Consider the following 56,724-nt stretch of genomic DNA (forward strand, 5'->3'; position numbering starts at 1 on the left):
GGAGGGCTGTGTGTGGTGGGGGAGGAGGGGAGACGTGGGGTGAAGGGACACGCGGACGGCGGGCGCGCCGGCGGGCCCGGCCGGTTCGCGCGAGGGGTGCGCGGTGTTTCGTACGTGGGGCCAGCGGGCCGTGCGGCGGCCGTGTGGCTCAGGAACCGGCCGAACGCCGGTCGGTCAGCGGCGTCATGCGCGCCGCGTCGAGCAGCCGGGCCAGGGCGTCGGCCCCGGTCAGCGGCCCGCCGACGCCGACGGCCGCGGTGTCGAGGAGCCGCTCGGCCCGGGCGGCCCCGTCGCCGTGCAGACCCAGCACGAAGCCGGGCGCGTCCCCGGGGTCCCCGTCCACGTCGACGAGGCGTACGACGAGGTCGTCGCGGTGGAAGACGGTGGCGGCCGACACCGGACTGTCCGGCGTCCGCGCGGCCGAGGCGTCCTGGCGGGCCAGCAGCCGGGCCAGCTCGGGCCCGGCACCGGAGCGGACCGGGTAGAACAGCCCGAGCCGCTGCCCGGAACCGCCGGCGCGGCCGGCCTCTCGGCGGGAGTCGCGCCCGGTGCCCTCGCCCTCGACGGCGGCGGCGACGTGGTGGACGGCCGGCATGGCGGCCCGGGTGAAGAAGCGCCGGGCCGACCGCGGGTCACGAAGGTCCCGCTCCTGCTCCACGTACGGGTCCAGGGCCTCCTCGACGGCCCGCACCCCGGGCTGCCGGGCCACGTGGCGCAGCGCGGTCTGCAGGTCGCCCCGCACCTCCACGGCGCGCACGACCCGGTTGCCGTGCAGGAAGAGCGAGGTGCGCAGCAGCCGCGTGGCCCCGTCCACGTGGGCCTCGGGCGACACGTACTCCGACAGCAGCCGGGCCACCTCGGGCTCGCTTCCGGGCCGCACGGTGAAGGTCAGGGCGTGCCGTACGACGTTGCCGCCGACACGGGGCGCGGAGCGCGGCTCACCGGGCGCGGGCTGCGCGCCGTCGGTCTCGCGCAGCACGCTGTAGCGCAGCGAGCGGGTGTCGCGGACGCAGTCCTGCAACGGCTCGACGGTGTCCAGGTGCTCGTCGCTGTTGACCCAGGCCAGGAAGGGCGCCGCACTCTCCCACTCGCTGGTCAGCAGCCACTGGGTGGGGTTCTCCAGGGACTGGCACAGCTGGTCGCTGACGTGTCCCGGGACGGCGGCGACCCGGTCGCGGATGCGCTCGTACGCGTCCAGGAACTCCTGCTGCATGCCGTCGTGGACGTCCAGCATCAGGACGACCCGCACACGGGATCCGTCGAACGCGGATATCGACACGCCGCCCGCGTCCGCCGCCACGTCGGCCGGCGCCGCACTGGTGCCGGTCGCGTCCGTGGTCAGGGCATCCGCCGTCACGACGGGAGAGACCGTCATCCGGCCCACCTCTTCTCAGGGGAACTTCCTCGTGGACTGGGGCGATCGCCGCGGCGCGCGCCGGGCCGGCGTGGGTGCGACGGTCGCGTAACCACGATCGTGGGCCGTGTGGGCGGGGTCCGCGAACCAGGAGGGTTAAGCGGGTGAAGCCTGCGCCGCGGCGGGCCCGGCCGGACCGTACGGGGCATGCATGAAGCCCCCGGCCCACAGCGTTCGGGGACGTCTGCCACCCACGTCTGTCCCACTGCCGCAATGGAGGACGAACAGCCATGACAGAAAGAGCCGATCGGTCCGGCGGGGCGGCCCCCGGCGTCCACCGCGTCCCGGTCCTGGTCGTCGGCGGGTCCCTGGTGGGCCTGTCGACCTCGGTGTTCCTGGGGCGGCTGGGCGTCCGGCACACCCTGGTGGAGCGCCACGCCGGCACCTCCATCCACCCCCGCGGACGCGGCAACAACGTCCGCACCATGGAGATCTTCCGGGTGGCCGGCACCGAGCCGGACATCCGCCGGGCCGCCGCCACCCTGGCCGACAACCACGGCATCCTGCAGACGCCCACCCTGGCCGGCGACGCGGGGGAGTGGCTGTTCAGGCAGATCGACCCGGGCGGCTCACTGGCCCGCTTCAGCCCCAGCTCGTGGTGCCTGTGCAGCCAGAACGACCTGGAGCCCGAACTCCTCACCCACGCCGTGAACCTCGGCGGCGACCTGCGCTTCGGCACCGAACTGCTGTCCTTCGAGGCCGACACCGACGGCGTCACGGCGATCGTGAAGAGCCGGGAGACCGGCGAGCACACCACCATTCGCGCGGACTACCTGGTCGCCGCCGACGGGCCCCGCAGCCCCGTCCGCGAGCAGCTCGGCATCGGCCAGAGCGGCCCCGGCGACCTCTTCCACAACGTCAGCGTCACCTTCCGCAGCCGCCGCCTCGCCGACGTCGTGGGCGACCGCCGCTTCATCGTCTGCTACCTGACGGACGAGGACGCCGACGGCGCCCTCCTCCCCGTGGACAACCGCGAGAACTGGGTCTTCCACGCCCCCTGGCACCCCGAACAGGGCGAGACCGTCGAGGACTTCACCGACGAGCGCTGCGCCGCCCACATCCGCCGCGCCGTCGGCGACCCGGACCTCGACGTCGAGATCACCGGCAAGGCGCCCTGGCACGCCGCCCAGCGCGTGGCCCGCAGCTACCGCTCGGGCCGCGTCCTGCTGGCGGGCGACTCGGCCCACGAGATGTCCCCGACCGGGGCCTTCGGCTCCAACACCGGTATCCAGGACGCCCACAACCTCGCCTGGAAACTGGCCGCCGTCCTGGAGGGCTGGGCGGGCGAGGCCCTGCTGGACACCTACGACACGGAACGCCGCCCGGTCGCGGAGGCCACCAGCGCCCGCGCGGCCCACCGCTCGGTCGAACACAGCCACCCGGGCTTCGCCCCACCACCGACCATGGGCGGCGGACCGGGCGGACCGGGCGGACCGGGCGGACCGGACGGGCCGGGAGCCCCGGAGGGCGGCCCGGGCAACGGCCCAGCCCTCGGCGGACCGGGCAACGGCTCAGCCCTCGGCGGACCGGGCAACGGCTCAGGCCCAGGCACCCCCGGATCGGCACCCGGCAGCCGCGGACCCGGCAGCCGCGGATCCAGAGGCCCCGGGGCACCCGGGACCCCCGGAGACCCCGGCGCCTCAGGAGGGGCACCCGGCAGCACGAACGCCCCCGGCGGCGGCCCCCAGCGCGGCATCCTCAACGTCGCCCTCGGCTACCGCTACCCCCAGGGCGCCGTGGTCGGCGCGGACCCCGCGACCCCGGTCGTCCCGGAGGGACTCGACCTCACCGGCGCCCCCGGCAGCAGGTCCCCCCACCTCTGGCTCCGCCGGGGCGACGCCCGTGTCTCCGCCCTGGACCTCTACGAGGACTCCCTCGTCCTCCTCAGCGACGCGGGCCGCGCGACCGGATGGCACGAGGCGGCGGCCCGCGTGGCGGCCGGGCTGAGGGTGCCGCTGAAGTCGTACCGCGTCGGCGCGACCCCGGAGGCCGACCTGGTCCCGGACGACGAGGACACCGACTGGGCGAGGTCCCACGGCGTCTCCCGCGACGGCGCGGTCCTCGTCCGCCCCGACGGCTTCGTTGCCTGGCGCTCGCCGGGCCCCGCCCCGGACCCCGAGGCGATGCTGCGCCAGGTGGTGGGCACGGTACTGGCAATGCCCCGCGCCTGACGGCAACGGGCCCGCGCGCCGCACCGGCCGCGGGCCCAAGTGCCGTCCTAGGACGGCTACTTCATCAACTCCGGGGTAGGGGCCGCTGTGTGGCCGGGCCGGAAGGGACGTTACGCTCACCATGATCGGCAGATGCAGTGTGCCGACAGGTGGTGCAACGGCCCGGTGCCCAGGCGCCGACGGCACGTCGAGCGCCGCCATCCCCCCATAACCCCAGATACGGAGTTGCCTACATGGCTGTCGCAACTCAGCCCAAGCGCGCGGCTGTCGTCGCCGCTATCGGCGGAGCCCTGCTGACCGCAAGCCCAGTCGCCGCATCGGCCGCCACCCAGGCGCCCGCACCGGAAGTGGCCGCACAGAGTGCGGTACTGCTGGACGAGAACGGCGAAACCCTGTTCGGCAAGAGCGAGACCTCGGACGCCTTCACGGCCAGCACCGCGAAGATCATGACCGCGACCGTGGTGCTCGACCAGCCCGACCTCGACCTCGACCGCCAGATCACCGTCGACCAGGCCTACCGCGACTACGTCACCGAGAACGGGGCGAGCACCGCGGACCTGCAGACCGGTGACAAGCTGACGGTGGAGCAGCTCCTGTACGCCGTCCTCCTGCCCTCGGGCGCCGACGCCGCCTACGCCCTCGTCGACACGTTCGGAGAGGGCGCGACCAGGGCGGAGCGCGTGCAGTCCTTCGTCGGCGACATGAACGCCGAGGCGAAGGAACTCGGCCTCGACAACTCGACGTTCGAGACCTTCGACGGCATAGGCGACGACACCAGCTCGGCGCGGGACCTGGCGACCCTGGCCCTGCACGCGATGGAGAACCCGACCTTCGCCGACGTCGTCAAGACACCGACGTACGAGGCCGACGCCCCGGCGGCCAACGGCAACACCCGCTACTACACCTGGTACAACACCAACCAGCTCCTCGGTTCCTACGACGGCGCCATCGGCGTCAAGACCGGTACGACGACCAAGGCGGGCCCGTGCCTGGTCTTCGCGGCCGAGCGGGACGGCAAGACCGTCACCGGCGCCGTGATGAACAGCGACGACCGCTACCAGGACGCCGCGAAGCTCCTGGACTACGGCTTCGGCGCCGACGACGCCGCCACCATGAAGCTCCGCAAGCTGCCGGCGGGCGCCGAGCGCGACTGACCGGACAAGCGGCACCAGTGGGCCCCCACCCGAAAGGCGGTGGGGGCCCACACGTCGTCGAGCGGAGGTCACTCCGGCCCTCCCGGGACCCGAGCCGTCCCAGGCCCGAGCCGTCAGTCCCAGGCCCCCGCCGGCAGTACCAGACCCCGACCCGTCAGCGCGGAGCCGACGAACAGGCCTCGGCGAACTCCCGGGCCGTCAGGGACCGGTCACCCCCCTTGCCGAGCCCGAGCACCGCCGACTCGACGCGTGCCGTCACCGCGTCGTCGGCGTCCGCGCGGGCGGCCATGTTCTCCCGGAACTTGGTGACGACGTCGGCGTTGGTGAGCGGCCGGGTGTCGTGGCCGCGGTTGACCTGCTCGCGGTGGGTGAGGACCCGTCCGTCGTCCAACTCCACGGTCAGCACGCCGGAGTAGGCGCCGGGGAAGGCACTCTCGGCATCGTCGGTGACCTCGACCCGGCGGGCCAGTTCCAGGATCTCCGCGTCCTCGCGCGCCTGCGTGCTCAGCTCGGCGAGCCCGAAGCGGTCCCGTACGAGCGCCGCGGCCACCGTGAACGGCAGGCTGAACTTCGCGTCGTACTCGCTGACCGGGGCGCGCTTGGCGCCGAGCGGCTCGGCGATCACCTTGCCCGGCACGGGGTGGATGCCGGCCGTCACCCGGGTGATCCGGGCCGGGTCGGCGCCCTTCCGCCGCAGGAGCAGCGCCGCGTCGACGAACGGGTGCGTGAAGTGGCAGGAGGCGTACGGCTTCACCGCCGTACGCGTCAACTCCCACACGTCGCCGAGTCCTTCGGCGACCGCCTCGGGCCGCGCCGGGCGTTCCGCCGTCTGCAGATGGGTCCGGTAGAGACCGAAGCGGCCCTCGTACACCGCGGGCGGCCCGGACCAGCCCACCCGCGCGAAGGACGCCGCCGTCAGCCCGGACATCGCCGCCCACCCCGGGTGCAGCCGCTTCGTCCACGACCCGTCCTCCAGGAACTCCAGGAGCCCCGCCGCCATGGAGCCGACGATGCCCTGCGCGGCCGCGATGCCGTCCGCGTCGAGACCGGCGAGCCTGGCGGCCACGGTCGCCGCGCCGAACGCGCCCGCCACCGCGGTGGGGTGGTAGCCGCTGTCGTGGAAGTGACCGGCGCCGCCGAGACCGACCCTCGCGGCGACCTCCACCCCGAGCACGTACGCGGCGAGCAGTTCGTCGCCGCCCCGGTCGGCCCGCACGGCGGCGGCCAGCGCGGCGGGCAGGGCGCTCGCTGTGACGTGGGTGACGGCGGCGATGTGGGTGTCGTCGAAGTCGAGGCCGTGCACGAGGACGCCGTTGAGTACGGCGGCGTCCCTCGCCTCCAGCCGCTCCGGGCGGCCCAGCACGGGGGAGTCCCCGGCGCCCGCCGAGCCCGTCGGCGAGTCCGGACCGAGGGCGACCGCGGCCGCCTCGGCGAAGTCCCGGTCGGCCGAGACGAACGCCAGCCCCACGGCGTCGAGGACGAGATGCCGGGCCCGCTCCGCCACCTCCTCCGGGATGTCCTCCAGGGTGAGCCCTGCGGCGAAGCGGCCCACACGCTGCGCCAGCCCGATCTGCTGCTCCCGGGCCGTCACGCGACCACCGCCTTCCCCGCCAGCAGCGACTTGGCGACCACCGTGCGCAGCACGTCGTTGGTGCCCTCGCCGATCGCCATCAACGGGGCGTCCCGGTAGAGGCGTTCGATCTCGAACTCCGTGGAGTAGCCGTAACCGCCGTGGATGCGCATCGAGTCGGTCGCACAGCGGATCGCCGTCTCGGACGCGAAGATCTTCGCCATGCCCGACTCGGTGTCCATCCGCCGCCCCGCGTCCATCTGCGACGCCGCCCAGTACGTCAGCAGCCGCGCCGCCTGCAACTGGGTGGCGATCTCCGCGAGCCGCAGCTGCACCGCCTGGAAGTCGCCGATCGGCTGCTGGAACGCCTCCCGCTCCCGGGCGTACGACAGCGCCTCGTCGTAGGCCCGCTGTGCCACCCCGACCGAGCGCGACGCGATGTTGATGCGTCCGGTCTCCAGCGAGGACAGCGCCTGCTGCAGGCCGCGCCCCTCCACGCCGCCCAGCAGCGCGGAGACCGGCACCCGTACGTCGGTCAGCACGACCTCGCAGGACTCCGTGCCCTTGTAGCCGAGCTTGCCGATGTCCTTGGTCACCTCGAAGCCGGGCGACCCGGTGTCCACGAGCAGCACCGACATGCCCTTGTGCGCGGGTGACGCAGTGGGGTCGGTCTTGACCAGCACGGGCAGCGGATTGGCGTACCGCGCGTTGGTGATCCACATCTTGGCGCCGTTGACGACGTAGTGGTCGCCGTCGCGCCGGGCGGTGGTGCGGATGCCCTGGAGGTCGGTGCCCGCGCCGGGTTCGGTGAGCGCGATGCCGGTACGGAGTTCACCGGCGGCCAGCTTCGGCAGCAGCGCCCGCTTCTGCTCCTCGGTGCCGTGCCGGTTGATCATCCAGCAGGACACCGAGTGACTGCCGAGGATGCCGGCCACGCCCATCCAGCCCCGCGAGATCTCCTCGAAGGTCAGCGCGAACGACACGGTGTCGGCGCCGAGCCCGCCGTACTCCTCGGGGATCACGAGGCCGAAGAGGCCCAGGTCCTTCATCGTCCTGACGATCTCGGTCGGGTAGCGACCCGCGTGCTCGTACTCCCGGGCGACGGGGACGATCTCCCGTTCGACGAAGTCGCGCAGGGTCTGGCGGTACATCTGCTGTTCGGGGCTGAGCTGGAAGTCCACGGCGCTCTCCGGGGGTGTGCGAGTGGGGGAGGGGGTGGTGCGGGTGCCGTCAGCGCGGGGCCGGTCCTGCGGGCCGGTCCTGCGGGGCGGTCACGCGGACCCGGCGTCTCCGGGCCCGTCGCCGAACGCGCCGCGCCCGCGGGCGTCCGCGATGCGCGCGTCGTCGTAGCCGAGGGAGCGCAGTACGGACTCGGTGTGCTCGCCGTAGAGCGGGGCCCTGCGGTGCTCGTCGGGGGACGGCGGGGTACCGACCCGTACCGGCGAGGCGACCGACGCCATCCGCCCGTAGCGCGGGTGGTCGGTGTGCACGATCATGCCGCGGGCCAGGGTGTGCGGGTCGGTGAGCGCCTCGTGCACGTCGTTGATCGGGGCGCACGGCACGGACGCGGCCTGCATCGGCTCCAGCCACTCGGCCACCGTCCGCGTCAGCAGCACCTCCTCCAGGAGCGGGATCAGCTCGTCCTTGTGCACCCCGCGGTCGGTGAAGGTGGCGAAGCGCGGGTCGGCGGCCAGCTCGGGGCGTCCGACGACCTCGGTGAGCCGCTGCCAGAACTTCTCCTTGGCGCAGCCGATCACCAGCCAGCCGTCCTTCGCCTCGAACGCCTGGAACGGCACCAGCGAGGGGTGCGCGGAGTGCGCGGTGCGCTGCGGCTCCCACCCCTCGTTCATCTGCCAGGTGCCGACGTAGGTGAGCATGCCGATCGCGGTGTCGTACAGGCTCACGTCGCAGTCCATGCCGACGCCGTCGCGGCGTGCGGCGTGCACGCCGGCCGTCAGTGCCAGGGCCGCGACCATGCCGCCGCTGTAGTCGACCAGCGACAGGCCGGACTTCTGGGGCGGCCCGCCGGGCTCGCCGGTGACCGACATCCAGCCCGCCAGCGCCTGGAGCACGTAGTCGTAGCCGGGCTGCCCGCTGCGCGGCCCGTCCATGCCGAAGCCGGTGAGCGAGCAGCACACGATCGCGGGGTTGATCCCGGCCAGGTCCTCGTAGCGGATGCCCAGTTTGGCGGGGACGTCGCCGCGCAGGTTGGAGTACACGGCGTCGGCGGAACGCACCAGGTCCTCGAAGACCTCGCGCCCCGCGGGGCTGCGGATGTCGAGCACGACGGAGGACTTGTTCCGGTTGAAGGACTCGAAGAACAGCGAGTCGCGGCCCTCGTTGAAGGGCGGCACGTAGCGGCCGACGTCGCCGTCCGAGCGCGGGTCCTCGATCTTGATGATCTCGGCGCCCAGCGCCGCCAGGTGCAGCGAGCCGAACGGACCGGCGCCGTACTGCTCCAGCGAGACGATCCGGACGTCCTCCAGCGGCTTCACTCCCCGCTCCCGCCGCCGGCCGCGACCGTCCCACCGGCTGCCTCCGCCGGTACGGGCAGCGGCTTCCTGGCCACGGGGAAGCGCGACTCGGCACCGGCCGCCCCGCGCTTGTGCACGAAGAACGAGCGCTTGAAGCTCAGTACCTCCTCGCCGTCCTGGTTCAGCATCCGCGAGTGCACGGTGACGATGCCCGCCGAGGGCCGGGAGCCGGACTCGCGCAGGGCGAGCACCACCGACTCCGTCCAGAGCGTGTCCCCGGCGAAGACGGGGTGGGTGAACTTCACGTCGTCCAGGCCGAGGTTGGCGAAGGCGTTCTGGGTGACGTCGATGACGCTCTGGCCGACCGCGATGGCCAGCGTGAGCGTGGAGACGACCAACGGCTTGCCGAACTCCGAACCGGCGCCCACCTGTTCGTTGAAGTGCGCCTGGTTGGTGTTCATGGTCAGCAGCGTGAACCAGGTGTTGTCGGCCTCGTTCACGGTACGTCCCAGGGGGTGCTGGTAGACGTCCCCGACGGTGAAGTCCTCGTAGTACCGGCCCTGCCATCCGGGCTTGATGCTCATGTCCCAGCTCCTTGTCGACCTCCGCCGCGAACGCGCGGCTCCTCCGCCGCGAACGGGCGGCCCCTCCGCCGCGAACGCGCGGCCCCTCCGCCGCGAACGGGCGGCGCCTCCGGCTCGGGGCGGAGGCGGTATGCCGGGGACGCTAAATGTCAAACATTTAGCCCGTCAAGAGGTCCAACGTGGGTCTCCCGCACATCCCTGCCCGGTCCACCGGGCCGTGCGGGTGCGGGAGCCCGGTAGCGTGCAGGGCATGCAGCCAAGTGGACGCCCCCAGCTCGGTTACGAACGGGTCGCCGAGATCCTGCGCGACATGATCCTCAGTGGTGAGCTGCTGCCCGGCGAGCGGTTGCCGTCCGAGGGCGAGCTGACCACCCGGATGGAGATCAGCCGCGGCACCCTCCGGGAGGCGCTGCGGGTGCTCTCCTCCCAGAAACTGCTGACCACGACCCGCGGCGTGAACGGCGGCACGTTCGTCGCCGAGCCCTCTCCCGAGGACGTCTCCGAGTACCTGAGCGCCTCGCTCGGCCTGCTCAGCCGCGGCAGGGTCTCGGTCTCGCAGCTCCTGGAGGTGCGCGCCATGCTGGAGGTCCCGGCCGCCGGCCTCGCCGCGCGCCGCCGCAGCGAGGCCGACCTGGAGCGCCTCGCCGCCTCGATCGTGCAGGTGGGCGGCGAGGACACCCCCGAGGGTGCCCGGTGGAGCGCGAACAGCAACTTCCACGTACTCCTGCTGCGGGCCGCCGGCAACCCGCTCCTCGACATGATCACCAAGCCGGTCTTCACGGTGCTGCGCGAGCGCTTCCTGCGGGAACGCGCCGACGCGTCCTTCTGGCGCACCGTCGCCGACGAGCACGCCGAGATCCTCGAACACGTACGCGCGGGCCGCGCCGACGCCGCCGGCCGCGCGATGCGCCTGCACCTCGCGGCGCTGCGGGACACCTACACGCGCATCGACGTCACGCAGGTCGACGCGGGCCGCCCCGAGAGCGAGTGACGCGGGCCGTCCCGAGGGCGAGTAGCACCCTCGGGACGGCCCTCCGTCCAACTGCATGCTGCACGGGTATTGCTCATGGAAATGTTTGACCTTTAGTGTTCCGGCAGTCGTGACCCGCGGCACACGTCCGCGGGATGCAAGCCGTACGCCGCCGACGCCTGTGCCCTTCCCGGCCCCGCCGTCGGCCCTGCGACGCGCCGCGCGGAGGTGAGCCGTCCGGCTCCAGCCGCCACGAGCCCGCCAACGACCGTGCGAGGCAGACACCATGACAACGACAACCAACGGCGAGCCCCGGTCAGGAGCCGCGCACACCGCGTCGGCGACCGCCCGGCTGGACCGCATCCCCGTGGCCACCAGGTCGCACCGCAGGTGGGCCGTGCTGCTCGGCTTCCTCTTCAGCTTCGACCTGATCGACCTGAACACCTTCGCCTACGTCGCCCCCCGGCTCCGCGAGCAGTGGGGCCTCTCGCTCGACACGGTCGGCGTCGTCACCTCCGTCGGCTTCGCCGGCATGTTCCTCGGCGCCATCCTGGGCGGCCGCCTCTCCGACCGCTTCGGCCGCCGCCGCGTCCTGCTCGGCGCGGTCGTCTTCTACTCAGCCTTCTCCCTCCTCTCCGCCCTCTCCTTCAACGCCTGGCAGATGGGCGTCACCCGCTTCCTCACCGGCGTCGGCCTCCAGGCGATGACCGGGGTGCTCCTGGTGTGGGTCAGCGAGATGTACCCGCGAGCGCTGCGCGGCCGCTACCAGTCCTGGATCCTGGTCCTCGGCTTCGTCGGCGTACCCGTCGCCGCCTGGGTGTCCCGGCTGGTCATCCCGCTCAGCACGGAGAGCTGGCGCTGGGTGTTCGTCGTCGGCGCACTGGGCCTGTTCGGCGTGATCGTCGCCGCCCGGACCCTGCCGGAATCCGTCCGCTGGCACGTCGCCCACGGGCGCGAGGAGGAGGCACTCGCCCTCGTCGAACGCCTGGAGAAGGAGGCCGTGGCCCGCACCGGCACGGACCTGCCCCCGCCCCTGGAGACCGCCCCCGTCCCGCGGGCCCGCCTCGCCGACCTCCTCACGGGCCGCAACCGCCGCAGGCTGATCGCCACGTCCCTCGTCTCGATCTTCCTCATCCTGTGCTTCTACGGGTTCAACTCCTGGCTCCCCACCCTCCTCGTGGAGAACGGCTACACCCAGTCCGAGAGCCTCAACGTCACCTCGTGGCTCGCGGCGGCCGCCGTCCCCGGCGCCCTCCTCGCGATGCCGTTCATCGACCGCTTCGACCGCCGCCTGCTGCTCCTGGTCATCGAGTCCGTGGTGGCCGTCCTCCTGCTGGCCTTCGGCCTGGTCGACGGCGGCGCCGCCCTGGTCCTCACCGGCTTCCTCGCCACGATGCTGCTCCAGTGCGGCGTCGCCGTGCAGTACACGTACATCCCCGAGGTCTTCCCCACCCCGCTGCGCGGCCTCGGCGCCGGCATCGCCACGGGCTTCGGCCGCCTCGCGGGCGTGGTCGGCGGAGTCACCGTCAGCTGGATCTACACCGCGTTCGGCTTCACGTCCGTCTTCGTCTACCTGGCGGTGACGGCCCTGCTGATGGGCCTGGTCCTGGTGGTCCTCGGCGAACGCACGACGAACAGGGCCCTGGACGACATCGGCGCGGACGACCCACCGCCCGCGGACCCGTCCCGGACGCCCACACCCAGGAGGAGCACACAGTGACGGACCCAACCTCCCCCGTGACCACGGCGCGCAGCATCCTCTTCGTCCCGGGCTCCCGCCCCGACCGCTACGAGAAGGCCGCCGCTGCCGGCGCCGACCTGGTCGTCGTCGACCTGGAGGACGCGGTCGGCCCCGACGACAAGGCGACGGCCCGCGCGTCCGCCTTCGCCTGGCCGGGTCTGCCCGGCACCGCCGTACGCATCAACGCCCCCGGCACCGACTGGTACGAGGCGGACCTGGCAGCCCTGACCGCCGCCCACGAGTCGAACCGCGCCCCCACCGCCGTACTCCTCCCCAAGGCCGACGCGAACACGAGCGAGGCCACGGCCGCGTCCCTGCCCCCCGGCACCGCCCTCCTCCCCCTGATCGAATCGGCACGCGGAGTACGCGACGCGGACAGCGTCGCCGACTGCGAAGGCGTGGCCCGGCTCGTCTTCGGCAGCGTGGACTACGCCCACGACATCGCGGCCACCCCGCACCCACCCGCCGAGGACGAGCTGCTCTACGCCCGCAGCGCGCTCGTCAACGCCTCCCGAGCCGCCGGACTCGCCGCCCCCGTCGACGGCGTCACCCTCGCCCTGGACGACGAGGAACTCACCGAGCGCGAGGCCCGCCGCAGCCGCGACCTGGGCTTCGGCGGCAAACTCGCCCTGCACCCGCGCCAGCTCCCCGGCATCCACCGCGCCTTCCTGCCCACCGAGGCGGAGCTGGCCTGGGCCCACCGGGCGGTCGAGGCGGCCCGCCGCTCGGCCGGCGGCGCGGTCCGCCTGGACGGCGAGATCATGGACCTTCCCCGCCTCCAGCAGGCACAACGCATCCTCAAGCAGGCCGAGTAGGCCGCCGGCCGTACGCCGTGTGGCAGGTTCAACGTCCTGAGGCCGACCGGCCTACGTCAGGACGCGCGCCAGCTCCACAAGAGACCCGGCCGTGTGCGTCGGGGGCAGCACGACCTCCGGATAACCCGCCCTCCCCCGACGCAGCCACGCCCCACCGAGCCCGGCACGCCGCGCCCCGTCGACGTCCCAAGGATGAACCGCGACCAGCACGGCCTCCTCAGGCCGCACACCCATCTGCTCCACCGCGTACTGGTAGGCACCCCGGGCCGGCTTCCACATCCGCGGCCCCCGCACGTCCAGGTGCGCCTCGAAGAAGTCCAGAAGCCCGGCGCGCCCGAGCAGCCCCTCGGTAGTCTCGGAGGCCCCGTTGGTCATGGTCACCAGCCGGAACCCCTTCTCGTGCAGCGCGCGGACACCGTCGGGAACATCGGCATGCACCCCCAACTCCTGCACCCCCTCCACCACGTGCCGCGCCGCCGCATCGACATCACCGGACCACTCCGGCACCTCGGCGAGCACCACCTTGACGCCCTCGGACGCCACCGCGGAGAACTCGGCGAAAGCCCCGGCGGCGGTCAGGGCGAACCCGTCGCGAAGCACCCCGGCAAACCAGAGCCGGGCCAGCCGAGCCGGAGCCCCCACTTCCTCGAACCGCTTCCCCAGCGGCTCCATGTCACTCAACGTCTCATTGACGTCAAACACAAGAACGGGCGCGCTCCGGCCGGCAGACACGGCATCCTCCGCGGTCTCAGGCGATCTACAGCAGGTGGTCGGCCTTTCCGGCCTTGATGTCGGTGATCAGGGTGCGCAGGGCTTCGAGCGAGTCGGTGAGGTAGCGCTCCTCCTGACCGCGGACGGCTATGTAACCGTTGCCGTCGGCGTCGGTGCCCAGACGGAAGCAGTTGTTGCCTTCTGCGCAGAAGGGGGTTTCCCACGTGATGGCAGGCATGAGGGCTCCTCAGAGTTCGCGGGCGACGGAGTGGATGAGCGTCCGGGATTCTCCGGTGCTCAGAGAGTGGGCATCCATCCAGTCGAGATGGGCACGGAACTTGGCAAGTTGAGCTTCGGCGTGAAGGAACTCGGGACCGTGCGTGGAATCCAACTGGACCGTATCGAGCTGCGGTACAGGGCCTTCGGCATACAGGATGGCGTGCCCCGCTCCAGGGAAGCCGTCGGAACCGGCGGGGATGATCCGCAGAGTGATGTGGTCACGCTCGGACATGACCTGTAGGTGCTCGAGTTGCTTCCGGGTGACCTCACGCCCGCCGAACTGCATCCGCAGCGCCGCCTCGTGGATGTACCCGATGTAGGGAAGGCATACCGGCTCGTCAAGAACCCGCTGCCGATCCATCCGATGCTTCACGCGCAGCTCGACCTCGAAACGGGACATGGGCGGCAGTCCGGCGTCGAACACCGCGCGAGCGTACTCCTCGGTGTGCAGGAGGCCCGGCAGATGCACGATCTGCCCGGTGATCAGGCGTTTGGCGTGCCACTCCAGTTCGGCAATGTCGAGCAGCCCGGACGGCAAGGTGCCGCGGTACTGCTCCCACCAACCGGTCTCCGTTTCACTGGCCATGGCCGCCAGGGCCTCGACGTAAGCACCACCGGAGCAGTCATAGTTGCTGGCCAGAGTCCGCACTCGCTCAGGGCTCGTGATCCGAGTGCCTGCCTCCATGTTCGAGACTTTGGCGCGGTCCAGGCCCAGCAGGCCCGCCGCGTACTGCGTGCTCGCACCTGCTGCGAGGCGAAGTTTGCGCAGTTCAGAGCCGAGTCGCTGTTGGCGTTCGGTGGGTGCCCTTCGCATCGACACGCTGTCCTCTCTGTCCGGCCCGCCAGTCTGCCCCGCTTCGGAAGCCCGGTCCAACTCCATAGTGGCAATTTGCCACTGAAGTTATGGCGCCATGCCATGCCGGCCGCTAGCGTTGAGTCGCGCACAAGTCACACACCGCAACGCCGGAAGCGCACCGCGCGAGCATGCCCGTCCGCCCTGGGACAGGTGTGCGCGCGACCAGGGCGGCAGGCCACCGGCGACTTCGAACCTCTCACGACACCAACGGAGTTCACCGTGCCTGAGATCCCCCACATCCCCGCCCACTGGCGCTTCCCCGCCCACCCCGCCTCCGTGGGCCGGGCCCGGCACGCCGTCGCCGAGTCACTGCCGCACGTGCTCCGTCCCCACCTGGGCGACGACCTCCGGCTCCTGACATCGGAGCTGGTCACCAACGCGATCCGCCACGGAACCCGCCCGCAGGACGAGAACCTCATCGAACTCGTCCTCTGGCCGGCCGACGGCCACTACTGGGTCGCCGTCTCCGACCCCGGCACCGGCAAACCCGTACCGGCCCACCCGGACGCCGACGGCGAGGGCGGCCGAGGCCTCCTCCTCGTCGACAGCCTCGCCACCGCCTGGACCGTCCGACCCCGCCCGGCCCGCGGAACGTCGGTCATCGCGGGTCTCTCCCTCCCTCAGGGAGGTTGACGCGGCGGAGCGGCGGCGGGAGGGAGAGGCGGGAAGACCGGCCCCTCGACGGGCGGCCGGCGCAAGAACGCTGTCGGCGTGCCGCGAAGCCGTCTGCCCCGCGGCGGCCTCGTCAGAGCGTGCCCTCCTCCAGGGCCCTCTCCAGATCGACGTCGGCGCAGAACAGCCGCACCTTCGCCGACGCCGTCACCTTCTCCACGGCCGCCTCGACCCGCGCCCGGAACTCCGGCTCCCAACGAGAGACGCCCGAGATGACGGCCGGGAAACCACCCGTCCGCCCCGACACCATGAACCCCAGTCCCGTTCCCACGTCGAAACCGTCACCTCCTGCCGCCGCGCCGTGAACCGCCCCCACCGGAGCCGCTCCAGGGCGTCGGCCCCGCGACCGGCGTTCCGATCCGGGGCGAGCACGCCGGAGCGACCTTCAAAAGCTGGCGGCCCCTGCGAAGGCTCCACTGCAGACCACCTGGACTCACTCCAGTCCACCGATGCGGAGGGCACAGGAGTGGCGGGGTGGGCTGTCAGCTGTCCGGCGAATCCTGCTTGTAGGTGTGGTGAAGGTACATCCTCCGCTTGGCGCCCCGGTCGCGTGTACGTGCCTGACGAGCGCGCACTGACTCTTCGCTGGATTCCGTCGCCACGACAACGCTGTGACCGGCGTTGACACGCCGCTTCACCAAGGCATGCAGCTGCTCCCTGGTCGTTCCGACGGTTCCGGCCAGCCCGTGCTTGACCAAGTCGATGAACTGCGTCCCAGTGAGGTGACGTTCGACCTGCTCGTACCCGAGCATCCGCGCGGTGCTGTTCGCTCGTTTCCCGCGTGTGCAGTCGTCCTCGAGCAGGAGTCGGATGTACGAGACAGGCAGATACATGCCTCGGGCCATTCCGTGAGCCGGGCGCGGGTCTGCGCTCTCCGGCCAATAGGCGAGCTTCACAAAGCACGGGTCACTACTCAGACGCCATTCGCTCGGCTGTGCCGGAGGAGCGCTCAGCGCGGCTGTTTCTTCGAGACGGTCGAGCTGGCTTCTCAGACGTGCGTCCACGTAGATCGAGCGGGTGACCGGATCGAGTCGCTTGTACTGAACGAAAACGAAGCTCTTGGTTGGCTCGTGGTAGTAGATCATGTCAGTGCCGAGGCGTGATTCCACGGGCGTGGCGTTGACGTTGACGACCTCGAGCCGCCGTCCTGATGCGTCGCGGAGTACGTGAATGTCGCAGCGGACCGTGTTGCCCTGCTGCCATTCGCTGAACATTCCGAACGCCTCGCCGGCGACACGGACGTCGTGGTCGATGAGGCTGTGCTCCACGGGGTGCGGAATCAACCCGGCGGTGTACGGGGCGTCTTCTGACGGAGGGCGCTGCCAAGCGGCAAGTGCGGAGAGCGGAAAATCCGCGATGCGCAGCAGACTGCCTGTCGCGTCGCGCTGCTCCTGCCACGACTGGTCGGCAGGGCTGTTTCCGAAGACAGGCGGGTTGGCTTGGGCCATCAGCCAGTCAAGAAGAGGGCCGAGCCTGGGCCACCCCGAGCGTAGTGAACTCTCCAACGATTGCCATACAGCATTGCTGCATACACCGACTGTGCCCAGCAGTGAAGCGCGGTCGAACTCTTGTCGGAGAGGCGCCGGTATGTCGTTGAGTATGCCGTCGGGGCCGTCGAGCGGAACAGTTTCCAGGCACTCGCGGAGTGGATCGACGGTAATGCTCTTGTCGACGGCCCCCACGGTGCCGTGACGAGCCACGATGCCTAACCATGAGAGCCAACGCGACCGGTCGCGTCCGGACCGGGAGGGGGCCTCGCCGATCAGGAGCACGATGGGTGGACCGTCGAGGGCTGCGTCGATATTCAGGCTTCTGGGGCGGGACTTGGTCAGGCGCTGTTCAATTCGGAACTTCTCCTGATTGGCGTCGAGTTCGTCCGAGCTCAGAGTCACTAAGAAGGCCACGCCCGGACCCTATCCCGACGGTTACGGCCCGGACGCAGATCCGAATGACTCGGCGGTGGCGTCCTGTGGCGGGAGGCACAGAAGGGGATCGGCAGCACAGGCGAGCGTCGGTCTTCAGACCTTGACGACGGTGAGGCGGGCGCCGCAGAGGGCGGTCAGATCCTCGGGGTCCGAGGTGAGAACCGTAGCCGGGCCAGTGGCGGCGAGGGCGGTGGCGCCGAGTATGGCGTCGATGGCGTACTTGTTCCTACCTCTCATCCTCCTAGTGGAGGCAGTCGCCCCGACAGCCCTCCTTGGCCTCGATCACCCGCGTCGTGAACGCGTTCACGGCACGCGAAGCGGACTCTGTGAGCTGCACCGGCAGAGGGGGGCTGGGGCCACCCCCTGCGGGGGTGCTGGACCGCTGGTGAGCCGAACGGGCCGTTCATAGCGTTGTGTTCATGAGAAATGACACGAACGAAGAGCGAGAAGGCGCCACCCGGCGGACAGCACTGCGTGGGCTGGGACTCGCAGTGGGAGGCCTGACGCTGGCCACCGGGCTCGGAACCTCGCGGGCGGTGGCGGCCCCGGGGCGCGGGAGCGCAACGTACGTACTGGTGCACGGTACCCACAGCGCCGGCGCGTTCTGGATGCCGATTGCGCGGGAACTGGTCCTGCGTGGCCACCGCGTCGTCATGGTGGACCAGCCGGGGCACGGCGCGGAGGCTTTCGTGGCCGAGTCGTACCAGCGGCAGGACCTCACGGCGATGGCGGTCGAGCCCTCCCCGCTGAAGGGCCTCGGGCTGGACGACTACGAGGCACGCGTCACGGGCATCGTGCGGCAGGCGGCACGGAACGGCCCGGTGGTGCTGGTCGGGCACAGCCTGGGTGGCGTGTCGGTCAGCCGCGTCGGCGACGCCGTCCCGCACCTGCTTCACCACATCTGCTATATGGCGGCCTTCTGCCCCAGCCGCGTCCTGCCCACGGCGGACGCCTGCACGGCGGCACCCGAGAACGCGAACGCCGTCAGCCCCGTGGAGCTGACAGTGGGCGACCCGGACCGGCTCGGGGTGCTGCGGCTGAACTTTCGTACGGGTGTCGACGGTGAGTTGGCCCTCCTGAAGGAAATGATCTGCGCGGACTACCCCGACGCCGACTTCCGCCGGATACTGGCCGGCATGCAGACCGACGAGCCCGTCGCCGCCTATGCGGGCCGAGCGGTCGGCCAGGCCGGCAGCTGGGGACGCGTTCCCCGCACGTACCTGCGTTTCGGCAGGGACCGTACGATCGCCACCGCGCTCCAGGACAGAATGATCGCGGAAGCCGACGCATCCACACCCGGCAACAGCTTCCGCGTGCACGACTTCCCCGAGGCGTCACACGTCGGCCCTCTGGATCCCACCCCGGTCGCGGACGTCCTGGACACACTCGCGGGGCAGGGGAGCTAGGTGTGCCGTCCTGCAGACCTCCGGCACGAAAGACGCCAGCGGCCGCGCCACCCTCATCGCCGACGACGGCCACCGCGGCACCGGTCCGGCCATCCCGCACTGCACTGCGAACCCGGCCGGAGCGAACTCCCCGAGCGCAAACTTTCCCTCATTCCCTGGTCGAGAGGAGCTGCCGAGTGGCCGGTTGAACGGACCCGTTTTACGCACCCAGAGGCTTGTGATGGAGCCGATCAGGCGCGAGGACAGCGACGATCTCTTCGAGGCAGTGGTCAGTCAGGACAGCGTCATGCGATGGCTTGCGACCGGCCGGGCGGACAGCAGATCTGCAGCCAAGACCATGTGCGACGACCACGTCGCCCACTGGACCAGACACGGATACGGCGACTTCGCGGTCAGGGACGCCGCAACGCACGCGTTTCTCGGCCGGGTGGGGCTGCGGAATCGGCCCCAGCATGGAGTCGATCTCGGTTTCGCCCTGCACCCACGGGCCCAGGGCCGCGGGATCGCCGGCGAGGCGGGCGGTGCGTGCCTGGACCTCGCGTTTCGCCGCCTCTCGCTCCCCGCCGTTTTCGCGTTCGTCCTGCCCGGCAACAGGTCCTCGATCGCGCTGCTACGCCGCCTGGGCGCCCAGGAAGACGGGACTGTCCAGTCCAGTGGCCTGAATTGTCTGCGCTACCGATTTACCCCAGCCGCCGCGGAGCACGTGGTGGACGACGATCGTGCGGGCCTTCAGCTGATCTATGCGCCGGGCCCCGGTTCTCCGGATGACAGAGCCGCACTCCGCGATGGACTGCCCGACCCCTCCGGGGCCGATGGGCCCGGCCTGATGCGGGCTGACAAGCAGCACACTCTCACCGCTGTCTCCGAGGGCCGGCCGGTGGCTTCCACGGGATGGCTGCTGCGGGACATGACCTTCGACGGATCGCCGCGCCGCGCCGCAGGACTGGGCGGTGTACTGATGCACCCCGACCATCGAAACCAGGGCATCGCCCGGACAGTGATCAGCGTGGCGGTCGAACACGCACGAGCGGCCGGCGCCGAGACGATGATCCTTCAGTGCCACCCGGACCTGACGCCCCTCTACACGCAGCTGGGATGGAGCCGGCTCTCCGTTCCCGTCACCGTCCAACAGCCCGACGGCGAACGGAGGTCCCCACTGACCACCGTGATCTACGACCTGGCCGGCCTGCCGCATCCAACAACCAGCGTGGACCTGCGGGGCCTGCCCTTCTGACGGATCGACGACTGACTTCCTCTTGACCGGCGACAGAGGACACCGTCCTTCGGGCGGTGCCCGCCTACACACACGCGAAGACCCCGGCCTCAGCGTTTCCGCTGGTGACGGGGTCTTTGGGCACCTCATACAGGGTGCCCCCGGCAGGATTCGAACCTGCGCACACGGCTCCGGAGGCCAGGTGAGTGCGAGGGGCGTCGAGCGCGCTGACCTGCGGGGGAGGGGTGCAAGGGTGCCGCTCCATCCAAGATCATTACGCCCCTATTACGTGTGCGCCCTGTCCGGGGGTGCGGCTGCGCCGTATCGTCGGAGGCATGATCTCGGGCAGTGGCGGGGGACCGGTCGGCGGCGGTACGGAGTTCACGGCGGAGGGCGTGGCAGTCGTCCTGCGCGAGGCGTGCGAGGCGGCCGGGCTGGACGCGACCAGAGCTGAACTGCTGCGGCTGGGTTCCAACGCGGTGTACCGGTTGGCCTCCTTACCGATCATTGTCCGCATCGCTCGTGATTCCGATGTCCTGCCGGAGATGGAACGAGTCGTGGCCGTAGCCCGTTGGCTGCGGACGGTCGACTTCCCGGCCACCCGGGTGCCGGCCGAGATCGCTCAGCCCGTCGTCGTCCGCGGGCTGGTGGTGACCTTCTGGGAGAGCGTCCAGGAGCGCGAGGAGTACGCGACGGTCGGCGAGCTGGCCGACCTACTCCGCCGGCTGCACTGGCTGGAGGAACCCGAGTCGCTGGGCCTTCCGTACTTCGACCCCATGGCCAAGCTGTCGGCCTCGCTGGACGGCCTGGATGCCGTCTCTGAGGAAGACCGGTCCTTCCTGGAGGAACGGGCGGCCAAGCTCGCCAAGGAGTACGACCGGCTGGATTTCGTGCTCCCTTTCGGGATGATCCACGGGGACGCCAGCATCGGAAACATCCTCCGCCACCGGGACGGTCATGCCGCCCTCATCGACCTCGACGGCTTCGCCCTCGCCCCGCGCGAGTGGGACCTGATTCAGACCGCGCTCTTCTACGACCGGTACGGCTGGCACACCGAAGCGGAGTACGCCGAGTTCGTCCACCGGTACGGCTTCGACCTCATGAACTGGCCCGGATACGAGACCTTGGCCGATCTTCGGGAACTGATGATGGTGGCGTGGCTCGGTCACCAGGTCGGAACGAGCGAACGTTCTGCCGCCGAGTTTGCCCGGCGAGTGCGGTCCCTTCGGACTGGCGAGGGACGCAAGGAGTGGAACCCCTTCTGAGGGGCAGCGGCCGTCTTCCTGCTGAGGCCGGTAGCTCTCGGTCGGCCCTACTGCTCCGCAGCGATCCACAACCTGTGGTCGCGGACCTGCTCTGCAAGTTCACGCGCTGCACTGCTTTGACCGGCGGTGTTGAGGTTCCTGCGGAACTCGGCAAGGTAGCTGATGCATCGTGCCGACTTGAGCTGTTCTCCAAGATCCAGCGCGTCGAGTGCCACGCGGCATGCTTCCTCGATGTCCCCGGCCCGTAAGTGTGCGTCGGCCAGGACCATGGTTGCGAAGAAGTCGCTCCGGACGTGGCTGCCACTCATAGCGTTCTCAGCGTGGGCGACGGCCTGACGGGCGCTGTTGACGTCACGGAAGCAGTGGGCGGCCTCGGCGGCAAGCTCGGCTTCGTCGAAGTAGCTGATCCACTCAGGTTCGTCCTCGTTGTTCCGGCTTTCGAGGGCCTTGGTCGCTGAGCTCAGGGCGGCCTCGCAGGCAGCGACGTCGCCGGTACGCGCAAGGGCGCGGGCCTCCATCGCATGGAACTGGGCGCGCAATGTCGGCGTGGCCACCGGAGAGATACCCATGAGGGCGGCACGGGCGAGAGTGGCGGCCTGGGTGTACCGACCCAGGAAGGTCGCCTGATGGCTCATCGCTGACAGGATGCTGCCCGCGAGCCGACGGTCGTTGGCGTCCTGGGCGAGCCGGAGGGCCTGGAGGAAATACCGCTGGGCGAGTCCGTGATGACAAGCGTCGTAGGACATCCAGCCGGCGAGGAGGGTCGCTTCCGCCACGGTGGAGAATAGGGCTCGACCTACCTGTTCGGTGTACCGGCCTCGCAGTAGTGGGGCCACATCGTTGTTGAGGTACTGGATCACCGAGTGACGTGCGTGGTCTCCACCGAACTGGTCGTCAAGCTGGGCGAACATGTCCGCCGTGGTCTTTATGGCTGCCACGTCGCCGAGACCGACTCGGGCGCCTTCGGTCCGTGGCCGTGGAATGCCTGGCTCGGGTGCGACCAACCACCGGAGGGACGCCTCGTTCCACGCGGGCTCGGACGGCTCCGCCGTGAGTAACGGGTCGTACTGGTTGAGATCGGCACGCCACAGTTGGCCCACCGTCCGAATGGCGTCATCTGGGCTGGCGGGGTACGCGGCGTCGAGTAGAGCGGTGTCTTTGAGTTCCCCGTGACTCAATCCGAGCTCGGCCGCGCTGGTGGTGAAAGCGTCACACAGCAGCGGGCCGTAGAAGTCGTCCGGGACGCTGTGGCCGTTCTCCCAACTGGCAATACGCCGCTTCACACTGGCGTCTGACGGGAGCTGGTGACCACGCTGGGCGGCGGCCTGACGTAGCTCCCTTACCAACCGTAGCTGGCTCCAGCCCCGGCCCGTGCGAGCCTCACGTAAGCGGACACTGGTCGGCTTCAAGACGGCCCTTCACTCCCTGCGCGATGCCGGTGTGACAACTCGGGGTTCCGTTACTGAATGTACGTGCTGGTCATCGCTTCGTGCAGGCAGTAACCGGAGATCGTCTGCAAGGAATGGGGAGGACGGGGGATGACGTGGTGTGCCTGGACGCGTCATCCCTCGTCACCTCTCGTCATCTGCCCTGGTCAAGGGTGGGCCGTGAGTCTGGACGTACAGCGGCATCGGGGCCGCACCGGAGCCCGACTGAAGGTGAGACGACGTGCAGAGGATGACCAGGCGGGGCATGGAATGGCTGTCTGCGGCGGCGGACGACCCGGCGCAGTGCCGACAGATTTGGGCAGATGACCCACGGATGCCCTGCCTGCTGGCGACGGGACGCTTCTTCGACGTAGTGAGCGTGGAACAGCGCCTCGGCTTGGAGATGTTCGATCGGCTCTTGCGCAGCGGCATGCCGTTCGGGCCCTCGGTCATCGACCGCAAGGCGCAGCGCGTCGGATTCTTCCTCGGCTCGCAGAGCCGCGAGACCTTCATGCACTACCTCGAACGCGAAACGTCCTCCCCGCCGCCGTACCGGTACCTCGGCCACGGCTCCGCCGTCGTCGTGCCCGGCCCCATCCCGCTGTCCGGCGACCGTTACCAGTGGCTTCGCGCGCCGATGCGCCGACCGGAGGCCAACCCGCTGCGGCCAGTCGCCCTCGCGACCGCGCTGGTGGCCTCCGCGGAACTCCTGGCGAGGATCGACCGCTTCGGCGAGCAGTACCCGACTCCGTACGCGGCGGTCGCTGCGCTCCCCGAGGAGACGACCACCGATGCAGGATGAGCCGACCAGCGGGCACGACTCTGCCACGTGGTCGCCGCTCGACAGCGACGGATGGTACGCGGCCCGAAACGCAACCACCGCACTGCGGGACGCCCTCGTGCGTGCGGGTCTGGAGAAAGACTTCCCCTACCTGCGCGCGGACTTGAACGCCTTCGGACACGGCCTCGTCGAGCTGGGCCGGGTGTCCCCCGACACGGCCGAACGCCTCGCAGAGCTCCTGCGCCTGGCACTGGCAAGCGGCTTCGGCGCGGACCGTGGCGGCCTCGGGCACGCATCGACCACCGCCAATGAACCCAAGGGAAGGACCTGACGTCATGACCGACCGGCGAGGAGTGGTGGCCAAGCGCGCAGAAGACTTGTTGCCCGGCGTGCCCTACGTCCGCGGCTGGAACCGCGCACGGCGAAGCGCCGGCACTCTGGCCGATCAGCTGGTGCTGCTCAGGCTGGACTCCGACTTCCCCGGCCTGGTGGCCGACGTGAACGTCTTCGGCGACGGGTTGGTGCGGCTCGGCACCGTTCGCCCTGAAGCGGTCGAACTGTTGGCGAAGTTGATCACGGCAGGACTGGAAGCGGAACTACGCGGCACGACGGCCGATACGCCTTCGACCACCCGTCGGGAAGCGCCTGCGGCCTGAACCGCTCCTCCGACGCCGGTTGGGCGCGATTCGAGCACAGTCCCGCGATCAGACGACCTAGCCCTTTGCGGCATTGTGCCTCGGCACTGCAGCAAGGGGCTCTTCGCTGCCCTGGTGCCCTCTGGTGCGTTTCCCGGCCTGCCGCTCGGCCGGGACCGGCGCCCCAGCGCCGCAGCCCGGACGAACGGCAGGCCGATAGTGACATCGGCTTGGGAAGCTGCGGTCATTTGACGCCCGCTTGGGCGCTGACCTGGGCGAACGGCCAGGGGCAGCATCCTTAGGCCGGGCTGCTTTCACCGTGATTCCCCGCTGTTCCCTGCTCGATCTGGTGCGCTTGCGGTGCGGCCGTGGTGGGTGCCGATAGGCACAACCTTCTGATCCGTAGCCCTAGCCGGATCGGTCAGTGACGGCCATTCCGGCCGCTACCAGGCCCCGGAGGGACGCTACCGGACGCGGGCGATTGCTGGGGTTGCGGTACCTGGCCGCTGTACCGCAGGATCCCAGCGGGGGTGACCATGGAACGGCATGTGGTGGAAAAGCTGTTGGCCGGTGACGACGAGGCGTCCGCGGTTACTCTGGCCGCCCTCCGCAGCGGCGCCCCCTACAACGTGGGAGACAGGGCGCATCCCGCCGAGCGGCATGCCGGGGTCTTCGGGTACTGACTTCAGCGCATGCGGATGATGTCAGCGCTGGATGTCGTTGGCCCGCCCTAGCAGTCTTCGTGCGAACGACTCGCGCTCGGCTGACTAGCGTGGAAGGCGCAGTGGTGCAATGTCCGATTTCCGTGTGCGGCCCTCAACTGCGGCGCTAGCACCCTCCTCTGCCTGTAGACGCTCCGCCTTCTCGGCTGCGAGGCGGGAAGTCTCCTCGCGGGCATGATCCCCTCAGGAGCCATCTACATATCGCCCACTTGGAGATTTTAATACGTCTTCTAAAGTGCCGAGTCGCATGCCTTCCTCACTTCGCGAAGACCCCATGGAGGGGCAAGATTCCCACACCAATCAATCCCTTGCCTCTCGATTGCTTCACCCAAACTCTCATCGCCTTGTCTAGAGATGAGAGAGCCAAGCTTTTCTATGCCGATCAGCCCTTCATTGAGGCCTTGAATGACTACCTTCTTTGCTTCGTTATAGTTTTCTGCCTTCTCGAGTTCGGCGATTTCTTTCAATATGGCCTTGGTCTTTCTTGATTTCTCGGATTTTTTCCATTTGTCGCTGTACTCCTTAAGACTATCGAGGCTCTGCATGAGAACACGCGTGTGGGCTGCCCGGGCTTCAGTGATCAACTCAAGTCTCGGCAGGGCAGATTCCACCTCCGCCTCGAAACGCTCTTCCGCTTCTAATTCGGAAATGTCAAGACGCTTGGCCACAGACTTGATGGCCGCTTTTCTGGCTTCGTTGAAGTTCGCGGATCTCACCAATGTCATGATTTCCGGGAAGTCGTAACTGACGAGACGATCTTCAAGCTGATCGTGGCCTGTTTCATTGTCGGCTAGTTCGTAAGCTTCTCGTATCTTTACCCACGGCCTGCAATTCCCTCTGTTAAATTCCTCCAAGCATAGTGCCTCAGCAGCTTCCTCTTGGCCGCTTCTATATAGGTAGTATGCGAGAAACTCGCTACCGTCTGGGTCTCCCGAGCGATAGCACATCTCAATGACTTCAGCCGCCCCCGTGCGATCTCCGGCAAAATCAAGGATATCTGCGAGTTTGTGTGCGGACGCGTAGTCGCCTAGCTGTGAGGCCCTTAAGTATAGTTGTGCTGCATCGAAATTGCGCCCACGGTCGAGCATGGAGGATGCTATTGAGTTCAGTTGCTCCACGTCCCTAATATGCCGTAAAACAACAAATGTAAAAGACTGGGGTGGAGCAAGAGTGGCCCGATTTGAGCGCCCTACCTGCTCGATGTAGTCCGAGAGGCGATATGCCGGCTCAACCTGTGGCGGGGCGCCTGGTAGAGGGCGAAAGCGAGCTAGCAACCCACTTGCCCCCCTGCACGGAGCCAGTGCATACGTAGTGCCTTCCTCAAACCAGTCATCAGGGAGACTGGAATACACGTTGGTCGCCATGGTGAGGGCAGTCATGTCGTGCAGCAGGCCATTCGGAATCACCGGGGCTTGCCCGAATCGGCGTAGATCGATAGCGGCATCGATTATTGCTCTGTATTCCTCGGGCGCATGCTGGTAGCGGTCTATTTGAGCGGGTGCGCCAGCTAGAAATTGAGTGATCCGCGCCTCACCACCCCTTGTATGAATGAAGGAATCTGCCAAACGAGGATCAGATTCCATTCGTTCTCTAAGTTCCTCCAGCGCGCCTGACGTGAAGGAGGCTGGTACGGAAATGCTGCTCCCAGAAATGAGTGAGCGAGCCTGTGGATGATTGTCGTCTTCCCCTCGACCAGGTGTTCGTGTCAGCTCATCCCAATGCTCCGGCCACAGAGTTCCCAGAATCAGTACAGGAGAGCAGGTGGAATCTCGAATTAGCTCGCGTAGGCCTGCCGCGATTCGTTCCCCAGTTCCGGATGCTGGCGTACTTAAGTAGAGTTGTGTCTCATTCAGCCACAATACTGTTCTGGGAGGAATTCCTTCCTCGATCTGGTAAGCCAGCGCTTCGGCATGACTCGGGTAAATCGGGTGCCGCAGTGACCAACTATGTGGGAGCTGCTGGATAGCCTCCCAGCATGCTCGCGTTTTACCTGTGGAAGATTCGCCTACCAGAATAGCGATCCCGCTGCTTCCTTCTGCCGCCGCCGCCACTACGCTTTTGAGTTCATTATCGTGAAAGCGCTGAATATAGGCAGGGAGCAGGGGCAAATTTAGTTCTTCTGCGCCGGATTCGATTGAACGATGTACCTCCAAATCGAAAGGATCGAGCTGGGTGATTTTTCGCCCCAGATTTGGAGCGTTATTCTTCGTGGCGGCGTTCCTGGCCTCCTCCCAAAGATGATTCCAGAATCCCCTCCGGGGAGTCTCGTTTGCCCAAGCGCTGTACGTAGACACCAGCAACCAAAGCTCATCTGAGCTTTTTGGAACCCTTGGCTGGGAAGTGCTAAACCAACCACTGATTGTTTGCTTCGGTAAGTTGGATTTTAGAGCTGCGGAATTACGGCTCCAGGCTCTTCCTTGGATCTTTCGAGCGGACTGAGCTCGCCTCTCCAATGATCTGAGCTCCTCCTGGAGGGTTTGCGCATTTTCGCCCCTTTTTGCGCGCACTATCGGCCTGCCAGCTCCTGCTGCCTGTGTCCGACTCGGACGCGTCGGACATGCTCCTGACCGTGAGCGTAACCAAGGATCAGCCTGACTTGTCCGAGAAATCTATAGATTCACAGATGTGACTGGAACGGTCAGGGCGCAGGTGCTGAGACGGCACCCGGTGAACGCTCTGGAGGTGTTGTGTTTAGGAAGCTGTGGCTCCTACTGGACAGTCGCGTACTGCGTGATCTCAAGTCGGTTGATCGAGAGGTGCGCAACCGCTGGGCCCTTGCAGCCGCATTGTTCTTTGTCGTGTGGAGCGATCCCAGCCTGGCGATCCCTTTTGCTGCGGCAGCTCTCGCGTTCAGGGGCGGTCGCGAGAGTTGAGGAGTAGGTCGGTGGAGCGGCTTTGGGCTGGAGCTGCTTTGGCGCGAGTGATCATGGCCCCGTAAGCTTCCGGCGCGTCGGGCAGTCTGTGGACCTGCCCGGTAAAGCACGACGTTGGGGCCATGATCTTCGAGGCTCGCGCCAAAGTGGCTGCGTAAAGCCGTGGAGCGGACCGCCCCAGCCACGACGTACCCCTTCTCTGACGTCAGGTGGCTGATTGCTGTGCGCGCGGTGCGGGCGCCGGCCGGGCTGGAGCGGGGCGGAGACAGGAGCGCAGGCCCGGCCGGGGGCCGGGCCGCGCGCGGTGAGCGGAGCGAGCCGCCTTGATGACGTAGAGAAAGTCTGAGCCAACTCGGGCTGTGTTACAGCTTGAACGACAGCTCCAACTCGTCGCCCGGAAGGTGGAACTCCTCTAGGGCGAGAGGCTTGTCCGCCTCGGTGAGAGTCACGCGGATGATGTGGAGCAGGGGGACCCCGTCGGCGAGTCGTAGTGCTTGGGCCTGGTCCGGCAGGGGCATGCGGGTGCGGACGTACTCCGTGAAGTGGAGTTCATGGCTCAGGTCGGCGAGCGCGGTGTAGAGATCCGGCGCCGGCGGTGGGGCCTCCTCCTCGTACTTGGTGTCGATGAGTACCGAGAACGGGACGTATGTCCGGTGGAGTTGGCGGAGGCGGCCGTGGTCTGCGGTCTGCAACGCATCGTACGTGAACATCGGCTCGCCCGGCGGGATGCGGAGTAGGTCCGCGAGGGCAAGCGGGGCGTCAGTGCGGGTGGCTACCGGTGGCTCGGAGTCTGTCCAGCGGATGCCGTCGGCCTCGACATAGCGGCCGTCCGGGGTCCGGCGTACGCCGCGCGGGCGTGTGTGGCTGGGGCGGCTGTGAGGGGAGCGGGCGAAGGTGCCGCGGCCCATGATGGCCTCGACGAGACCGGATGCCCGTAGCTCGCTCAGGCCCTGACGGACTGTGGGGCGCGTCACGCCGAACTGTTTCGCCAACGCCTCCTCGGAGGGGAGTGGTTGGCCGGCGGGGAAGGTGCCGTCCAGGATGCCTTCGCGCAGGTAGTCGGCGATCTGCCGATACTTCGGCTGCGTGTTCTTCGGCGGCATGCGGGCCCTCCACGGCCGTGGTCACTGCTTCTTCCATCCGCGGGTGGAACGGTTCCACGCGCGGATGGAACATAGCTTCTCCCACGCGAAGGCGGTTGACAACCCGTACTACGGGTGGTCAACCTTGTCTGTGTCACCCGTACTACGGGTGGTCTAGCAACCCGAGGGACGGCCTTCGGGTGCCAACGATGAGGAGAACCGAACAGTGGCAACCCTTCCGATCGACACCGCGAAGTTCACGGGGATCATCTGCGCCGTGCCCCCGGCTCCGCGGGTCGCCAACCGTGAGACCGGTCAGCTCCGCGTTGACCGCGATACCGGCAAGACCATGTACCAGGTCGGCCTCTGCCTGATGGCGGGCGCGTCGGCCGACGTCGTGAACGTGAGCGTGGCCGGTGAGCCGGCCGGTGTGCAGCTCGGCATGCCCGTGGCTGTGCGGGACCTGGTCGCCACGCCGTGGGAGAACGACGGGCGGCACGGGATCGCGTTCCGCGCGGCGGAGATCCGGCCCCTGAGTGCTCCCGCCACTCCGGCGAGCACGGGCAAGGGGGCAGGGCAGTGATGAAACTGGCCTCCTCCACTTCGGCCAGTGCGACCTGGCCGAGCTGGCTTCTGGTGGTGGCCGCAGTGCTGGTGTCGGGTCTGCTTCTGGCGGGCCCGGCCCTGCGCCGCCGCTTTCCCGTTGCCTGGTGGCTGTTATGCGGCTTTCCGGCCGTGGCCTTCCGGGTCGTGCAGACCTGGCGGCCCCTGATGGCGGGCTGCGGGCTCGCCGTGAGCCGTCGGCCGGCGCTGACCGTGGTGTCCGGGCTCGTCGGCAAGGGGGCACCTCCGCCTCAGCCGCGGGTGCCCCGCCGGGGGCTCATACGCCCAACCTCCGGTGGCTTCGTACTGCTCGTGAGGCTGCTGCCGGGCCAAGTGCCGGAGCACTTCGTCAAGGCCGCACCGGCCATGGCGGAGAGCTGGCAGGTGCACGCGGTGCGGGTGACCTCCTGGAAGCCGGGGGTCGTACAGATCGTCGCTTCGGCGGTCGACCCGTTGGCCGACCCGCAGGTGCCGAAGCAGCGAGGGCCCGGCCCTCTGCTCCGGGTGACCGTGGGCGCCTTGGAGACCGGGGCCGCGTGGGTGGTCGACCTACGGCGCGTCCCTCACTGGCTGATCGTCGGCGCCACACGCTCGGGTAAGTCGACCTTGATCAATGCCCTCGTGGCGGGACTCGCCCCGCAGCCCGTCGCTCTGGTCGGGATCGACTGCAAGGGCGGCATGGAACTGTCCCTCTACGGGCCGCGGTTGTCGGCCCTCGCGACGAACCGAGAGCAAGCGGTGCGGCTACTGACCGCCCTCGTTGACCTGACTCTCGACCGGATGTCCCTCTGCCGGGCGGCCCGCGTCCGGAACATCTGGGGCCTGCCCGACAAGGAACGCCCGGTTCCCGTCGTCGTGATCGTCGACGAGATCGCGGAACTCTTTCTCGTGGCAAGCCGGAACGAGAAGGACGAAGCGCACGCGGCCGGTACGGCGTTGATCCGGCTGGCCCAACTCGGTGCGGCGCTCGGGGTGTTCCTCGTCGTGGCCGGCCAGCGTGTCGGCTCCGATCTCGGGCCCGGTGTCACGGCTCTCCGGGCGCAACTGGGCGGCCGGGTGTGTCACCGCGTGGCCGACCCCGGTACGGCAGAGATGGCCCTCGGCGATCTCAACCCCGACGCGCTGAAGGCGGCGCAGGCCATCGCCCCGGAACAGGCTGGTACCGCCGTTCTCGCCTCCGGCGACGGCTGGGAACGCGCCCGGTCTCACCTGATCACGGAAGCCGAGGCGGAAGCCGTCGCCGCCGAGTACGCGCACCTGACTCCCGTCCTGTCCGAACTGCACGTCGAACTGTGAAAGGGGCCTGCCGTGCTGGTGTCAATGTCGGCCGTCCTGCTGCTCGGCCTGCTGATCTGGTTCCTCCTGCGCATTCGGTACCTCAGGTGGGCTGACGCGCTGCTCTGCGGAACCTTCGGCTTCCTGCTCGCCCGGACCGTGGCCGCGCCCGTGGTTCAGGCCCTCCTCGACGGAGTGAACGGCTTCCTCGGCCAACTCCGCTTCTGAAACACCCCACCACCGACCCGACAAGGGGACTTCCTGTGTCCGACTACGTCATCCGCTCCGGTGACCGCGCCACCTTCCTGGCCGGTCTGCGGGAGCTGGTCGACTTCCTGACCGCCAATCCGGCCGTCGCCGTACCGCGTCACGCGTCCATCACCGTCCTGGTCGACGCCTCCGACTCCGCCGCTCGTCGCGACGGCGTGGAGTCCGTCGCCGCTCCGCTCGGCGTGCCGACGGAGGACAACGGCCGGGGCTACTTCGATGCACGCCGCGACTTCGGACCGATCTCGTACAGCGTCATCGGGATTCCTCCCGAGGAGCCGCAGTGATCGCCTGCACGACGGGCTCCCGACGGGGCGCGAAGTCGCCAAACCCGACCCCGTCAGGAACCCACTCCATCCGCCACATGAGCAGTGAAAGGAGCACTCACACTTTGTCCACCGCGCATCATCCGCGCAAATCCCCGTCGCTCGCCTGCGACCTCAGGCAGCGTGACGCGCAGGTCTCGACCTGTGCCGGACGGGAACAGATCGTCCTCGTCGAACTCGACGGAACCGAGCAGTGGCTGTGTCCCGCGCACGCGGCCGCCGTCTGGCTCACGGACCCGACGCTCCGCTTCAGCGCCAAGACTCGGCCGGAGGGGATCTCGGCCGTGATGGGCCAGGCGTTCGGCGGCGGGGGTGGTCACCGATGACCACAACCCTCCCGCAGAGCGTTTCCGCTCTCGTCGCAAGGGCGTCGGAGCCAGAATTCACGGCCTGGCGCCGGAACATCGTCCGCCTCGGGGGCTGCACCAACCCGATTCACCTGGTCGGCGCGGCAACCATCTACGACACGACCACCGGCGCAGCTCTGCTCTCCTACGGATCGGGTGCCTACGGCGGTCGCCTGCTCACCGCGTGCGGCAACCGACGGGCGACGGTCTGCCCGACCTGCTCGGCTCTGTACCGGGCGGACACGTATCAACTCGTCCGGGCCGGACTCGTCGGAGGCAAGAGCGTCCCTGAGGCGGTGAATGGTCACCCGCGGGTGTTCGCCACGCTCACCGCCCCCGGCTTCGGCCCGGTCCACACTCGCCGGGAGCGTGACGGACGCGTGCCGCCCTGCCGACCTCGGAGGGCGGGTGACCACTGCCCGCACGGGACACCGGCCGGATGTCGGGAGCGGCACCCAGCGGACGACCCCCGTCTCGGCGAACCTCTCTGCCCGCGCTGCTACGACTACGCGGGGGCCGTCCTCTGGCATGCGTTCGCCGGTCGGCTCTGGCACCGGTTCGGTCTGGAGCTGAGGCGGGAGGTCGCCCGGCGGGCCGGCCTGTCGCGTACGGAGTTCGGGGAGGTCGCCCGGCTCTCGTACGCGAAGGTCGCCGAGTACCAGCGGCGGGGCTTGGTCCACTTCCATGCCGTTATCCGCCTCGACGGCCCGGACGGACCCGACTCGGACCCGCCCGGCTGGGCCACGGTGCCGTTCCTCGTCGATTCTGTCCGGGCCGTGGTCGGGAGGGTGCGGCTGACCGCTCCCGGCTCGGAGGTCGTCGGGCCGCGAGTCCTGCGCTTCGGCACGCAGGTCGACGTACGGCCGGTCACCTTGAACGGGCGGACAGCGGGGGAGCGGCCTGCCTCCGCGGCGGCCGTGGCGGGCTACATCGCCAAGTACGCCACCAAGGGTGCGGAGACCGCCGGCGCCGTGGACGGCCGAATCCACCACGCACGAGACATGGTCATGCTGCCGGTACGCGCTCACGTGCTGCGCATGATCAGTACGTGTTGGTGGCTCGGCGGCCTGCCGGAGTTCGCACCGCTCGGGCTGCGGCGCTGGGCCCACATGCTCGGGTACGGCGGCCACTTCTCCACCAAGTCGCGCCGCTACTCGACCACGCTGACCGCCCTCAGGCAGGCCCGTGCCGACCATCGCGCGGAGCAGCAGCGGGCCGCCCTCGGCTTGCCGGAGTACTCGACGGTCACGGTCGGCCGGTGGCGCTACGCGGGGCGCGGCTACTCGCCGGAAGCGGCGCTCCTGGCTGCCTCAGTGCGGGAGGGCGGTGGTCGTCATGGCGCGTGACACTCGTGCGAAAACGGCTGAACTGCTCACCGTGCGGCAGGTGCTCGACGAACTGGGCGGCATCTCCCGGCGCACCTTCTACCGCTGGCGGGAACTGCGCATCGCCCCTGCCTGCATCCGCCTTCCGAACGGTGAGCTGAGGGTCCGGCGTGACGTGCTCAACGAATGGTTGGAGGAACGCGCAGAGGGGGCGGCGTCGTGAAGTCGTACAAGGTCGCCATCTGGAAGCTGAGCATCAACCGCTCCGCGAAGAAGCCGACATATCTCGTCCGCTGGTCCGTGGACGGTCAGCCCTTCCACGAGTCGCACAAGACGAAGGCACTGGCCGACCGCTTCCGCGCGAAGCTGCTCCGGGCGGCGGACAAGGGCGAGCCGTTCGACACGGTGACCGGCCTTCCTGACTCCCTGCGCGGAGGCAAGGTGGCCCTGTCGCTGCTGGACCTCGCGCTGAGGTACATCGATGCTCGATGGACGGAGGCATCGGCGAAGCAGAGGGACAGCATGACTGACGCCCTTGCCACGGTCCTGCCCGCCCTGGTCAAGCCGGTCCGCGGGCGTCCTGCCCCGGCTGATCTCCGCCGGGCGCTGCGCTCGTACGTGCTACCTCCGCCTCGGCGGGACCGAGAGCGGCCCGAGGAGACCGCGGCGGCGGCGAAGTGGATCGAGAAAGCGTCGTTACCGGTGGCGGAACTCCAGGAGATCAGCCGCGTGCACGACTTGATCGACGTGCTCACGCGCAAGCTCGACGGCAAGCCTGCGGCTACGCAGACGTACCGGCGGCGGCGCGCGGTGGCCTTCAACGTCCTGGAGTACGGCGTTGAGCTGGAGGCGCTGCCCTCGAACCCGCTGAGCCGGGTGCGGCGCAAGCGGGGCAAGCGGGCGGTGCAGGAGGTTGACCGCCGGGTGGTGGTCAACCCTCGTCAGGCTCGGGAGTTACTGACCGCCCTCACCTATGTGGGTGGCTATGACAGGGCCAGTGGGCGACGGCTGCGGGCGTCCTTCGGGTGTCTGTATTACGCGGCCATGCGGCCGGGGGAGGCCCTTGGCCTTCGACGCTCCGACTGCACGCTCCCGGCGTCGGGTTGGGGCCGCATCGAGCTGACGGAGACCCGGCCCACGGCCGGGAAGGCATGGACGGACTCCGGGGAGGCACACGATCGGCGCGGCCTGAAGCAGCGGGCCGACGGTGAGGTGCGCATCGTGCCGATTCCGCCTCCGCTGGTTCGGCTGCTCCGCGAGCACCTGGAGGAGTTCGGCACGGCGGAGGACGGCCGGCTGTTCTCCAGCGAGCGGGGCAACGTGATCGCAGCCTCGTCGTACTCGCGGGCGTGGAAGCAGGCTCGGGAACTTGCGCTCGTCCCGGATCAGGTGTCTTCGGTCCTGGCCTTCCGGCCGTACGACCTCCGCCACGCGGGCGTCTCCCAGTGGCTCAACTCCGGAGTGCCGGCGCCGGAGGTTGCCGCTCGCGCGGGCCACTCGGTGGACGTCCTGCTGAAGATTTACGCCAAGTGCATCGACGGCCAGGAACAGGAGATGAACGACCGGATCATGCAGGGGCTCGGGGAGGAAGACTTCTAAATGCGAGCCATGTGACCATTGAACGGCCTTGTCATGTTACCGAGGGAGCCCCACAGAGATGCGGGGCTCCCTCGGCGTTACTGCACATCCGAGGAAGCGAGCTTGATGAACTGCTCCAGGACCTCTCGTGCCTGTGCGCCGACGGCACTCAGCTCTGTCCTGTCGGATGCCTTATGCAAGGCGGACGTCAGGTCGTAGGCATCTTGCGCGGTGTCGATCAGTGTCCGGGCGCTCGCTATGAGCTGGACCCGGAACAGCGCGTGGAGGGCGATCCCGCGCAGCCGGTAGGCCTCTGTACGAGCTTCGATGAACGCGGAGCCGTCTGGATCCTCGTTTCTGCGGTGCCAGCGATCTTGTTGCCCTCGTCGGAACTCTGTCAGCGCTCCAGCGAAGTCGCTGTAGACGGTCATCCGGTCGGAGCGGAGTTGTTGCTGAGCCGCGAACAGTTGGTCTTGAGCGGACGCTTTGCGCTGAAAGGCGTGCGTGACGGTAGAGCCCAGCAAGGTCCCCGCAATGGCGATCAAAGCCGAGATGACAACATCCACGGAAGCAGAACATCACAAGATCGTCTGCGTGCCCAGGTCCATAATGAGCCTTGCTCGGGACTCCCGAAAGGGGGTCTGGCCTGCGAAGAGGCTCGCCAAGATCATTACGTCGTCATTACGTGATCACTGACATGGGCCTGCATCGAGCGGCGTCCGCCTGCACATGCAAAAAGACCCCGCACTCAGCGTCTCCGCTGGTCACGGGGTCTTGGCACACTTACACAGTGTGCCCCCGGCAGGATTCGAACCTGCGCACACGGCTCCGGAGGCCGTTGCTCTATCCCCTGAGCTACGGGGGCGTGTCGGTCGCGGTGGGTGTTGCTCGCGGCGACGGGTAGAACACTACCAGCTTGCCCGGGGTGGTCATGAACGGGTTTTGGCGGGTCGTCGGCCCCGTCGTGAGGGGCGTTGTCCCCCGCACGGGGTGGAAGTGGGGAAAACCCGGACGCGGTGGCCGGTGCCGACCTACTCTCGAGTTGTGCCTAGGGCGTCTGGCCGGGTTCTTGTTGTGGACGACAACAAGGTCATCCGGCAGCTGATCAGGGTCAATCTCGAGCTGGAGGGCTTCGAGGTCGTGACCGCGGGCGATGGTGCCGAGTGTCTGGAAGTCGTCCATCAGGTGCTGCCCGATGTCGTGACGCTGGACGTGGTCATGCCCCGGCTGGACGGGCTCGGGACCGTTGCCCGGCTGCGCGCCGATCCGCGTACCCGGGACCTGCCGATCGCGATCGTCAGCGCTTCCACACCGTACGAGGTCGAGGCGGGGTTCGCCGCCGGCGCCGACGCCTTTCTGTCCAAGCCCTTCGAGCCCGCCGAGCTCATCGGTCTCGTACGGCAGTTGGTCGAGCGGAAGGCCAGGGGGGTCGGGGTGGCTTCGCCGGGCTTCGGGGTGCCGCCGGTGCTCGGGCGGGCGGGAGAGAGTGAGTCGCCCGCTCAGGCTTGACCCGGGGGCGGCTGCGGCAGTGGCGTCCATATCGCGGGACTGTGGGAAACCGGGTCGCCTTCCCGGGCCCCTCCTCCCATACGCTTGACCCGTGACCCCCGTAGAGCTCTCCCGCACCGTGTTGTACGCGGTGCGTCGCGCTGTGGACGCGGGGGAGCTGAGCGTGGCCGTACCGGCGCGGGCCGTGGTGACGCCGCCGGGGCCGGGGGGATGCGGCGACTACGCCACCAACATCGCTCTGCAGCTGGCCCGGCCTGCCGGGACGACGCCGCGGCGAGTGGCCGAGGTGCTGCGGCACCGGCTCGTGGAGGTCGGGGGAATCGCCGACGTCGTTCTTACCGGGCCCGGGTTCATCAACATCTGTCTCGATGACGACGGCGGTGCCGCCGGTGCCGGGATCGTGGCCGGGGTGCTGCGGCGCGGGGACCGGTACGGGTACGCCGAGACGGCCGACGGAGCTGTCGTGCAGGTGCACTGTGCGGATGAGCTGCGGGCCGTTGTCGTGGGGGAGACCGTCGGGCGGCTGTTGCGGGCTCAGGGTGTTCGGGTGCGGACCAGTGCTGCCGGGAGGGTCGACCCCCTTTGGGCGGACGTCCTGGGGGTGCGGGTCGAGGCGGCCGGGGGTGCGCCCGTCGAGGGGGCAGTGCGGGTGCGGCCCGTGCCCGTCGTCGATGTCGACGGCGTCCTCGCGCTCGGGCGTGACGCCGGGCGCTGGGCGTTGCTCCGTCCCGCCGGGCACGATCGCGTCCGGGGCGGGGAGGAGTGGCTCGTTCAGCGGGAGAGCAATTCGTTGTTCCGGGTTCGGTATGCCCATGCCCGGACTCGTGCTCTCCACCGCAATGCTGCCGACCTCGGGTTTTCCGCCGAGCCCGGGCCCCTTGCCGATGCCGGTGGCGGTGCCGATACCGGTGGCGAGCGGGCCGTGCTGAGCCTCCTCAGCGATCATCCCCGCGTTCTCGCCGCCGCCGCCGAACACCGTGCCCCCGACCGGCTCGCCCGGCATCTCGTCGCCGTCGCCGATGCCGTGCTGCCCCTCCTGCCCGGCGTGCTGCCGCGCGGTGGGGAGAAACCCTCGGCCGCCCACCGTGCCCGGCTGGCGCTTGCCGAAGCCGTCGGGGCGGTGCTGGCCGGCGGCCTGTCCCTGCTCGGTATCGACGCACCCGACCACCTCTGAGAGAGCACCAAGAGCTATGAGCCGTTCCGCACACCCCGCCGGGCCCCGCCACGCCGACGTCCTGCCCGAAGGGCACTACTCCGCCCCGGCGGACGACCTGAACGCCCTCGACCCGAAGGTCTGGGCCCATACCGTCGGGCGGGACGCCGACGGCGTCGTCACCGTGGGCGGGATCGCCGTCACACAGCTTGCCGAGGAGTACGGGACGCCCGCCTACATCCTCGACGAGGCCGACTTCCGGGACCGGGCGCGGGCCTGGCGCACCGCCTTCGGGGCCGACGCCGACGTCTTCTATGCCGGCAAGGCCTTCCTGTCGCGTGCCGTCGTGCGGTGGCTGGACGAGGAAGGGCTCAACCTCGACGTGTGCTCGGGGGGTGAGCTGGCCACCGCGCTGTCCGCGGGGATGCCCGCCGAGCGGATCGCCTTCCACGGCAACAACAAGTCGCCGGAGGAGATCGAGCGCGCCGTGCGGGCCGGGGTCGGGCGGATCGTGCTCGACTCCTTCCAGGAGATCGTTCGGGTCGCTCACATCGCCGAGTCGCTGGGCAAGCGGCAGCCCGTGCAGATCAGGATCACGGTCGGGGTCGAGGCGCACACCCATGAGTTCATCGCCACCGCCCACGAGGACCAGAAGTTCGGGATTCCGCTGGCCGGCGGGCAGGCCGCGGAGGCTGTGCGGCGGGCGTTGCAGCTCGACGGGCTCGACGTGATCGGGATCCACTCGCACATCGGGTCGCAGATCTTCGACATGTCCGGGTTCGAGGTCGCCGCGCACCGGGTGGTGGGGCTGCTCAAGGACATCCGTGACGAGCACGGGGTCGAGCTGCCGGAGATCGATCTGGGGGGCGGGCTCGGGATCGCGTACACCAGCGACGACGATCCCCGTGAGCCGCACGAGATCGCCAAGGCGTTGAGCGAGATCGTGACGCGGGAGTGCGAGGGGGCGCGGCTGCGTACGCCGCGGATCTCCGTGGAGCCGGGTCGGGCCGTCGTCGGGCCGACCGCGTTCACGCTGTACGAGGTGGGGACCGTGAAGGCGCTGGAGGGGCTGCGGACGTATGTCTCCGTGGACGGCGGGATGTCGGACAACATCCGGACCGCGTTGTACGACGCCGAGTACAGCGTCGCCCTCGTCTCCCGCACGTCCGACGCCGAGCCGATGCTCGTGCGTGTCGTCGGCAAGCACTGCGAGAGCGGGGACATCGTGGTCAAGGACGCCTTCCTGCCGGGCGACCTGGCACCCGGTGACCTCATCGCCGTACCGGCGACCGGGGCGTACTGCCGTTCCATGGCCAGCAACTACAACCACGCGCTGCGGCCGCCCGTCGTCGCCGTCCGGGACGGTGCGGCGCGGGTCATCGTGCGGCGGGAGACCGAGGAGGACCTGCTGCGGCTCGATGTCGGGTGAGCAGCCGGTGGGAGGGGGAGGGGCGGTGGCGGGAGATCTTCCCGTCGCCGGGCCCGCGAAAATGAAATATACGTCTCATGATGCGGACTAATGGTAGGAAATCACGTCCGGTGCGTGAGACTGGTCGAACCGTAGACGGTAGAGGAAACGAGGTCGGATGATGCGTACGCGTCCGCTGAAGGTGGCGCTGCTGGGCTGTGGAGTGGTCGGCTCAGAGGTGGCGCGCATCATGACGACGCACGCCGCCGACCTCGCCGCCCGCATCGGGGCCCCCGTGGAGCTCGCCGGAGTCGCCGTACGGCGGCCGGACAAGGTCCGGGAGGGGATTGATCCCGCGCTCGTGACCACGGACGCCACCGCGCTCGTCAAGCAGGGGGACATCGACGTCGTCGTCGAGGTCATCGGGGGGATCGAGCCCGCTCGTACGCTCATCACCACCGCCTTCGCGCACGGCGCGTCCGTCGTCTCCGCCAACAAGGCGCTCATCGCCCAGGACGGCGCAGCCCTGCACGCCGCCGCCGACGAGCACGGCAGGGACCTCTACTACGAGGCCGCCGTCGCCGGTGCCATCCCGCTGATCCGGCCGCTGCGCGAGTCGCTCGCCGGCGACAAGGTCAACCGGGTGCTCGGGATCGTCAACGGGACGACCAACTTCATCCTCGACGCGATGGACACCACCGGGGCCGGGTACCAGGAGGCGCTGGACGAGGCGACCGCCCTCGGGTACGCCGAGGCCGACCCGACCGCCGACGTCGAGGGCTTCGACGCCGCCGCCAAGGCCGCCATCCTCGCCGGGATCGCCTTCCACACGCGCGTACGCCTCGACGACGTGCACCGCGAGGGCATGACCGAGGTCACCGCCGCAGACTTCGCCTCCGCCAAGGAGATGGGCTGCACCATCAAGCTGCTCGCCATCTGCGAGCGGGCGGCGGACGGGGCGTCGGTCACCGCGCGGGTGCATCCCGCGATGATTCCGCTCAGCCATCCGCTGGCCGGCGTGCGCGAGGCCTACAACGCCGTGTTCGTCGAGTCCGAGGCCTCCGGACAGCTGATGTTCTACGGGCCCGGGGCCGGCGGTTCGCCGACCGCGTCCGCGGTCCTCGGCGACCTCGTGGCCGTGTGCCGCAACCGGCTCGCCGGCGCCACCGGGCCCGGCGAGTCCGCGTACGCCGCACTGCCCGTCTCGCCGATGGGCGACGTCGTCACGCGCTACCACATCAGCCTCGACGTGGCCGACAAACCGGGTGTGCTCGCCCAGGTCGCGACCGTGTTCGCGGAGCACGGTGTCTCCATCGACACCGTGCGGCAGTCCGGCAAGGACGGCGAGGCCTCCCTCGTCGTCGTCACCCACCGCGCGTCCGACGCCGCCCTCGGCGGTACCGTCGAGGCGCTGCGCAAGCTCGACACCGTGCGGGGTGTCGCCAGCATCATGCGGGTTGAAGGAGAGTAACCAGCAATGACCCACCAGTGGCGCGGAATCATCGAGGAGTACCGGGACCGGCTGCCCGTCTCCGACAGCACGCCCGTCGTGACGCTCCGTGAGGGCGGCACCCCGCTCGTGCCCGCGCAGGTGCTCTCCGAGCGCACCGGCTGCGAGGTCCACCTCAAGGTCGAGGGAGCGAACCCGACCGGGTCCTTCAAGGACCGCGGCATGACCATGGCCATCAGCAGGGCCAAGGAGGAGGGCGCACAGGCTGTCATCTGCGCGTCCACCGGGAACACGTCCGCCTCCGCCGCCGCCTACGGCGTGCGCGCGGGCATGGTGTCCGCCGTCCTCGTGCCGCAGGGCAAGATCGCCCTCGGCAAGATGGGCCAGGCCCTCGTGCACGGCGCGAAGATCCTCCAGGTCGACGGCAACTTCGACGACTGCCTCACCCTCGCCCGTGCGCTCAGCGACAACTACCCCGTGGCGCTGGTCAATTCGGTGAATCCCGTGCGGATCGAGGGGCAGAAGACGGCTGCCTTCGAGATCGTGGACATGCTCGGGGACGCTCCCGACATCCACGTCCTCCCGGTCGGCAACGCGGGCAACATCACCGCGTACTGGAAGGGGTACCGGGAGTACGCCGACGACGGGGTCAGCACCAAGCGGCCGCGGATGTGGGGGTTCCAGGCCTCCGGCAGCGCCCCGATCGTGCGCGGCGAGGTCGTCAAGGACCCCTCGACCATCGCCACCGCCATCCGCATCGGCAACCCCGCCTCGTGGGACCTCGCGCTCGCCGCGCGGGACGAGTCGGGCGGTGCCGTCGACGAGGTGACGGACCGTGAGATCCTGCGCGCCTACCGGCTGTTGGCCTCCCAGGAGGGCGTCTTCGTGGAGCCCGCGTCCGCCGCGTCGGTGGCCGGTCTGCTGAAGGCGGCCGAGCAGGGCAAGGTGGACCCGGGACAGCGCATCGTGTGCACCGTGACCGGTAACGGGCTCAAGGACCCGGACTGGGCCGTCGCCGGCGCTCCGCAGCCGGTCACCGTCCCGGTCGACGCGGCGACGGCGGCCGAGCGGCTCGGTCTGGTCTGATCAGCCGGTTCGGTCCCGGTCTGAACGGCTCGGTCCGGCTGGTCCGTCCGGTCCGGGCGGGGCGTCTCCCACCGGCGTACGAGGGCGTAAGCGACGTCCGGGCGGGCAAGTGACGTGTAGGGGGTGCACAGGGGGCTTACGACACGCATCGTGCGCCGCCTGTGCGCCCTATGTCGCCACAGAACCTTCCTTCGATAGGCTGTACCTAACCCGCCTGCCGCATATGCCGCGGTGCCGCGCCGTCTCCGCGGTGTTACCACGGTGGTGCCTTCGCGGTCGGAAGGCGGCCGCGCAGGCGGTCGGCGGCGGTCGGCCGTTGGGCAGACAGCGGCGAAGCCGGTGTTCCGTACGTCATCGAATTCATTCGACGATCTCGACGGTCCTGACCGTCTTGACGATTCCGACCACTCGCCACTTGCCACCCGCCACTCGCCACAGTCCTTCCGACACCTGCCGCACCTACCGCACCTGTCCCGCATCCAGGCCCTTCCCGCAGTTCAGAGTTCTACAGTTCGACAGTCACCGCAGCTCAAGGAGAGTCATCGAGCGATGGCCGGTCCAGCGTTCCGCGCCGCCGCCGTCAGGGTGCGCGTCCCCGCCACCAGCGCCAACCTCGGCCCGGGCTTCGACGCCCTCGGCCTCGCGCTGGGGCTGTACGACGACGTGGTCGTCCGGGTGGCCGACTCCGGACTGCACGTCGACATCGCGGGTGAGGGCAGCGAGACCCTCCCGCGCGACGAGAAACACCTCCTCGTCCGCTCCCTGCGCACCGCCTTCGACCTGCTGGGCGGGCAGCCGCGCGGCCTGGAGATCGTCTGCGCCAACCGCATCCCGCACGGCCGCGGCCTCGGCTCCTCCTCCGCCGCCATCTGCGCCGGCATCGTCGCCGCGCGCGCCGTGACCATAGGCGGCGAGGCACGCCTCGACGATGCCGCGCTGCTCGACCTCGCCACCGAGATCGAGGGCCACCCCGACAACGTCGCGGCCTGTCTGCTGGGCGGGTTCACCCTGTCCTGGATGGACTCCGGCGCCGCCCGGGCGATCAGGATGGACCCCGCCGATTCCATCGTTCCGGTGGTTTTCGTACCCGGAAAGCCGGTACTGACCGAGACCGCGCGCGGACTGCTCCCGCGCCAGGTCCCGCACGTCGACGCCGCCGCCAACGCGGGCCGCGCCGCACTGCTCGTCGAGGCCCTCACCCGGCGCCCCGAGCTGCTGCTGCCGGCCACCGAGGACCGCCTGCACCAGGAGTACCGCGCACCGGCCATGCCGGAGAGCGCGGCGCTGGTGGAACGGCTGCGCGGCGACGGCATCCCCGCGGTGATCTCGGGTGCCGGACCCACGGTGATGGCACTGGCCGACGCCGGCACGGCCGACAAGGTCGAGGCGCTGGCCGGAACGGACTGGGCGGCCAACCGGCTGAGCCTGGACCAGCAGGGCGCGAGTGTGCTGCCCCTGGCGACCTCCAGCGACATTTGAGACGCGCAGGGTTGCCGTAATTCGAGAGGGGGAATGTTTGTTGGATCCGGTAGTGTTAACCTCAAGTCTGCACCCGACCCCACCATGGCGAGGTGCCTCGTGTCCCCGTCCGGGACAGACATCCTTCCGGGAGCCCCCCAAGCCGCATTGTGTAGTGGATGCCGTACGTGATCTGCACGGCCTGCACGGACACTGAGCGGCCCGACGGGCACGCTTCGGAACCGGTGCGACCACGCCGCGTGACACGGACACTGGGTGCCACGGCCAGGGGGCGCGCCATCACCAGATATCTCTTCCGCCGTTCAGGCGGACCACCGCCCCGGCACGGTTCGCACAGCAAGGACCGAAGCCGGACAGCACAACCGGTCGCCGAGCCAGACAGGCCGACGTCCGCTCCAGGGAAGGACCCTTCGTGAGCGACACCACCGATCTGATGGGCGCACGTGTCGAGGAGACCGCTGCCGCGCCCGCCACGGACGCCTCCGCGCCTGCCACCGGTGCCGGCTCCCGGCGGCGCCGCGGTACCGGCCTCGAGGGCATGGTGCTGGCCGAGCTGCAGCAGGTCGCATCCGGCCTCGGCATCAGGGGCACCGCGCGCATGCGCAAGAGCCAGCTGATCGAGGTCATCAAGGAGGCGCAGGCCGCGGGGGGAACCCCCGCCAAGGCCGCGCCCGCCGCGGACACCGCCGGCGAGACCAAGCCGAAGCGCCGCAGCACCTCCCGTTCCCGTACGGGCGACGACGCCCCCGCCGAGAAGGCCGAGCGGGCGGAGAAGGCCGGCAAGGCCGAGAAGAAGGCGGACACCGCCGAGGCCGACAAGTCCGCCGCCCAGCAGCAGATCGAGATCCCCGGGCAGCCGTCCGCCAAGGTCCCCGCCGACGGGCAGGCCGGTGACGACGCCCCCGCCGAGCGCCGTCGCCGCCGGGCCACCGCCGGTGCGGGCAGCCCCGCGGGCGAGACGGCGGCCGCCGAGACCCGCGGCGAGCAGAAGGCCGCCGCGTCGGGCCAGCAGCAGTCCCCGTCGCAGGGCGGCCAGCAGCAGTCACAGGGCGGCCACCAGCAGGGCCAGGGCGACGGCCGTGCCGACGGCGACGGCGGCGAGGGCCGCCGCCGCGACCGCCGGGACCGGGGCGACCGCGGACGCGACCGCGACCGCCGGGGCAAGGGCGACGACCAGCAGAACCAGGGCGGCGGCGGTCAGCGCCAGCAGCAGGGCGGCGGCCGCCAGGACCGCCAGCAGGACGACGGCTACGACGACGACGGCGGCGGCCGCCGCGGACGCCGGGGCCGCTACCGGGACCGCCGGGGCCGCCGCGGCCGCGACGACATCCAGGAGCCGCAGATCAACGAGGACGACGTCCTCATCCCGGTCGCCGGCATCCTCGACATCCTCGACAACTACGCGTTCATCCGGACCTCCGGCTACCTGCCCGGCCCCAACGACGTGTACGTCTCCCTCGCCCAGGTCCGCAAGAACGGCCTGCGCAAGGGCGACCACCTCACCGGTGCCGTGCGCCAGCCCAAGGAGGGCGAGCGCCGCGAGAAGTTCAACGCGCTGGTGCGCCTGGACTCGGTCAACGGCATGGCACCCGAACACGGCCGCGGACGCCCTGAGTTCAACAAGCTGACGCCGCTGTACCCGCAGGACCGCCTCCGCCTGGAGACGGACCCCGGCGTCCTCACCACCCGCATCATCGACCTGGTCGCGCCCATCGGTAAGGGCCAGCGCGGACTGATCGTGGCCCCGCCGAAGACCGGCAAGACCATGATCATGCAGGCGATCGCCAACGCGATCACGCACAACAACCCCGAGTGCCACCTGATGGTCGTCCTGGTCGACGAGCGTCCGGAAGAGGTCACCGACATGCAGCGCTCGGTCAAGGGCGAGGTCATCTCCTCGACCTTCGACCGCCCGGCCGAGGACCACACCACGGTCGCCGAGCTGGCCATCGAGCGCGCCAAGCGCCTGGTGGAGCTGGGCCACGACGTCGTCGTACTGCTCGACTCGATCACGCGTCTGGGCCGTGCGTACAACCTCGCCGCCCCGGCCTCCGGCCGCATCCTGTCCGGTGGTGTCGACTCGACGGCCCTGTACCCGCCGAAGCGCTTCTTCGGTGCGGCCCGCAACATCGAGGACGGCGGTTCGCTGACCATCCTCGCCACCGCCCTGGTGGACACCGGGTCCCGCATGGACGAGGTCATCTTCGAGGAGTTCAAGGGCACCGGCAACGCCGAGCTCAAGCTCGACCGGAAGCTCGCCGACAAGCGCATCTTCCCCGCGGTGGACGTCGACGCGTCCGGCACCCGCAAGGAGGAGATCCTGCTCGGCAACGAGGAGCTGGCCGTCACCTGGAAGCTGCGCCGGGTGCTGCACGCCCTCGACCAGCAGCAGGCGATCGAACTGCTCCTCGACAAGATGAAGCAGACCAAGTCGAACGTCGAGTTCCTCATGCAGATCCAGAAGACGACCCCGACGCCCGGCAACGGCGACTGACGTCCTCGCCCGCACGATTGAGCTCCGCTCACTCGGATCAGGAACCGCCCCGTCGCACACGCGACGGGGCGGTCCCCTTTTCCGCCCGTTCCACCGTTTTCCACCGGCTCCGTCGTCAACCCCGTCGTCAACGGTTCCGTGGGGGCCGGTTCTGTGCGCTCCCTGTGCGCCGGCGGCCCCGGGCTGCGCCGGGCGGCGCGATTTGTGCCACAGCCGCCGACCTCGCCGACGCCTGCGACGGCCCCCGCCCGGCCGGGCGAAACCCCAGGTCGCCGCCCCGACGGCACTCTCGCTCGTCACAAAGAGTGACCGATGTGGTACGTATCGGACACGCTCCGTTGTGCAACCCTGGCCCGAGTTCCGCCGTCCTCGTCACGGAGGGACGATGGTGAGGTACCGGCGGAAACCCGCCGGAGCCACCGACCCGACCCCGACCGCAGGGGGTAGCCGACCGGACGAACACCGAGGAGCCCATGTCAGCCGAGAGCACGCCGGAACCCTCGATACCCGACCCCGGCCAGTCCGGCACCACCGGACCCGGCCGCCGGGGCAGAGGACGCCGCCGCAGGCCCAGAACGGGCCGCCGCAAGGCCCTGCTCGTCGCGGCCTGGAGCGCCGCCGGCATCGTGGTCCTGGGCGGCAGCGGCGCCGGAGTCCTGTACTTCAAGCTCAACGGCAACCTCACGAGCATCGACATCGACCAGGCACTCGGCGCCGACCGGCCGAAGAAGGCCGACAACGGCTCCGAGAACATCCTGGTCCTCGGCTCCGACACCCGCGCCGGCGGCAACAAGCAGCTCGGCGGCGGCACCGACGACGGCACCGCCCGCTCGGACACCGCGATGGTCGTGCACGTCCACAAGGGCCACAAGAAGGCCAGCGTGGTCTCCATCCCGCGCGACACCCTCGTCGACCGGCCCGAGTGCACCGACACCGACGGCGGCGAGCACCCCGCGGCCCGGGGCGTCATGTTCAACTCCGCCTACTCCACCGGCGGCGCCGCCTGCGCCGTGAAGACCGTCGAGTCGGTCAGCGGCCTGCGCATGGACCACTACCTGGAGGTCGACTTCAGCGGCTTCCAGCACCTCGTGGACGACCTCGGCGGCGTCGAGGTCACCACCACCGAGGACATCGACGACCCCGACAGCCACCTCGACCTCACGGCCGGCACCCACCGGCTCGACGGCGAGCAGGCCCTCGGCCTGGTCCGCACCCGGCACGGCGTCGGCGACGGCTCCGACCTCGGCCGCATCCAGCTCCAGCAGGCCTTCGTCAAGGCCCTGGCCCACCAGGTCCAGAACGTCGGCCTGCTCGGCAACCCGAAGAAGCTGTACGACATCGCCGACACCGCCACCAAGACCGTCACCACCGACTCCGACCTGGGCTCGGTCAACTCCCTGATGTCCTTCGCGAGCGGCCTCAAGGGCATCGGCCCGGAGGGCATGCACATGGTCACCATGCCGGTGGCCTACGACCCCGCCGACCCCAACCGGGTCCTGGTCGAGAAGACCAAGGCCGACCAGGTGTGGACGGCCCTGAAGAACGACCGGCCGATCCCCGCGAGCGCCACCGAGGGCAACGCCGCCGGCGGGGCCGGAGGAGTCGTCGACACGGGGGGCCGGGAGCCGGAGCGGGCGGCGACGCAGACGCCGTGACGCGTCCGGAACGGATCCGGAATAGATCACGGCCGCCCCCGGTTTTGGGGAGTGGCCCCAGTCCTGGCAGACTGGTACGTCGGCTCCGGTTCACGCTCCCGCACCCCGCGGCTGCGACCCGGCGCCCTCCCGGAACAGTAGGAGACACCTTGAAGCGCGACATCCACCCCGAGTACGTCGAGACGCAGGTCAGCTGCACCTGCGGCGCGTCGTTCACCACCCGCAGCACCATCGACTCCGGCACCATCCGGGCCGAGGTCTGCTCCGAGTGCCACCCGTTCTACACGGGCAAGCAGAAGATCCTCGACACCGGTGGCCGCGTGGCCCGCTTCGAGGCCCGCTTCGGCAAGGCTGCCGCAGGCTCCAAGAAGTAGCGAGCCCCCAACCGCCGGTCCACGGCCGCATCCCCTGACCGGGGAGCGCCGGGACCGGCGTTTTTGGTCGCCCGCCTTCCCCTTCCAAGCAGTAAGCAGGAGCCCAAGATGTTCGAGGCCGTCGAGGAACTCGTCGCCGAGCACGCCGACCTGGAGAAGAAGCTCGCCGACCCGTCGGTCTTCGCCGACCAGGCGAACGCGCGCAGGCTGAACAAGCGGTACGCCGAGCTGACCCCGATCGTCGCCACGTTCCGCTCCTGGAAGCAGACGGGCGACGACATCGACACCGCGCGCGAACTGGCCGCCGACGACCCGGACTTCGCCGCCGAGGTCAAGGAGCTGGACAAGCAGCGCGACGAGCTCACCGAGAAGCTGCGCCTGCTGCTCGTGCCGCGCGACCCCAGCGACGACAAGGACGTCATCCTCGAGATCAAGGCGGGCGCGGGCGGCGACGAGTCGGCCCTGTTCGCCGGGGACCTGCTGCGCATGTACCTGCGGTACGCGGAGCGGATCGGCTGGAAGACCGAGATCATCGACTCCACCGAGTCCGAGCTGGGCGGCTACAAGGACGTCCAGGTCGCCGTGAAGACCAAGGGCGGCCAGGGCGCCACGGAACCCGGGCACGGTGTCTGGGCCCGGCTGAAGTACGAGGGCGGCGTGCACCGTGTGCAGCGCGTGCCCGCGACCGAGTCGCAGGGCCGGATCCACACCTCCGCGGCCGGCGTGCTGGTCACGCCCGAGGCCGAGGAGATCGACGTCGAGATCAACCCCAACGACCTGCGCATCGACGTCTACCGCTCCTCCGGACCCGGCGGCCAGTCCGTCAACACCACCGACTCCGCCGTGCGCATCACGCACGTCCCCACCGGAGTCGTCGCCTCCTGCCAGAACGAGAAGAGCCAGCTGCAGAACAAGGAGCAGGCGATGCGTATCCTGCGCTCCAGGCTGCTCGCGGCGGCACAGGAGGAGGCGGAGAAGGAGGCCGCGGACGCCCGGCGCAGCCAGGTCCGCACCGTCGACCGCTCCGAGAAGATCCGCACGTACAACTTCCCGGAGAACCGCATCTCGGACCATCGCGTCGGCTTCAAGGCGTACAACCTGGACCAGGTCCTGGACGGCGACCTCGACTCGGTGATCCAGGCGTGCGTCGACGCGGACTCGGCCGCCAAGCTCGCCGCCGCGTAGCCCAAGCAGCAGCAGCCGCAGCCGCACTCGGCCGCCCGCAGCACCCGCCCGTAGAACCCGTAGAACCGTAGAAGCCGCACCCGTCCGCCCGTACCGGACGAACCGCCCAGCCCCCGGAGGACCAGCGTGAACCTGCTGCTCGCGGAGGTGGCCCAGGCCACCCAGCGGCTGGCCGACGCCGGCGTGCCCTCGCCGCGCACCGACGCGGAGGAGCTCGCCGCGCATCTCCACGGCGTCAAGCGGAGCGAGCTGCACACCGTGCCGGACGCGGACTTCGACGCCCGGTACTGGGAGGTCGTCGCCCGCCGCGAGGCGCGCGAGCCGCTCCAGCACATCACCGGCCGCGCCTACTTCCGCTACCTGGAGCTCCAGGTAGGCCCCGGCGTCTTCGTGCCCCGCCCCGAGACCGAGTCGGTCGTCGGCTGGGCCATAGACGCGGTGCGCGCCATGGACGTCGTCGAACCCTGCATCGTCGACCTGTGCACCGGCTCCGGCGCCATCGCGCTCGCGCTGGCCCAGGAGGTGCCCCGCTCGCGCGTGCACGCCGTGGAGCTGTCCGAGGACGCCCTCAAGTGGACGCGGAAGAACACGGAGGGGTCCAGGGTCGACCTGCGGCAGGGAGACGCCCTGACGGCCTTCCCCGACCTCGACGGACAGGTCGACCTCGTGGTCTCCAACCCGCCGTACATCCCGCTCACCGAATGGGAGTACGTCGCCCCCGAGGCCCGCGACCACGATCCGCAGCTCGCCCTGTTCTCCGGCGAGGACGGCCTCGACCTCATCCGCGGCCTGGAACGCACCGCGCACCGCCTGCTGCGCCCCGGCGGCGTCGTCGTCGTCGAGCACGCCGACACCCAGGGCGGCCAGGTGCCGTGGATCTTCACCGAGGAGCGGGGCTGGGCCGACGCGGCCGACCACCCCGACCTCAACAACCGCCCCAGGTTCGCGACCGCCCGCAAGGCGCTGCCGTGAGCCCCCGCACCCCGCTCACTCCGACCCCGCAGTACGTGTACGAGGAGGCCCGCTAATGGCACGGCGATACGACACCAACGACGCGACCGACCGTGTGACCGGTCTGCGCGAGGCCGCGTCCGCCGTCCGCCGTGGCGAGCTCGTGGTGCTCCCGACCGACACCGTGTACGGCATCGGCGCCGACGCCTTCACCGCGGAGGCCGTCGGTGACCTGCTGGAGGCCAAGGGACGCGGCCGCAACATGCCCTCCCCGGTCCTCATCGGCTCGCCGAACACCCTGCACGGCCTGGTCACGGACTTCTCCGAGATGGCCTGGGAACTGGTCGACGCCTTCTGGCCGGGCGCGCTGACGCTGGTCGCCAGGCACCAGCCGTCCCTGCAGTGGGACCTCGGCGAGACCCGCGGCACGGTCGCCGTGCGCATGCCGCTGCACCCCGTCGCCATCGAGCTGCTCACCGAGGTCGGCCCCATGGCCGTCTCCTCCGCCAACCTGACCGGCCACCCGGCGCCGGAGGACTGCGACGCCGCCCAGCAGATGCTCGGCGACTCCGTCTCCGTCTACCTCGACGGCGGCCCCACCCCGGCCAACGTCCCGTCGTCCATCGTCGACGTCACCCGCGAGGTGCCCGTACTGCTGCGCGCGGGCGCCCTGTCGGCGGAGGAGCTGCGAAAGGTAGTACCCGACCTCGAGGTGGCGAATTGACGGCCCCTGGGACGGGGCGTGGCATAGGCAACGGGGAACGTGCCGCGGAGATCACGACGACGTTCGTCGGACTTCCGCGCGACAGCTTCCGCATCCTCCACGTCAGCACCGGCAACGTCTGCCGCTCGCCGATCACCGAGCGGCTGACCCGGCATTTCGTGACGGAGCGGCTCGGTGTGCTCGGCGGCGGCCTGATCGTGGAGAGCGCGGGCACCTGGGGCCACGAGGGCGCCCCCATGGAGGCCAACGCCGAGACGGTCCTCGCGGACTTCGGCGCCGACCCGGCCGGTTTCACCGGGCGCGAGCTGCTCGACGAGCACGTGATCCGCGCCGACCTGGTGCTCACCGCGACGCGGGACCACCGGGCGCAGGTCATCTCCATGGGCCACTCGGCCGGCCTGCGGACCTTCACCCTCAAGGAGTTCACCCGGCTGGTGAACGCCATCGACCCGGCGACCCTGCCGCCCCTGGAGGACGGCCTGGTCACCCGCGCCCGCGCCCTGGTCCGCGCCGCCGCCGCGCTGCGCGGCTGGCTCCTGGCCCCCACGGTCGACGCCGACGAGGTCTACGACCCGTACGGCGCACCGCTGCCCTTCTTCCGCTCGGTCGGCGACGAGATACACCAGGCCCTGGACCCGGTCGTGACGGCCCTGACGGGGGTCCCGGCCCGGGCGTAGCGGGGCGCTCCGCGGGTTCCCGGGGGTCCTGGGCGCCTAAGGGTCCTGGGCCCTCGCCCGGCCTCGCCGGTGGCGGTCGGCGCAAGGCGCCCGGTGCCCGGTGCCTTCGACGGTGCTCGGCTCTTGGACGGTGCTCGGCGTCGCGGTGAGTGCTCGGCGTTGCGGTGGCCGTCGGCCGGGGCGGTGCCCGGCGTCGGGGGCCGTGCCCACCCGTCCCGCCCTGCGGGACGACTGCCCACGGCGGGGGCGTGGCGGTCGCCCACGGCGGGGTGGAGCGGGGACGCGGGGCGTGGCGGCTGCCTGCGGGGTGTGCGTGCCGGGCGTTCCCGGGCCGTCCGGCCTACATTGGTCGTACGTCACCGTCGACGCACGCCCGGAGCGCACCATGTCGGTCACCCACGACGTCCTCGAGGCCGATGCCGATGTCCTGAGCCGCCAGGACCCCGAGCTGGCCGAGATCCTCTTCGCCGAACGCCGCCGGCAGTCGACGACCCTCCAGCTGATCGCCGCCGAGAACTTCACGTCCCCGGCCGTCCTCGCCGCCCTCGGCTCCCCGCTGGCCAACAAGTACGCCGAGGGCTATCCCGGCGCCCGGCACCACGGCGGCTGCGAGATCGTGGACGTCGCCGAGCGGCTCGCCGTGGAGCGGGCCCAGGACCTCTTCGGCGCCGAGCACGCCAACGTGCAGTCCCACTCCGGCTCCTCCGCCGTGCTGGCGGCGTACGCGGCCCTGCTGCGCCCCGGTGACACCGTGCTCGCCCTCGGCCTGCCCCACGGCGGGCACCTCACCCACGGCTCGCCCGCCAACTTCTCCGGCCGCTGGTTCGACTTCGTCGGCTACGGCGTCGACGCCGAGACCGGCCTCGTCGACCACGACCAGGTGCGCACCCTGGCCCGTGCCCGCCGGCCCAAGGCGATCGTGTGCGGCTCCATCGCCTACCCGCGCCACCTCGACTACGCCTTCTTCCGCGAGGTCGCCGACGAGGTGGGCGCCTACCTCGTCGCGGACGCCGCCCACCCGATCGGCCTCGTCGCCGGGGGAGCGGCGCCCAGCCCGGTGCCGTACGCGGACATCGTCTGCGCGACCACGCACAAGGTGCTGCGCGGGCCGCGCGGCGGCATGGTGCTGTGCGGGAGCGAACTGGCCGAGCGGGTGGACCGGGCCGTGTTCCCCTTCACGCAGGGCGGGGCGCAGATGCACACCATCGCCGCCAAGGCCGTCGCGTTCGGAGAGGCGTCGGCCCCGGCCTTCGCCGCGTACGCCCGCCAGGTGGTCGCCAACGCCCGGACCCTGGCCGCGCGGCTCGCGGACGCAGGCCTGGTGGTGACCACCGGTGGCACCGACACCCACCTGATCACCGCCGACCCCGCCCCGCTCGGCGTCGACGGCCGCACCGCGCGGAGCCGGCTGGCCGCCGCCGGGATCGTGCTCGACTGCTGCCCGCTGCCGCACGCGGACGCCCGCGGGCTGCGCCTGGGCACGGCCGCGGTCACCACGCAGGGCATGGGGGAGCGGGAGATGGAGGCGGTGGCCGCGCTGCTCACGGGGGTGCTGCGGGGCACCACCGAACCGGGCCCGGCGCGGGACGACGTACGCTCGCTGGTCGCGGAGTTCCCGCCGTATCCGGACTGAGACGGGGTAGACGCCCGGCAGATGCACAGCCGCACAGCCACACGTGCAACCATCGTCGCTACCCGGAAGTCCTCAACCGTATGCGCGCACCGTCTGCGTGCATCGCTAGGGTGTGGGGCTGAGGATGGCCAGCGAGACCTGTGGGGAAGCCCGTGCGTGAATACCTGCTGACGCTCTGCATCACGGCCGCGGTGACGTATCTGCTGACAGGGCCGGTACGGAAGTTCGCGATCGTGGCCGGAGCGATGCCGGAGATCCGGGCACGTGACGTGCACCGGGAACCCACTCCGCGGCTCGGCGGTATCGCCATGTTCTTCGGCCTGTGCGCGGGCCTGCTGGTCGCCGACCACCTCACCAACCTCAGTGAGGTCTTCGAGACGTCCAACGAGCCCCGCGCACTGCTCTCCGGCGCGGCCCTGATCTGGCTGATCGGCGTCCTGGACGACAAGTTCGAGATCGACGCCCTGATCAAGCTGGGCGGCCAGATGATCGCCGCCGGCGTCATGGTGGTGCAGGGGCTGACCATCCTGTGGATCCCGGTGCCGGGCGTCGGCACGGTGGCGCTCACCCAGTGGCAGGGCACCCTGCTGACGGTGGCGCTGGTCGTCATCACCATCAACGCGGTCAACTTCGTGGACGGTCTCGACGGTCTCGCGGCGGGCATGGTGTGCATCGCGGCAGCCGCGTTCTTCATGTACTCCTACCGGATCTGGTACTCGTACGGCATCGAGGCGGCAGCGCCCGCCTCGCTGTTCGCGGCCATCCTGATGGGCATGTGCCTGGGCTTCCTGCCGCACAACATGCACCCCGCCCGGATCTTCATGGGCGACTCCGGCTCGATGCTGATCGGGCTCGTGCTCGCGGCCGGCGCCATCTCCGTGACCGGGCAGGTCGACCCGGACCTGATGAACCTGTGGACCGGTTCCGAGCGCAACGCGGTGCACCAGATGGTGCCCGTCTACATCCCGCTCGTGATGCCGCTGACCATCATCGCCATCCCGGCCGCCGACCTGGTCCTCGCCATCGTCCGGCGCACCTGGCGCGGCCAGTCGCCGTTCGCCGCGGACCGGGGGCACCTGCACCACCGGCTCCTCGAGATCGGGCACTCGCACAGCCGCGCGGTGCTGATCATGTACTTCTTCTCGGCGCTGATCGCCTTCGGCGCGCTCGCCTACTCCGTGAACGCCGCGTCCATGTGGATCGTCCTCGGCGTCGTCGCCCTCAGCGCCATCGGCCTGGTGCTGCTCCTGCTGCCGCGCTTCACGCCGCGCGCCCCGCGCTGGGCCGAGTCGTTCGTGCCGCCCCGCTACCGGCGCCGCCGCAGGACGGCCCGGACCGGGGTCCGGGAGCCGGCCGCGGGCGCGCAGGAGGCGGACGGAGACGCCGAGGAGCGGGTGCCGGTGGCCGCGGGGGTCTCGGGAGTCAACGGGGCGACGGCCGTCGGACCCCGTTCGCGCACAAGGTAAGAATCTGACTAGAGCATTGCCAAGTCGTGGGGGAACGAACTCCCCCAATACCAGACAAGTGGGTGCAGTAATTGCTCAGGCGCGCACTGTCACTCTCATGTGTGACGGCCAGCACACCCACAGGTAAAGGTCTCATCAAATAGTTTGTGATACGGTTCACGAGTATCCCGGGGGCCGCTGAAGGACCGTACTGCGACGGTCTCTTGGCGTGAGGACCTCACTCGGCCCGGGACTACGCTCGTCCATGACGACACCTACCCCCTGTGTGTGAAAGCGGAGTTGCCGCCATGCCGTCCAATGACGCCCGGACCCTGCTTCAGGCTGCCGTGCCCACGGCCGCCGTCGGCGCTGTCGCCGCCGTGATCAGTGCCGTGGTCGCGGGTGGCAAGGGGGCGTTGGGTGCTGTCGTCGCGACGCTGGTGGCGATGCTTTTCATGGGGATCGGTCTCTATGTCCTGCAGCGCACCGCCAAATCGCTTCCGCACCTTTTCCAGGCGATGGGCCTGATGCTCTACGCGGCGCAGATCCTGCTGCTGTTCGTCTTCCTCGCCGCGTTCAAGAACACGACGCTGTTCAACCCCCGGTCCTTCGCGATCACTTTGGTCGTCGTCACGCTCGCGTGGATCGCCGCGCAGACGCGGGCGCACATGAAGGCCAAGATTCTCTACGTCGAACCCGAGTCGTCGAGCGAGAAGCCCGAGAAGACGGGCCACTCGTCGTGAGGGGTAGGGCCGGGATAAAGAGGCATGTGAAGTCCTGCTATCGTCCGGTGCCAACTGCGGCATCGCGGGCGCGGGCATCCGAGCCGACGCCTGCACGAGCGCGAGGCAAGATGCCCCACAGCCGCCCCCACATCCGTAACACCAGTCCCGTGCCGAACTGCGGCCCCGCGCCGCGCCGACACAACGAGGTTGCCGTACCCATGCGCCACGATGAAGGAGCCCGCGGTGAGTGCTGACCCGACGCAGGTGCTCGCCTTCGAGACCGACTGCCACATTTTCGACGGGTGTGGCTTCCCGGCTCCCGGCCTGCACTCGTTCCTCTTCGAGCCGCTCTGGGGCAACGCAGACGGCAACGGCCTGTACTTCAACAAGCCGATGCTGCTGGCTCTGCTCGGTTCGTTCATCATCGTGGGCTTCTTCTGGGCCGCCTTCAACAAGCCGAAGGTCGTCCCGGGCAAGCTCCAGATGGTCGCCGAGTCCGGCTACGACTTCATCCGCCGCGGCGTGGTCTACGAGACGATCGGCAAGAAGGAAGGCGAGAAGTACGTCCCGCTCGTCGTGACGCTCTTCTTCTTCGTCTGGATGATGAACCTCTGGTCGATCATCCCGGTCGCCCAGTTCCCGGTCACCTCGATCATCGCCTACCCGATGGTCCTGGCCCTGATCGTCTACGTCCTGTGGGTCTCGCTCACCTTCAAGCGCCACGGCTTCGTCGGCTTCTTCAAGAACGTCACCGGCTACGACAAGTCCCTCGGCGCGGTCCTGCCGCTGTCGATGACCATCGAGTTCTTCTCGAACCTGCTGGTCCGCCCCTTCACGCACGCCGTCCGGCTCTTCGCCAACATGTTCGCCGGCCACACGCTGCTGCTGCTCTTCACGATCGCCAGCTGGTACCTGCTGAACGGCATCGGCTTCGCCTACGCGGGCGTCTCGTTCGTGATGACGCTCATCATGACGGCCTTCGAGCTCTTCATCCAGGCCGTGCAGGCGTACGTGTTCGTTCTGCTGACCTGCACCTACATCCAGGGCGCGCTCGCCGAGAACCACTGAGTCCCCGCCCGGCCTCACCCCCCAGCCGTCCGGTGGCCAACCCCCACCGGTCCGTAAAGAAAAGGAAGAACCGGCATGTCCCAGACCCTTGCTGCCGTTGATGGTTCGCTCAGCTCCGTCGGGTACGGCCTGGCCGCCATTGGCCCCGGCGTCGGCGTCGGCATCATCTTCGGTAACGGCACCCAGGCCCTCGCCCGCCAGCCCGAGGCGGCCGGCCTGATCCGCGCCAACCAGATCCTCGGCTTCGCCTTCTGTGAGGCGCTCGCCCTCATCGGTCTCGTCATGCCCTTCGTCTACTAAGACGAAGACCGACGACCGACCCTTTCGACGAAAGGCATTGATGTGACTTCCGCCCTGGTTTTCCTGGCGGCTGAGGGTGAGAAGGAGAACCCCCTCATCCCGCCGTGGCCGGAGCTCGTCATCGGCCTGATCGCCTTCGTCATCGTCTTCGGCTTCCTCGCCAAGAAGCTCCTCCCGAACATCAACAAGGTTCTGGAAGAGCGCCGCGAGGCCATCGAGGGCGGTATCGAGAAGGCCGAGGCCGCGCAGACCGAGGCCCAGAGCGTCCTCGAGCAGTACAAGGCGCAGCTCGCCGAGGCCCGGCACGAGGCCGCGCGCCTGCGTCAGGAGGCGCAGGAACAGGGCGCCACGCTCATCGCCGAGATGCGCGCGGAAGGCCAGCGGCAGCGTGAGGAGATCATCGCCGCCGGTCACGCCCAGATCCAGGCCGACCGCAAGGCCGCAGCGTCCGCGCTGCGCCAGGACGTCGGACAGCTGGCCACTCAGCTGGCCGGCAAGCTGGTCGGGGAGTCCCTCGAGGACCACGCCCGCCAGAGCCGTGTGATCGACCGCTTCCTGGACGAGCTGGACGACAAGGCGACGACGGCAGAGGCAACCCGATGAGTGGGATGCACGGAGCGAGCCGCGAGGCTCTTGCCGCCGCACGCGAGCGTCTCGACGCGCTGACGGACTCCACGTCCGTGGACGCCGGCTCGCTCGCCGACGAGCTGGCCGCCGTCACCGCGCTGCTCGACCGCGAGGTGTCGCTGCGTCGGGTCCTCACCGACCCGGCGCAGTCCGGCGAGGCCAAGGCCGAGCTCGCCCAGCGCCTCCTCGGCACCCAGGTCAGCGGCACCGCCGCCGACGTGGTGGCCGGCCTGGTGCGCACCCGCTGGTCGCAGTCGCGCGACCTCGTGGACGCACTGGAGGAGCTGGCGAACACCGCCGACCTCACCGCCGCCCAGAAG

55 protein-coding genes, 1 tRNA gene and 1 pseudogene (1 of these 57 only partly in view) are annotated in these 56,724 nt (G+C 69.7%); 41 read left to right on the top strand and 16 right to left on the bottom strand.

Translation table 11 applies throughout. The features are described 5' to 3' along the window. Nucleotides 1-148 precede the first annotated feature (148 nt). Nucleotides 149-1,375, bottom strand: coding sequence for a SchA/CurD-like domain-containing protein (locus HZS56_RS03330; protein ID WP_216719139.1), 1,227 nt, complete (start codon nucleotides 1,373-1,375; stop codon nucleotides 149-151). 269 nt (nucleotides 1,376-1,644) lie between these two features. Between HZS56_RS03330 and HZS56_RS03335 the strand changes: the two genes are divergently transcribed. Together HZS56_RS03335 and HZS56_RS03340 are read left to right on the top strand one after the other, a co-directional pair. Beyond that, nucleotides 1,645-3,585, top strand: coding sequence for an FAD-dependent oxidoreductase (locus HZS56_RS03335; RefSeq protein WP_216719140.1), 1,941 nt, complete (start codon nucleotides 1,645-1,647; stop codon nucleotides 3,583-3,585). A 233-nt stretch (nucleotides 3,586-3,818) separates the two neighbouring features. Further along, entirely contained in the window at nucleotides 3,819-4,739 is a 921-nt protein-coding gene (locus tag HZS56_RS03340) for a D-alanyl-D-alanine carboxypeptidase family protein (RefSeq protein ID WP_216719141.1), read from the top strand. Nucleotides 4,740-4,893: 154 nt separating this feature from the next. Here HZS56_RS03340 and HZS56_RS03345 read toward each other — a convergent pair whose 3' ends face one another. From HZS56_RS03345 to HZS56_RS03360, 4 genes are all read right to left on the bottom strand, one after another. Next, nucleotides 4,894-6,330: an MmgE/PrpD family protein gene (locus tag HZS56_RS03345; protein WP_216719142.1), complete on the bottom strand. Its 1,437-nt coding sequence runs from the start codon at nucleotides 6,328-6,330 to the stop codon at nucleotides 4,894-4,896. Continuing rightward, nucleotides 6,327-7,490: an acyl-CoA dehydrogenase family protein gene (locus tag HZS56_RS03350; RefSeq protein ID WP_308407978.1), complete on the bottom strand. Its 1,164-nt coding sequence runs from the start codon at nucleotides 7,488-7,490 to the stop codon at nucleotides 6,327-6,329. Before HZS56_RS03350 ends, HZS56_RS03345 begins: the two co-directional genes overlap by 4 nt. Nucleotides 7,491-7,580: 90 nt before the next feature. Next, on the bottom strand, nucleotides 7,581-8,804 hold the full coding sequence (locus HZS56_RS03355) for a CaiB/BaiF CoA transferase family protein (RefSeq protein WP_216719143.1): 1,224 nt from the start codon (nucleotides 8,802-8,804) through the stop codon (nucleotides 7,581-7,583). Beyond that, the gene (locus tag HZS56_RS03360) at nucleotides 8,801-9,367 is read right to left on the bottom strand and encodes a MaoC family dehydratase (RefSeq protein WP_216719144.1); all 567 of its coding nucleotides are present in this window, start codon (nucleotides 9,365-9,367) and stop codon (nucleotides 8,801-8,803) included. The genes HZS56_RS03355 and HZS56_RS03360 overlap by 4 nt, the downstream gene beginning before the upstream one ends. A 250-nt stretch (nucleotides 9,368-9,617) precedes the next feature. Between HZS56_RS03360 and HZS56_RS03365 the strand changes: the two genes are divergently transcribed. The 3 genes from HZS56_RS03365 to HZS56_RS03375 all read left to right on the top strand — a co-directional run bounded on the left by HZS56_RS03365 (nucleotide 9,618) and on the right by HZS56_RS03375 (nucleotide 12,893). Further along, nucleotides 9,618-10,358, top strand: a complete 741-nt coding sequence (locus HZS56_RS03365) for a FadR/GntR family transcriptional regulator (RefSeq protein WP_216719145.1) — start codon at nucleotides 9,618-9,620, stop codon at nucleotides 10,356-10,358. A gap of 265 nt (nucleotides 10,359-10,623) precedes the next feature. After that, complete coding sequence (locus HZS56_RS03370) at nucleotides 10,624-12,057, top strand: MFS transporter (RefSeq protein WP_216719146.1); 1,434 nt, start codon at nucleotides 10,624-10,626, stop codon at nucleotides 12,055-12,057. Then, on the top strand, nucleotides 12,054-12,893 hold the full coding sequence (locus HZS56_RS03375) for an HpcH/HpaI aldolase/citrate lyase family protein (protein ID WP_216719147.1): 840 nt from the start codon (nucleotides 12,054-12,056) through the stop codon (nucleotides 12,891-12,893). The genes HZS56_RS03370 and HZS56_RS03375 overlap by 4 nt, the downstream gene beginning before the upstream one ends. A 51-nt stretch (nucleotides 12,894-12,944) precedes the next feature. On the opposite strand, the gene HZS56_RS03380 is transcribed toward HZS56_RS03375, so the two are convergent. From HZS56_RS03380 to HZS56_RS03390, 3 genes are read right to left on the bottom strand one after another with little or no spacing between them, the layout of a single operon-like run. Further along, nucleotides 12,945-13,625, bottom strand: a complete 681-nt coding sequence (locus HZS56_RS03380) for a haloacid dehalogenase type II (RefSeq protein ID WP_308407979.1) — start codon at nucleotides 13,623-13,625, stop codon at nucleotides 12,945-12,947. A 25-nt stretch (nucleotides 13,626-13,650) separates the two neighbouring features. Further along, nucleotides 13,651-13,842: a hypothetical protein gene (locus HZS56_RS03385; protein ID WP_216719149.1), complete on the bottom strand. Its 192-nt coding sequence runs from the start codon at nucleotides 13,840-13,842 to the stop codon at nucleotides 13,651-13,653. A gap of 9 nt (nucleotides 13,843-13,851) precedes the next feature. Next, a complete protein-coding gene (locus HZS56_RS03390) occupies nucleotides 13,852-14,697 on the bottom strand; it encodes a helix-turn-helix domain-containing protein (protein ID WP_216719240.1) in 846 nt (281 codons plus the stop codon). A gap of 261 nt (nucleotides 14,698-14,958) precedes the next feature. Here HZS56_RS03390 and HZS56_RS03395 point away from each other — a divergent pair, with 261 nt between their 5' ends. Further along, the gene (locus tag HZS56_RS03395; RefSeq protein WP_216719150.1) at nucleotides 14,959-15,372 is read left to right on the top strand and encodes an ATP-binding protein; all 414 of its coding nucleotides are present in this window, start codon (nucleotides 14,959-14,961) and stop codon (nucleotides 15,370-15,372) included. Nucleotides 15,373-15,484: 112 nt separating this feature from the next. Here HZS56_RS03395 and HZS56_RS03400 read toward each other — a convergent pair whose 3' ends face one another. The 3 genes and pseudogenes from HZS56_RS03400 to HZS56_RS03410 form a co-directional block, all read right to left on the bottom strand. Continuing rightward, nucleotides 15,485-15,682: a hypothetical protein gene (locus tag HZS56_RS03400; RefSeq protein WP_216719151.1), complete on the bottom strand. Its 198-nt coding sequence runs from the start codon at nucleotides 15,680-15,682 to the stop codon at nucleotides 15,485-15,487. 211 nt (nucleotides 15,683-15,893) lie between these two features. Then, nucleotides 15,894-17,315, bottom strand: a complete 1,422-nt coding sequence (locus tag HZS56_RS03405; RefSeq protein ID WP_216719152.1) for a hypothetical protein — start codon at nucleotides 17,313-17,315, stop codon at nucleotides 15,894-15,896. A 114-nt stretch (nucleotides 17,316-17,429) separates the two neighbouring features. Beyond that, nucleotides 17,430-17,561, bottom strand: a pseudogene (locus tag HZS56_RS03410) (DNA-binding protein); the annotation flags it as partial. Between the two features lie 188 nt (nucleotides 17,562-17,749). Here HZS56_RS03410 and HZS56_RS03415 point away from each other — a divergent pair. The 3 genes from HZS56_RS03415 (at nucleotide 17,750) to HZS56_RS03425 (ending at nucleotide 21,220) form a co-directional block, all read left to right on the top strand. Beyond that, complete coding sequence (locus tag HZS56_RS03415; protein ID WP_308407980.1) at nucleotides 17,750-18,742, top strand: alpha/beta fold hydrolase; 993 nt, start codon at nucleotides 17,750-17,752, stop codon at nucleotides 18,740-18,742. Nucleotides 18,743-18,962: 220 nt separating this feature from the next. Then, nucleotides 18,963-19,976 (top strand): GNAT family N-acetyltransferase, encoded by a 1,014-nt coding sequence (locus tag HZS56_RS03420; protein ID WP_253913681.1) that lies wholly within the window; start codon nucleotides 18,963-18,965, stop codon nucleotides 19,974-19,976. 314 nt (nucleotides 19,977-20,290) lie between these two features. Further along, nucleotides 20,291-21,220, top strand: coding sequence for an aminoglycoside phosphotransferase family protein (locus HZS56_RS03425; RefSeq protein WP_216719154.1), 930 nt, complete (start codon nucleotides 20,291-20,293; stop codon nucleotides 21,218-21,220). 47 nt (nucleotides 21,221-21,267) lie between these two features. Here HZS56_RS03425 and HZS56_RS03430 read toward each other — a convergent pair whose 3' ends face one another. Next, nucleotides 21,268-22,629 (bottom strand): NsdA family TPR-like regulatory protein, encoded by a 1,362-nt coding sequence (locus HZS56_RS03430; RefSeq protein WP_253913670.1) that lies wholly within the window; start codon nucleotides 22,627-22,629, stop codon nucleotides 21,268-21,270. Nucleotides 22,630-22,888: 259 nt separating this feature from the next. On the opposite strand from HZS56_RS03430, the gene HZS56_RS03435 reads away from it, so the two are divergent. The 4 genes from HZS56_RS03435 to HZS56_RS38685 all read left to right on the top strand — a co-directional run bounded on the left by HZS56_RS03435 (nucleotide 22,889) and on the right by HZS56_RS38685 (nucleotide 24,746). After that, nucleotides 22,889-23,449 (top strand): bifunctional DNA primase/polymerase, encoded by a 561-nt coding sequence (locus HZS56_RS03435; protein WP_308407981.1) that lies wholly within the window; start codon nucleotides 22,889-22,891, stop codon nucleotides 23,447-23,449. Next, on the top strand, nucleotides 23,439-23,759 hold the full coding sequence (locus HZS56_RS03440; RefSeq protein WP_216719156.1) for a hypothetical protein: 321 nt from the start codon (nucleotides 23,439-23,441) through the stop codon (nucleotides 23,757-23,759). The genes HZS56_RS03435 and HZS56_RS03440 overlap by 11 nt, the downstream gene beginning before the upstream one ends. A gap of 4 nt (nucleotides 23,760-23,763) precedes the next feature. Then, nucleotides 23,764-24,084, top strand: a complete 321-nt coding sequence (locus HZS56_RS03445) for a hypothetical protein (protein WP_216719157.1) — start codon at nucleotides 23,764-23,766, stop codon at nucleotides 24,082-24,084. Between the two features lie 530 nt (nucleotides 24,085-24,614). Further along, complete coding sequence (locus tag HZS56_RS38685) at nucleotides 24,615-24,746, top strand: hypothetical protein (RefSeq protein WP_301542975.1); 132 nt, start codon at nucleotides 24,615-24,617, stop codon at nucleotides 24,744-24,746. Between the two features lie 269 nt (nucleotides 24,747-25,015). Here HZS56_RS38685 and HZS56_RS03450 read toward each other — a convergent pair whose 3' ends face one another. Together HZS56_RS03450 and HZS56_RS03455 are read right to left on the bottom strand one after the other, a co-directional pair. Then, nucleotides 25,016-27,079, bottom strand: a complete 2,064-nt coding sequence (locus tag HZS56_RS03450; protein ID WP_216719158.1) for a hypothetical protein — start codon at nucleotides 27,077-27,079, stop codon at nucleotides 25,016-25,018. A gap of 941 nt (nucleotides 27,080-28,020) precedes the next feature. Further along, a complete protein-coding gene (locus tag HZS56_RS03455) occupies nucleotides 28,021-28,761 on the bottom strand; it encodes a GntR family transcriptional regulator (RefSeq protein ID WP_216719159.1) in 741 nt (246 codons plus the stop codon). Between the two features lie 205 nt (nucleotides 28,762-28,966). Between HZS56_RS03455 and HZS56_RS03460 the strand changes: the two genes are divergently transcribed. From HZS56_RS03460 to HZS56_RS03495, 8 genes are all read left to right on the top strand, one after another. After that, entirely contained in the window at nucleotides 28,967-29,323 is a 357-nt protein-coding gene (locus HZS56_RS03460) for an SCO3933 family regulatory protein (protein WP_216719160.1), read from the top strand. Continuing rightward, a complete protein-coding gene (locus tag HZS56_RS03465) occupies nucleotides 29,323-30,639 on the top strand; it encodes an FtsK/SpoIIIE domain-containing protein (protein WP_216719161.1) in 1,317 nt (438 codons plus the stop codon). The genes HZS56_RS03460 and HZS56_RS03465 overlap by 1 nt, the downstream gene beginning before the upstream one ends. A gap of 12 nt (nucleotides 30,640-30,651) precedes the next feature. Beyond that, entirely contained in the window at nucleotides 30,652-30,846 is a 195-nt protein-coding gene (locus HZS56_RS03470; protein ID WP_004983392.1) for a hypothetical protein, read from the top strand. 35 nt (nucleotides 30,847-30,881) lie between these two features. Continuing rightward, nucleotides 30,882-31,172, top strand: a complete 291-nt coding sequence (locus tag HZS56_RS03475) for a hypothetical protein (protein WP_216719162.1) — start codon at nucleotides 30,882-30,884, stop codon at nucleotides 31,170-31,172. 104 nt (nucleotides 31,173-31,276) lie between these two features. After that, nucleotides 31,277-31,537: a hypothetical protein gene (locus HZS56_RS03480; RefSeq protein ID WP_216719163.1), complete on the top strand. Its 261-nt coding sequence runs from the start codon at nucleotides 31,277-31,279 to the stop codon at nucleotides 31,535-31,537. After that, nucleotides 31,534-32,904 carry a replication initiator gene (locus tag HZS56_RS03485; protein ID WP_216719164.1) on the top strand — a complete coding sequence of 457 codons (1,371 nt, stop codon included), beginning with the start codon at nucleotides 31,534-31,536 and terminating at the stop codon, nucleotides 32,902-32,904. Before HZS56_RS03480 ends, HZS56_RS03485 begins: the two co-directional genes overlap by 4 nt. Further along, nucleotides 32,894-33,106 carry a helix-turn-helix transcriptional regulator gene (locus tag HZS56_RS03490; RefSeq protein ID WP_216719165.1) on the top strand — a complete coding sequence of 71 codons (213 nt, stop codon included), beginning with the start codon at nucleotides 32,894-32,896 and terminating at the stop codon, nucleotides 33,104-33,106. Before HZS56_RS03485 ends, HZS56_RS03490 begins: the two co-directional genes overlap by 11 nt. Continuing rightward, entirely contained in the window at nucleotides 33,103-34,482 is a 1,380-nt protein-coding gene (locus HZS56_RS03495; protein WP_216719166.1) for a tyrosine-type recombinase/integrase, read from the top strand. Before HZS56_RS03490 ends, HZS56_RS03495 begins: the two co-directional genes overlap by 4 nt. 77 nt (nucleotides 34,483-34,559) lie before the next feature. On the opposite strand, the gene kilB is transcribed toward HZS56_RS03495, so the two are convergent. After that, nucleotides 34,560-35,027 (bottom strand): plasmid transfer protein KilB, encoded by a 468-nt coding sequence (gene kilB / locus HZS56_RS03500; RefSeq protein ID WP_216719167.1) that lies wholly within the window; start codon nucleotides 35,025-35,027, stop codon nucleotides 34,560-34,562. 227 nt (nucleotides 35,028-35,254) lie between these two features. Next, nucleotides 35,255-35,326 (bottom strand) — tRNA-Arg (locus HZS56_RS03505). A gap of 131 nt (nucleotides 35,327-35,457) precedes the next feature. Between HZS56_RS03505 and HZS56_RS03510 the strand changes: the two genes are divergently transcribed. From HZS56_RS03510 to HZS56_RS03605, 20 genes are all read left to right on the top strand, one after another. Next, on the top strand, nucleotides 35,458-35,970 hold the full coding sequence (locus tag HZS56_RS03510) for a response regulator (RefSeq protein WP_216719168.1): 513 nt from the start codon (nucleotides 35,458-35,460) through the stop codon (nucleotides 35,968-35,970). 91 nt (nucleotides 35,971-36,061) lie between these two features. Beyond that, nucleotides 36,062-37,144 (top strand): ArgS-related anticodon-binding protein NrtL, encoded by a 1,083-nt coding sequence (gene nrtL, locus HZS56_RS03515; RefSeq protein WP_216719169.1) that lies wholly within the window; start codon nucleotides 36,062-36,064, stop codon nucleotides 37,142-37,144. Nucleotides 37,145-37,160: 16 nt separating this feature from the next. Then, nucleotides 37,161-38,552 carry a diaminopimelate decarboxylase gene (gene lysA, locus HZS56_RS03520; protein ID WP_216719170.1) on the top strand — a complete coding sequence of 464 codons (1,392 nt, stop codon included), beginning with the start codon at nucleotides 37,161-37,163 and terminating at the stop codon, nucleotides 38,550-38,552. Between the two features lie 157 nt (nucleotides 38,553-38,709). Further along, nucleotides 38,710-40,002, top strand: coding sequence for a homoserine dehydrogenase (locus HZS56_RS03525; RefSeq protein WP_216719171.1), 1,293 nt, complete (start codon nucleotides 38,710-38,712; stop codon nucleotides 40,000-40,002). A 6-nt stretch (nucleotides 40,003-40,008) separates the two neighbouring features. Then, on the top strand, nucleotides 40,009-41,067 hold the full coding sequence (thrC, locus tag HZS56_RS03530) for a threonine synthase (RefSeq protein WP_216719172.1): 1,059 nt from the start codon (nucleotides 40,009-40,011) through the stop codon (nucleotides 41,065-41,067). A gap of 549 nt (nucleotides 41,068-41,616) precedes the next feature. Next, nucleotides 41,617-42,546, top strand: coding sequence for a homoserine kinase (thrB, locus tag HZS56_RS03535; RefSeq protein ID WP_216719173.1), 930 nt, complete (start codon nucleotides 41,617-41,619; stop codon nucleotides 42,544-42,546). Nucleotides 42,547-42,958: 412 nt separating this feature from the next. Next, nucleotides 42,959-45,040 carry a transcription termination factor Rho gene (rho, locus tag HZS56_RS03540; RefSeq protein WP_216719174.1) on the top strand — a complete coding sequence of 694 codons (2,082 nt, stop codon included), beginning with the start codon at nucleotides 42,959-42,961 and terminating at the stop codon, nucleotides 45,038-45,040. A 473-nt stretch (nucleotides 45,041-45,513) separates the two neighbouring features. Then, a complete protein-coding gene (locus tag HZS56_RS03545) occupies nucleotides 45,514-46,695 on the top strand; it encodes an LCP family protein (protein ID WP_216719175.1) in 1,182 nt (393 codons plus the stop codon). 149 nt (nucleotides 46,696-46,844) lie between these two features. Continuing rightward, the gene (gene rpmE, locus HZS56_RS03550) at nucleotides 46,845-47,069 is read left to right on the top strand and encodes a 50S ribosomal protein L31 (protein WP_018571447.1); all 225 of its coding nucleotides are present in this window, start codon (nucleotides 46,845-46,847) and stop codon (nucleotides 47,067-47,069) included. A gap of 108 nt (nucleotides 47,070-47,177) precedes the next feature. Next, nucleotides 47,178-48,254, top strand: a complete 1,077-nt coding sequence (prfA, locus tag HZS56_RS03555) for a peptide chain release factor 1 (RefSeq protein WP_216719176.1) — start codon at nucleotides 47,178-47,180, stop codon at nucleotides 48,252-48,254. 126 nt (nucleotides 48,255-48,380) lie between these two features. After that, nucleotides 48,381-49,226 (top strand): peptide chain release factor N(5)-glutamine methyltransferase, encoded by an 846-nt coding sequence (gene prmC, locus HZS56_RS03560; protein ID WP_216719177.1) that lies wholly within the window; start codon nucleotides 48,381-48,383, stop codon nucleotides 49,224-49,226. Between the two features lie 55 nt (nucleotides 49,227-49,281). Beyond that, entirely contained in the window at nucleotides 49,282-49,929 is a 648-nt protein-coding gene (locus tag HZS56_RS03565; protein WP_216719178.1) for an L-threonylcarbamoyladenylate synthase, read from the top strand. Next, entirely contained in the window at nucleotides 49,926-50,606 is a 681-nt protein-coding gene (locus tag HZS56_RS03570; protein WP_216719179.1) for an arsenate reductase/protein-tyrosine-phosphatase family protein, read from the top strand. Before HZS56_RS03565 ends, HZS56_RS03570 begins: the two co-directional genes overlap by 4 nt. Before the next feature lie 385 nt (nucleotides 50,607-50,991). Beyond that, entirely contained in the window at nucleotides 50,992-52,239 is a 1,248-nt protein-coding gene (gene glyA, locus HZS56_RS03575) for a serine hydroxymethyltransferase (protein WP_216719180.1), read from the top strand. A 152-nt stretch (nucleotides 52,240-52,391) separates the two neighbouring features. Continuing rightward, a complete protein-coding gene (locus HZS56_RS03580; protein WP_216719181.1) occupies nucleotides 52,392-53,705 on the top strand; it encodes an MraY family glycosyltransferase in 1,314 nt (437 codons plus the stop codon). Nucleotides 53,706-53,992: 287 nt separating this feature from the next. Further along, entirely contained in the window at nucleotides 53,993-54,427 is a 435-nt protein-coding gene (locus tag HZS56_RS03585; protein ID WP_216719182.1) for a Cg1360 family ATP-synthase-associated protein, read from the top strand. A 210-nt stretch (nucleotides 54,428-54,637) separates the two neighbouring features. Further along, the gene (gene atpB / locus HZS56_RS03590; RefSeq protein WP_042821733.1) at nucleotides 54,638-55,477 is read left to right on the top strand and encodes a F0F1 ATP synthase subunit A; all 840 of its coding nucleotides are present in this window, start codon (nucleotides 54,638-54,640) and stop codon (nucleotides 55,475-55,477) included. 75 nt (nucleotides 55,478-55,552) lie between these two features. After that, entirely contained in the window at nucleotides 55,553-55,777 is a 225-nt protein-coding gene (gene atpE / locus HZS56_RS03595) for an ATP synthase F0 subunit C (protein ID WP_007387656.1), read from the top strand. Between the two features lie 42 nt (nucleotides 55,778-55,819). Beyond that, nucleotides 55,820-56,380 (top strand): F0F1 ATP synthase subunit B, encoded by a 561-nt coding sequence (locus tag HZS56_RS03600; protein WP_007387655.1) that lies wholly within the window; start codon nucleotides 55,820-55,822, stop codon nucleotides 56,378-56,380. 5 nt (nucleotides 56,381-56,385) lie between these two features. Continuing rightward, a protein-coding gene (locus HZS56_RS03605; RefSeq protein ID WP_216719243.1) for a F0F1 ATP synthase subunit delta crosses the window boundary here: on the top strand, nucleotides 56,386-56,724 show its start. The gene runs 477 nt beyond the window's last position; the window shows 339 of its 816 coding nt (coding positions 1-339); its start codon is at nucleotides 56,386-56,388; the stop codon falls past the right edge of the window.

Source organism: Streptomyces mayonensis (assembly GCF_018982965.1).
GTDB classification, from domain to species: Bacteria; Actinomycetota; Actinomycetes; order Streptomycetales; family Streptomycetaceae; genus Streptomyces; species Streptomyces mayonensis.

Excerpts from the sequence above, each read along its gene's own strand:
- HZS56_RS03330 (WP_216719139.1), bottom strand. The coding sequence starts at position 1,375 with ATGACGGTCTCTCCCGTCGTGACGGCGGATGCCCTGACCACGGACGCG.
- HZS56_RS03335 (WP_216719140.1), top strand. The coding sequence starts at position 1,645 with ATGACAGAAAGAGCCGATCGGTCCGGCGGGGCGGCCCCCGGCGTCCAC.
- HZS56_RS03340 (WP_216719141.1), top strand. The coding sequence starts at position 3,819 with ATGGCTGTCGCAACTCAGCCCAAGCGCGCGGCTGTCGTCGCCGCTATC.
- HZS56_RS03360 (WP_216719144.1), bottom strand. The coding sequence starts at position 9,367 with ATGAGCATCAAGCCCGGATGGCAGGGCCGGTACTACGAGGACTTCACC.
- HZS56_RS03365 (WP_216719145.1), top strand. The coding sequence starts at position 9,618 with ATGCAGCCAAGTGGACGCCCCCAGCTCGGTTACGAACGGGTCGCCGAG.
- HZS56_RS03370 (WP_216719146.1), top strand. The coding sequence starts at position 10,624 with ATGACAACGACAACCAACGGCGAGCCCCGGTCAGGAGCCGCGCACACC.
- HZS56_RS03385 (WP_216719149.1), bottom strand. The coding sequence starts at position 13,842 with ATGCCTGCCATCACGTGGGAAACCCCCTTCTGCGCAGAAGGCAACAAC.
- HZS56_RS03390 (WP_216719240.1), bottom strand. The coding sequence starts at position 14,697 with ATGCGAAGGGCACCCACCGAACGCCAACAGCGACTCGGCTCTGAACTG.
- HZS56_RS03420 (WP_253913681.1), top strand. The coding sequence starts at position 18,963 with ATGGAGCCGATCAGGCGCGAGGACAGCGACGATCTCTTCGAGGCAGTG.
- HZS56_RS03425 (WP_216719154.1), top strand. The coding sequence starts at position 20,291 with ATGATCTCGGGCAGTGGCGGGGGACCGGTCGGCGGCGGTACGGAGTTC.
- HZS56_RS03440 (WP_216719156.1), top strand. The coding sequence starts at position 23,439 with ATGCAGGATGAGCCGACCAGCGGGCACGACTCTGCCACGTGGTCGCCG.
- HZS56_RS03445 (WP_216719157.1), top strand. The coding sequence starts at position 23,764 with ATGACCGACCGGCGAGGAGTGGTGGCCAAGCGCGCAGAAGACTTGTTG.
- HZS56_RS03455 (WP_216719159.1), bottom strand. The coding sequence starts at position 28,761 with ATGCCGCCGAAGAACACGCAGCCGAAGTATCGGCAGATCGCCGACTAC.
- HZS56_RS03465 (WP_216719161.1), top strand. The coding sequence starts at position 29,323 with ATGAAACTGGCCTCCTCCACTTCGGCCAGTGCGACCTGGCCGAGCTGG.
- HZS56_RS03485 (WP_216719164.1), top strand. The coding sequence starts at position 31,534 with ATGACCACAACCCTCCCGCAGAGCGTTTCCGCTCTCGTCGCAAGGGCG.
- HZS56_RS03490 (WP_216719165.1), top strand. The coding sequence starts at position 32,894 with ATGGCGCGTGACACTCGTGCGAAAACGGCTGAACTGCTCACCGTGCGG.
- lysA (WP_216719170.1), top strand. The coding sequence starts at position 37,161 with ATGAGCCGTTCCGCACACCCCGCCGGGCCCCGCCACGCCGACGTCCTG.
- HZS56_RS03525 (WP_216719171.1), top strand. The coding sequence starts at position 38,710 with ATGATGCGTACGCGTCCGCTGAAGGTGGCGCTGCTGGGCTGTGGAGTG.
- thrC (WP_216719172.1), top strand. The coding sequence starts at position 40,009 with ATGACCCACCAGTGGCGCGGAATCATCGAGGAGTACCGGGACCGGCTG.
- thrB (WP_216719173.1), top strand. The coding sequence starts at position 41,617 with ATGGCCGGTCCAGCGTTCCGCGCCGCCGCCGTCAGGGTGCGCGTCCCC.
- HZS56_RS03545 (WP_216719175.1), top strand. The coding sequence starts at position 45,514 with ATGTCAGCCGAGAGCACGCCGGAACCCTCGATACCCGACCCCGGCCAG.
- prfA (WP_216719176.1), top strand. The coding sequence starts at position 47,178 with ATGTTCGAGGCCGTCGAGGAACTCGTCGCCGAGCACGCCGACCTGGAG.
- HZS56_RS03565 (WP_216719178.1), top strand. The coding sequence starts at position 49,282 with ATGGCACGGCGATACGACACCAACGACGCGACCGACCGTGTGACCGGT.
- glyA (WP_216719180.1), top strand. The coding sequence starts at position 50,992 with ATGTCGGTCACCCACGACGTCCTCGAGGCCGATGCCGATGTCCTGAGC.
- HZS56_RS03585 (WP_216719182.1), top strand. The coding sequence starts at position 53,993 with ATGCCGTCCAATGACGCCCGGACCCTGCTTCAGGCTGCCGTGCCCACG.
- atpB (WP_042821733.1), top strand. The coding sequence starts at position 54,638 with ATGAAGGAGCCCGCGGTGAGTGCTGACCCGACGCAGGTGCTCGCCTTC.
- atpE (WP_007387656.1), top strand. The coding sequence starts at position 55,553 with ATGTCCCAGACCCTTGCTGCCGTTGATGGTTCGCTCAGCTCCGTCGGG.